The 57,671-nt window shown below is 59.4% G+C and carries 43 protein-coding genes and 1 pseudogene (2 of these 44 running past the window's edge); 17 read left to right on the plus strand and 27 right to left on the minus strand.

Going from position 1 to position 57,671, the window contains the following annotated elements; all coding sequences use genetic code 11:
* From R3C19_01760 to R3C19_01845, 18 genes are all read right to left on the minus strand, one after another.
* Nucleotides 1-371 carry the 5' end (the start) of a flagellar hook-basal body complex protein gene (locus R3C19_01760; protein ID MEZ6059066.1) on the minus strand. It extends 1,270 nt beyond the left edge of the window, so 371 of the gene's 1,641 nt are visible here — the first part of the coding sequence; the start codon lies at nucleotides 369-371; its stop codon lies beyond the left edge, outside the window.
* Nucleotides 372-417: 46 nt separating this feature from the next.
* Complete coding sequence (locus tag R3C19_01765) at nucleotides 418-795, minus strand: flagellar hook capping FlgD N-terminal domain-containing protein (GenBank protein ID MEZ6059067.1); 378 nt, start codon at nucleotides 793-795, stop codon at nucleotides 418-420.
* A gap of 28 nt (nucleotides 796-823) precedes the next feature.
* Complete coding sequence (locus R3C19_01770; GenBank protein ID MEZ6059068.1) at nucleotides 824-1,243, minus strand: flagellar hook-length control protein FliK; 420 nt, start codon at nucleotides 1,241-1,243, stop codon at nucleotides 824-826.
* Nucleotides 1,206-2,840: a flagellar hook-length control protein FliK gene (locus R3C19_01775; GenBank protein ID MEZ6059069.1), complete on the minus strand. Its 1,635-nt coding sequence runs from the start codon at nucleotides 2,838-2,840 to the stop codon at nucleotides 1,206-1,208. The genes R3C19_01770 and R3C19_01775 overlap by 38 nt, the downstream gene beginning before the upstream one ends.
* 745 nt (nucleotides 2,841-3,585) lie before the next feature.
* Nucleotides 3,586-4,836, minus strand: coding sequence for a PQQ-binding-like beta-propeller repeat protein (locus tag R3C19_01780; protein ID MEZ6059070.1), 1,251 nt, complete (start codon nucleotides 4,834-4,836; stop codon nucleotides 3,586-3,588).
* A gap of 332 nt (nucleotides 4,837-5,168) precedes the next feature.
* Nucleotides 5,169-7,673 (minus strand): diguanylate cyclase, encoded by a 2,505-nt coding sequence (locus R3C19_01785; GenBank protein MEZ6059071.1) that lies wholly within the window; start codon nucleotides 7,671-7,673, stop codon nucleotides 5,169-5,171.
* Between the two features lie 118 nt (nucleotides 7,674-7,791).
* Nucleotides 7,792-9,090: an Ig-like domain-containing protein gene (locus R3C19_01790; protein ID MEZ6059072.1), complete on the minus strand. Its 1,299-nt coding sequence runs from the start codon at nucleotides 9,088-9,090 to the stop codon at nucleotides 7,792-7,794.
* Nucleotides 9,091-9,092: 2 nt separating this feature from the next.
* On the minus strand, nucleotides 9,093-9,347 hold the full coding sequence (locus R3C19_01795; GenBank protein MEZ6059073.1) for a hypothetical protein: 255 nt from the start codon (nucleotides 9,345-9,347) through the stop codon (nucleotides 9,093-9,095).
* Nucleotides 9,305-13,711: a hypothetical protein gene (locus tag R3C19_01800; GenBank protein ID MEZ6059074.1), complete on the minus strand. Its 4,407-nt coding sequence runs from the start codon at nucleotides 13,709-13,711 to the stop codon at nucleotides 9,305-9,307. Before R3C19_01800 ends, R3C19_01795 begins: the two co-directional genes overlap by 43 nt.
* A gap of 63 nt (nucleotides 13,712-13,774) precedes the next feature.
* Nucleotides 13,775-18,022 carry a cadherin-like domain-containing protein gene (locus R3C19_01805; GenBank protein ID MEZ6059075.1) on the minus strand — a complete coding sequence of 1,416 codons (4,248 nt, stop codon included), beginning with the start codon at nucleotides 18,020-18,022 and terminating at the stop codon, nucleotides 13,775-13,777.
* A gap of 673 nt (nucleotides 18,023-18,695) precedes the next feature.
* Complete coding sequence (locus R3C19_01810; GenBank protein ID MEZ6059076.1) at nucleotides 18,696-18,938, minus strand: hypothetical protein; 243 nt, start codon at nucleotides 18,936-18,938, stop codon at nucleotides 18,696-18,698.
* 47 nt (nucleotides 18,939-18,985) lie between these two features.
* A complete protein-coding gene (locus tag R3C19_01815; GenBank protein MEZ6059077.1) occupies nucleotides 18,986-19,282 on the minus strand; it encodes a choice-of-anchor Q domain-containing protein in 297 nt (98 codons plus the stop codon).
* Nucleotides 19,276-20,895: a DUF4347 domain-containing protein gene (locus R3C19_01820; GenBank protein ID MEZ6059078.1), complete on the minus strand. Its 1,620-nt coding sequence runs from the start codon at nucleotides 20,893-20,895 to the stop codon at nucleotides 19,276-19,278. The genes R3C19_01815 and R3C19_01820 overlap by 7 nt, the downstream gene beginning before the upstream one ends.
* 187 nt (nucleotides 20,896-21,082) lie before the next feature.
* Nucleotides 21,083-21,733 carry a helix-turn-helix transcriptional regulator gene (locus R3C19_01825; GenBank protein MEZ6059079.1) on the minus strand — a complete coding sequence of 217 codons (651 nt, stop codon included), beginning with the start codon at nucleotides 21,731-21,733 and terminating at the stop codon, nucleotides 21,083-21,085.
* A 284-nt stretch (nucleotides 21,734-22,017) separates the two neighbouring features.
* Complete coding sequence (locus R3C19_01830) at nucleotides 22,018-22,818, minus strand: ABC transporter permease subunit (GenBank protein ID MEZ6059080.1); 801 nt, start codon at nucleotides 22,816-22,818, stop codon at nucleotides 22,018-22,020.
* Between the two features lie 4 nt (nucleotides 22,819-22,822).
* Complete coding sequence (locus tag R3C19_01835) at nucleotides 22,823-23,767, minus strand: ATP-binding cassette domain-containing protein (GenBank protein ID MEZ6059081.1); 945 nt, start codon at nucleotides 23,765-23,767, stop codon at nucleotides 22,823-22,825.
* Nucleotides 23,721-24,113 carry a hypothetical protein gene (locus R3C19_01840; protein ID MEZ6059082.1) on the minus strand — a complete coding sequence of 131 codons (393 nt, stop codon included), beginning with the start codon at nucleotides 24,111-24,113 and terminating at the stop codon, nucleotides 23,721-23,723. The genes R3C19_01835 and R3C19_01840 overlap by 47 nt, the downstream gene beginning before the upstream one ends.
* Complete coding sequence (locus tag R3C19_01845; protein ID MEZ6059083.1) at nucleotides 24,089-25,222, minus strand: DUF6298 domain-containing protein; 1,134 nt, start codon at nucleotides 25,220-25,222, stop codon at nucleotides 24,089-24,091. The genes R3C19_01840 and R3C19_01845 overlap by 25 nt, the downstream gene beginning before the upstream one ends.
* A 460-nt stretch (nucleotides 25,223-25,682) precedes the next feature.
* Here R3C19_01845 and R3C19_01850 point away from each other — a divergent pair, with 460 nt between their 5' ends.
* The 3 genes from R3C19_01850 (at nucleotide 25,683) to R3C19_01860 (ending at nucleotide 29,133) form a co-directional block, all read left to right on the plus strand.
* Entirely contained in the window at nucleotides 25,683-26,993 is a 1,311-nt protein-coding gene (locus tag R3C19_01850) for a CpaF family protein (GenBank protein MEZ6059084.1), read from the plus strand.
* 148 nt (nucleotides 26,994-27,141) lie between these two features.
* Nucleotides 27,142-28,101: a type II secretion system F family protein gene (locus R3C19_01855; GenBank protein ID MEZ6059085.1), complete on the plus strand. Its 960-nt coding sequence runs from the start codon at nucleotides 27,142-27,144 to the stop codon at nucleotides 28,099-28,101.
* A 117-nt stretch (nucleotides 28,102-28,218) separates the two neighbouring features.
* Nucleotides 28,219-29,133 (plus strand): type II secretion system F family protein, encoded by a 915-nt coding sequence (locus tag R3C19_01860; protein ID MEZ6059086.1) that lies wholly within the window; start codon nucleotides 28,219-28,221, stop codon nucleotides 29,131-29,133.
* 36 nt (nucleotides 29,134-29,169) lie between these two features.
* Here the strand turns inward: R3C19_01860 and R3C19_01865 are convergent, their stop codons facing one another.
* Complete coding sequence (locus R3C19_01865; protein MEZ6059087.1) at nucleotides 29,170-29,469, minus strand: MazG nucleotide pyrophosphohydrolase domain-containing protein; 300 nt, start codon at nucleotides 29,467-29,469, stop codon at nucleotides 29,170-29,172.
* A gap of 843 nt (nucleotides 29,470-30,312) precedes the next feature.
* On the opposite strand from R3C19_01865, the gene R3C19_01870 reads away from it, so the two are divergent.
* The 5 genes and pseudogenes from R3C19_01870 to R3C19_01890 all read left to right on the plus strand — a co-directional run bounded on the left by R3C19_01870 (nucleotide 30,313) and on the right by R3C19_01890 (nucleotide 36,558).
* Nucleotides 30,313-31,239: a hypothetical protein gene (locus R3C19_01870; GenBank protein MEZ6059088.1), complete on the plus strand. Its 927-nt coding sequence runs from the start codon at nucleotides 30,313-30,315 to the stop codon at nucleotides 31,237-31,239.
* Nucleotides 31,166-33,068, plus strand: a pseudogene (locus R3C19_01875) (glutamate synthase central domain-containing protein). The gene R3C19_01870 and the pseudogene R3C19_01875 overlap by 74 nt, the downstream one beginning before the upstream one ends.
* Nucleotides 33,061-33,192, plus strand: coding sequence for a glutamate synthase-related protein (locus R3C19_01880; GenBank protein MEZ6059089.1), 132 nt, complete (start codon nucleotides 33,061-33,063; stop codon nucleotides 33,190-33,192). The pseudogene R3C19_01875 and the gene R3C19_01880 overlap by 8 nt, the downstream one beginning before the upstream one ends.
* A complete protein-coding gene (locus R3C19_01885; protein MEZ6059090.1) occupies nucleotides 33,189-34,889 on the plus strand; it encodes a glutamate synthase-related protein in 1,701 nt (566 codons plus the stop codon). Before R3C19_01880 ends, R3C19_01885 begins: the two co-directional genes overlap by 4 nt.
* A 169-nt stretch (nucleotides 34,890-35,058) precedes the next feature.
* On the plus strand, nucleotides 35,059-36,558 hold the full coding sequence (locus R3C19_01890; GenBank protein MEZ6059091.1) for a glutamate synthase subunit beta: 1,500 nt from the start codon (nucleotides 35,059-35,061) through the stop codon (nucleotides 36,556-36,558).
* 57 nt (nucleotides 36,559-36,615) lie between these two features.
* Here the strand turns inward: R3C19_01890 and R3C19_01895 are convergent, their stop codons facing one another.
* The 3 genes from R3C19_01895 to R3C19_01905 all read right to left on the minus strand — a co-directional run bounded on the left by R3C19_01895 (nucleotide 36,616) and on the right by R3C19_01905 (nucleotide 40,720).
* The gene (locus R3C19_01895) at nucleotides 36,616-36,924 is read right to left on the minus strand and encodes a hypothetical protein (protein MEZ6059092.1); all 309 of its coding nucleotides are present in this window, start codon (nucleotides 36,922-36,924) and stop codon (nucleotides 36,616-36,618) included.
* 439 nt (nucleotides 36,925-37,363) lie between these two features.
* A complete protein-coding gene (locus R3C19_01900) occupies nucleotides 37,364-38,476 on the minus strand; it encodes a DUF116 domain-containing protein (GenBank protein ID MEZ6059093.1) in 1,113 nt (370 codons plus the stop codon).
* 258 nt (nucleotides 38,477-38,734) lie between these two features.
* The gene (locus R3C19_01905) at nucleotides 38,735-40,720 is read right to left on the minus strand and encodes a prenyltransferase/squalene oxidase repeat-containing protein (protein ID MEZ6059094.1); all 1,986 of its coding nucleotides are present in this window, start codon (nucleotides 40,718-40,720) and stop codon (nucleotides 38,735-38,737) included.
* A 211-nt stretch (nucleotides 40,721-40,931) separates the two neighbouring features.
* On the opposite strand from R3C19_01905, the gene R3C19_01910 reads away from it, so the two are divergent.
* From R3C19_01910 to def, 3 genes are all read left to right on the plus strand, one after another.
* Entirely contained in the window at nucleotides 40,932-42,272 is a 1,341-nt protein-coding gene (locus R3C19_01910; protein ID MEZ6059095.1) for a Gfo/Idh/MocA family oxidoreductase, read from the plus strand.
* Nucleotides 42,273-42,723: 451 nt separating this feature from the next.
* Nucleotides 42,724-43,008 (plus strand): hypothetical protein, encoded by a 285-nt coding sequence (locus R3C19_01915; GenBank protein ID MEZ6059096.1) that lies wholly within the window; start codon nucleotides 42,724-42,726, stop codon nucleotides 43,006-43,008.
* Nucleotides 43,009-43,164: 156 nt separating this feature from the next.
* The gene (gene def, locus R3C19_01920; GenBank protein MEZ6059097.1) at nucleotides 43,165-43,758 is read left to right on the plus strand and encodes a peptide deformylase; all 594 of its coding nucleotides are present in this window, start codon (nucleotides 43,165-43,167) and stop codon (nucleotides 43,756-43,758) included.
* A 1,451-nt stretch (nucleotides 43,759-45,209) separates the two neighbouring features.
* On the opposite strand, the gene R3C19_01925 is transcribed toward def, so the two are convergent.
* Nucleotides 45,210-45,980, minus strand: coding sequence for a hypothetical protein (locus R3C19_01925; GenBank protein ID MEZ6059098.1), 771 nt, complete (start codon nucleotides 45,978-45,980; stop codon nucleotides 45,210-45,212).
* Between the two features lie 731 nt (nucleotides 45,981-46,711).
* Here R3C19_01925 and R3C19_01930 point away from each other — a divergent pair.
* The 5 genes from R3C19_01930 to R3C19_01950 all read left to right on the plus strand — a co-directional run bounded on the left by R3C19_01930 (nucleotide 46,712) and on the right by R3C19_01950 (nucleotide 52,833).
* Entirely contained in the window at nucleotides 46,712-49,660 is a 2,949-nt protein-coding gene (locus tag R3C19_01930; GenBank protein ID MEZ6059099.1) for an MMPL family transporter, read from the plus strand.
* Nucleotides 49,660-50,022 carry a co-chaperone GroES gene (locus tag R3C19_01935; protein ID MEZ6059100.1) on the plus strand — a complete coding sequence of 121 codons (363 nt, stop codon included), beginning with the start codon at nucleotides 49,660-49,662 and terminating at the stop codon, nucleotides 50,020-50,022. Before R3C19_01930 ends, R3C19_01935 begins: the two co-directional genes overlap by 1 nt.
* 72 nt (nucleotides 50,023-50,094) lie before the next feature.
* The gene (locus tag R3C19_01940; GenBank protein ID MEZ6059101.1) at nucleotides 50,095-50,418 is read left to right on the plus strand and encodes an Mpo1-like protein; all 324 of its coding nucleotides are present in this window, start codon (nucleotides 50,095-50,097) and stop codon (nucleotides 50,416-50,418) included.
* Nucleotides 50,419-50,594: 176 nt separating this feature from the next.
* The gene (locus tag R3C19_01945) at nucleotides 50,595-51,236 is read left to right on the plus strand and encodes a hypothetical protein (protein ID MEZ6059102.1); all 642 of its coding nucleotides are present in this window, start codon (nucleotides 50,595-50,597) and stop codon (nucleotides 51,234-51,236) included.
* Nucleotides 51,172-52,833, plus strand: coding sequence for a TolC family protein (locus tag R3C19_01950; protein MEZ6059103.1), 1,662 nt, complete (start codon nucleotides 51,172-51,174; stop codon nucleotides 52,831-52,833). The genes R3C19_01945 and R3C19_01950 overlap by 65 nt, the downstream gene beginning before the upstream one ends.
* A 162-nt stretch (nucleotides 52,834-52,995) precedes the next feature.
* Here R3C19_01950 and R3C19_01955 read toward each other — a convergent pair whose 3' ends face one another.
* The 3 genes from R3C19_01955 to R3C19_01965 all read right to left on the minus strand — a co-directional run bounded on the left by R3C19_01955 (nucleotide 52,996) and on the right by R3C19_01965 (nucleotide 56,893).
* Nucleotides 52,996-54,516, minus strand: coding sequence for a carboxypeptidase M32 (locus R3C19_01955; protein MEZ6059104.1), 1,521 nt, complete (start codon nucleotides 54,514-54,516; stop codon nucleotides 52,996-52,998).
* Between the two features lies 1 nt (nucleotide 54,517).
* On the minus strand, nucleotides 54,518-56,299 hold the full coding sequence (gene ilvB / locus R3C19_01960) for a biosynthetic-type acetolactate synthase large subunit (protein MEZ6059105.1): 1,782 nt from the start codon (nucleotides 56,297-56,299) through the stop codon (nucleotides 54,518-54,520).
* Nucleotides 56,300-56,563: 264 nt separating this feature from the next.
* A complete protein-coding gene (locus tag R3C19_01965; GenBank protein ID MEZ6059106.1) occupies nucleotides 56,564-56,893 on the minus strand; it encodes a hypothetical protein in 330 nt (109 codons plus the stop codon).
* Here R3C19_01965 and R3C19_01970 point away from each other — a divergent pair.
* A complete protein-coding gene (locus tag R3C19_01970; protein MEZ6059107.1) occupies nucleotides 56,874-57,188 on the plus strand; it encodes a hypothetical protein in 315 nt (104 codons plus the stop codon). The two genes, R3C19_01965 and R3C19_01970, sit on opposite strands and share 20 nt — an antisense overlap.
* A gap of 184 nt (nucleotides 57,189-57,372) precedes the next feature.
* On the opposite strand, the gene R3C19_01975 is transcribed toward R3C19_01970, so the two are convergent.
* On the minus strand, nucleotides 57,373-57,671 hold the end of the coding sequence (locus tag R3C19_01975) for a hypothetical protein (GenBank protein MEZ6059108.1). It continues 481 nt past the right edge of the window; the window shows 299 of its 780 coding nt (coding positions 482-780); the start codon falls outside the window, past its right edge; its stop codon occupies nucleotides 57,373-57,375.

A 57,671-nucleotide genomic window follows, 5' to 3' on the forward strand; every position in this document is an offset into this window, starting at 1 on the left:
TGTTCATCAATTCCCAATGCTCCCGATCGGGTGTAGAACGTGTTGTTGCCCGAACGTGTCACCAGGAATCCGTTGCCTTCGATTGCTACATCCAGCCGTTCGCCGGTTTGTTCCAGGTTGCCCTGGCTGAAGAGCCTGTCAACGTTGGCGACCTTGCTTCCCGTTCCGACCTGCAGCGGGTTGACACTGCCGGCACTCTGGCCAGCACTGGATGTGGCTGCCCGGCTGCCTTCATACAGCAGGTCGGCAAACATCACACGAGCAGACTTGAAGCCGATGGTGTTCAGGTTGGCAAGGTTGTTGCCGATCACTTCCAGCATTGATTGATGACCACGAAGGCCAGAGATGCCGGTCAGAAGGGAATTGGCCATTAATTGTCTCCTGGCAAACAGCGTTCGTTGATGTGAAAGTGAAGATCTACCCTGGCACCGAGCTTCCGGCGTCCTGCCGAACACTCTGCACGTCAGCCAGTGGAATCAGATTGTCGCCGACTCGAACGAGTACCTGACCGTTCTGACGCGTCAGTTCCTCAACCACTCCGGATTCGGTGCCGCCATAGCTCACGGTTCGGCCCAGAAGCCCGGTTCCGCCCGCCAGTAGCTGTTGTTGCTCCACCGATTGAAGCCCCGCGTTTACTTGTTGCAGTTGTTCCAGCGATGAAAATTGAGCCAACTGAGCCAGAAAGTCCTGCTGGTCAGTCGGACTCAGTGGATCCTGGTTTCGAAGCTGGGTCACCAGCAGGTTCAGAAACTGCTGCTGCCCCAGCGATGCATCGAATGTGGAAGTGACTGCCATGACTGCTGGAATCCTTCAATGACGAATGTCAGGCCCGAAAACTGAGCAGCGTTGAAGCTGTGACACCGCCCGGAACGTTTTGGCGCCGGGCGACTCGCTGCGTACTTCCTTTGCGGGAGGAACTGCCGGGGTGTTCAAACGCGGAGCCGCGTTCCGCCGGACTGTCGTGCGAAGACAGAAACTGCGAATCGTCGCCCGAATTGCTCATCCCTTCGAAGATGAGTCGATCCGCGGGAATCTCCAGGGAATTCAGAACCTGTGAGATCTCTGATCCTCGCGTCTGAAGCAACGTCAGCGTCGCGTCGTTCTGAACCTGGATTCGAACGTCAACACCGCCGTCCGTCTGGAGGAACCGGATCCGTAATGCTCCGAGTTCCGGTGGATCCAGTTGGAAGGTAATCTCCGGCCGGTCAGCAGGCGCGCCGGTCGCGACGTGCTGGCGAAGCACGCTGACCACCTGTCCCGCGATTGTCACGGGAGCTCCCAATGCGGCGGCGACGTCCGGGAAGAATGATCCGGCAGTGCCTGTGGACGGCATTGAACCGACCTTCGCTTCGTCGACATTCAGATTCGCTGAGTCGAACACTTCCGGAGCGATCCTGCCGTGAATCCTGCGGACGTTCTGAGTTGCTGCGGGACCGCCTGGCAGCCGAACGTCGGCCAGGTGACGTATGACCGGCGTCGAAACCGCGACCGGGAATCATCAGACGTTGCCCTGCGTCGGTCCTGAAGGCGATGTCAACTTCCCGAAAGCTGTGTTGAACGTTCACACCGGAATCCACGTGCAGGTCGGCAATTCGCACCTGCTGCACCTGCAATTCCCGCCGGATATCGGCGACGCGCGACGCAAGCATCGCCTGTCCGACGTCGCTGTCTGCTTGAAGCTGAACCTGAAGACCGCCTTCGCTGCGTGTGACCTGAACCTGCACCGTTCCCAGGTCGGGCGGCGACAGTCGGACATTGAATTTCTGTGTGCCGCTGAAATCTGAGGAAGACACTCTCGCCTGCAACACTCGGCTGATCTGTGTCGTCAATGGTTCTGAAACGGATTCCTCGCCAGCCGCAATCGAACTCGTTTCCAAAATTCCGGCAGCACTCGTCGTTTGCGAGACGACGGATTCCGCTTCGGTCGACAACCCGCCGGCGTCCTGAACCACCGGAATCGCATCAGCCGAAACAGTTTGGTTCAAACCGGACTGGCCTGCGTCGCGGACCTGGTTCGTGGCCGGAATCGAAGTCGGTAAGGACAGATCTAGTCCCGGAGACAAAGCGGTGTCCGTTGGCAGGACAGACTGAGCGGTGGTGTCGCCGATCCCGGCCAACTGCGTCCACTCACCGTCCGAATCCAGTGGCGCGTCGATCGCGTCTGTCGCCTGTCTGAACGGACGATCGATTCTTGTGATAACTCGGTTGCCGGCAGCGTCGACAGAAACCTGAATCGCCGGACGCCTGGCAGCACGCGAAAGATTCGGTGACGCATTAGTCAGATTGCTGAGTTCGCCGGCGTTGTCGATCAGTGACGGCGCTGCGTTCGAAACGGGAATCTCGGAAACGCCTTCGATCGAGCTAACCGCTGCGGCGGTTGAGATCTGATCCTGGCTGGAAACATCGGCCGGCACGTCCACCGCTATGATGACCGAGGACAGAAGCGCGACGGGCTGGAGTCCTTCCGCGATTTCTGAAATCGCGTCGTCGCCTTCGTCGTCCGGTGACTCAACCGGTGGCGGCACATGGAAGTCGCAGATCTGAACGGTGCCTGCCAGCGGCGCGCTGTCGTCGAGCTGCGATTCCAGATCCGGTTCGGAGCTGGACTCGACCGCTGCCTTCGATGCAGCGCGTGGCCCACTGCAGTGAGTTTCCGGCGAACAGAATTCCTGCACCGTGGCGACAAACAGTCCCGGTGAAGATTCTCCGGTATCACGACCGGCGGCGGACTGCCTGGACGCAGCGTCGGCAGGCGAAGTGCGCTGCAGTCCTGCGAATAGCGGCAGTGATTCCATTTGCATGCCGTCCAAAGTCGGAGCGTGACCGGGCAGCCCATGCATTCCGCATCCGTGCAGAATCTGATTCAGCGAACGCCGCAAGCTGACTGTTCGCAATCGCGCCGCTGTTGACCGCGCGAAATGAATCCGACACCGTCAACGTGGCCGCCCCTGATGTTGTGTTATCGGCACGCCGCCAATCGCGCTCGACCGGCGTGACGAAAAACTTTGACGATCGTCACTGACACGGCAACAACGGCGCAGGGTTAACCCGAAGCATTCGGGCGCGATACGACACATTCGCCGCCGAAGAACGCTGCAGCGCGCCGACGATCCGTCGGGTTGTCGGAAGCTGCTGTGTGCTGACTGGGTTCCCGCCTGCGCGGGAATGACGGGGGGTGGCGCGGGGATGACGGGGGTGGTGCGGACGAAAATATTCAGCCACAGATTTCACAGATTCACACAGATGGGGAATATCAATATGCGAGTCGCGAGGTCAGGTTCCGGCGGGCTGTTGGAAGCTGCTGTGCGCGGACTGGGTTCCCGCCTGCGCGGGAATGACGGGGGTGGTGCGGGAATGACGGGAGCAGTGCAGGGCACGGATGCAAAGAATCTGTGTGCATCTGTGAAATCTGTGGCCGCGGTTTCTTGCCGCGAGGAGAGCGTACCGGGTTCCGTCGGGCAGAAGGAAGCTGCTGTGTGCGGACTGGGTTCCCGCCTGCGCGGGAATGACGGAGGTGGTGCTGGGTTCCCGCCTGCGCGGGAATGACGGGAGTGGTGCGGGAATGACAGGAGTGGCGCATTCCGGTCAGTCATCGCTGCCAATGCAGTACAGGTACGAATCGCTGCGAAGAATAAGGTCGTTGCCGGCGACGATCGGACTGGCGTTGAACGTGCTGCGGTCGGCAAACCGGTTGTGAGCCAACTGGCGGTATTCCGGTGACGCGGCGAGTACGTACGTGCCGCCTTCCCGAGTCACGATGTACAGCTTGCCGTCAGCGGCAAGAGCCGAGGCGTACGGCTGATCGGGGAATCGTTCCTGATAGACGACTTCGCCGGTCGCCAGCGCGACGCAGTAGGCAACGCTGTTGCGGTCGCTGACCCAATACAAGTGGTCGCCATGAATCACCGGCGAACAGACGTTGGCTCCGGCATTCGCCGACCACAGCAAATGACTGTCGGTCACGTTCCCGCGCCCTCCGGCACGAATCGCCATGGCTCGCGACTGCCGGCCGCCGATGACATACACGATGCCGTCCTTCGAAACGATGCTGGGACAGACATAATCCGGAATGCCCTGACACTGCCACAGGGACTTTCCGGTCGCCGGATCGAAGGCAAGTATGTCATCGCGAACGCTGACGACAAGTTCGCGACGTCCGTCCGGCAGCGTCACCAGATGTGGTGTGTTCCATGACGCCTTCATTCCGCCGGCGCGCCAGACTTCTTTGCCGGACTGCTTATTCAGCGCGACCAGATCGCCGCTTTCGACGCTGGCGTTGACGATCACCAGATCTTCGAACAGAACAGGCGACGTACCGCAGCCCCACTCGTGAGTTCCGTCGCCGACGCTGGTCCGCCACACAAATTCGCCGTCCGGAGTGAACCGCATCACGCCGCTTTTTCCGAAGAACACGTAAATGGCGTCTCCGTCGGTTGCCGGAGTGGCAGCGGCGTAACCGTGGTCGCGAACTCGTTCAGTTTCCGGAAACGTCGGTTCAATCACCCGGTCAAAGACAATGCTGCCTTCGGCGTGGCTGACCGCGAGCAGATGCAGCCGCAGATCCTTCAGTTCGCCGGACGACGACGTGCCCTGGCCGTACCCGCTGTAGCACGTGACGTAGAGTTGGTCGTTGAGCAGAATCGGACTGGATGCACCGGCGCCCGGCAGTTTTGCCTTCCAGCGCAGGTTGGATGCATCATCCCACGTCAGCGGCAGCCCGGTTGCCTGTGACACTCCCTGAGAATCGACGCCGCGAAACTGCGGCCAGTCAGCCGCGTTCAGTGAAGTGACACAGCACAGGACGGCGATCACGTGACAGCAAATTCGCATAATCATTCTTTTCTCCGCGGAAATCATGCGCCGGCGGGCAGGAACTGAGAGCTGGTTTCGTCGGACGGGACGCGGCGGTCGGACGACCTGACACTTGCCGTTGCGAAACGCGTCGCCGCCGGTCGGCCACAGACGCCTGCATCATCACGGCGAACGCGCGACCGGCTTCGCTGCTTCAGGCGTTGCCGCACACCGATCTGACTCGACGGAGGAAGTCTATTCCGAAGTCGGCGCGTCCGCCACTTTCCATCGGATGCCATCGGTCACTGCCGACGAATCCGGCGAATGTCGCGGTACCGGCAATGTCGCACGGCACATGCGCTTCGGATGCACCGAAATCAGCCAACCGGCATGGCCGCATTCACGCTGCCGGTGCGCGCGACGGCTATGGTGTTTCCCGCGTTCGCCAGCATGCGTTCGCCGGGCGACCGGTCGGACTTCTGCGTTGACGACAGCAGTACGGCCTGAGTCGAGCGGCACATATCCAGCAGGGATCCTGCCAGTTGCATCACTTCGATCAGGTCTTCGTCTTCGGACAGAGCGTGGTTCAGGCTGCGGCACAATTTCGCAATTTCCGTCAGCGAATGGTCGTCGGCTGTTTTCTGAATGCGCTGTGTCAGCGGCAGCAGTTCACGGAGATCCTGTTTGTCCAGGGCGTTGACGAGTCGTTCCAGCAGCAGTCCGATGCTGAGCGCGGATTCGCGCGACGCGTTTGTTGACGCCGACGCCGTCTGAATTCGCAGTCTGACAGCGCCGATGAATCGTTCCACAAGTTCCGGATCGAACTGAGTCCCCGCGCAGGCTCGCAATTCCGCAAAAGCCTCCGACCGCGACATCGGCGTTCGCCACGCGGAGTCGCTGGTCATGGTGTCGTAAGCATTCGCAATGGACAGAATCCGCGCGGAAATGGACGGACGCTGATCCGGCCCGGCTCCGCGATCGGCGTTGCTCATGTCATACCAGACGGCATGCTGTTCGACGATTTCATTCAACACCGGCTGACCGAACGAACCGCGCACGATGTCCACACTTAACTGATTGTATCGGCTGGCGAGAGCCCGTTCTTCCGCCGTCAGCGGACCGCGCTTATGCAGAATGGCGTCGGGAATTCCCAGCTTGCCGATGTCGTGCAGCAGCGCCGCGATTTCCAGGACATAGCACTGCTTCATTGACAGCAGTCCTTCCGCTGTCGCCACGCACATATCCGCCACGCGCCGACTGTGAATTGCCGCTTCCTGGTCTCGATGCGCCAGCACTGTGGTCAGCGCGGCGACCGCATGAAAGTGAATCGCGGAACCATCCTGAGCGGAACCGCGGCTTTCCTGCGGACCGGCTGTCGGCATTTCGGTGTCCTCGCCGACGACTGACTGGGCACGGTCCCAGCGAACCACGCGGTCTCGTCCGCTGCGCTTTGCCGCGTACAGGCTCTTGTCCGCCTGGTCCAGAAGTGTCTGTATGTTGTCGGCCGCCTGGCAGACCGAAGAAACGCCGAAACTGGCCGTCACCCGGAGTCCGCTGATGCGCAGGGCCTTGATCGCCAGACGGCATTTTTCCGCCATCAGTTCCGCTTCATCGATCGAGCTGCCTTCCAGCATGATCGTGAACTCTTCACCTCCGTAGCGACACACGACGTCATCGGGATCGACGGTCTGGTGGACTGCGTTCGCCACCTGTCTCAACACGTCGTCGCCCGCGATGTGGCCGGCGGTGTCATTGATTTTCTTGAAATGATCGATGTCCAGCATGATCGCCGCCAGGGGCGATTGCTGCCGGTGAGCCTTCGACCATGCGGCCTCAAACGCCTTGAAGAAACTGCGCCGGTTCAGACAGCCGGTCAGAGTATCGCGAGTCGCCAGCCATTCGAGTTCGCGGTTCTGCGTGCGGATTTCTTCGCTGGATGTTCGCAGCGAAACCAGCGCATTGCGCAGTTCCTTCTGTTTCTCCTGCAACACGGTCACGTTTTCGAAACTTGCCACGACACCGCGATTCAGATTCTTTTCATCCCGCACCGGGACGGTGCTGACCGAAAACGTCAATTCCTGACCGTCGCGGTCATATGTCAGCAATGTGCCCTGTACCGACCGGGATTCACGGGATGTGATATCCCAGGGAAGTTCCTTTTCACCGCCGTCCGGACCGCACTGAAATCCGAATCGATTCGGATGCAGCCCGATCAGGTCTTCTGGATTCATGCCGGTGCTGGCAGCGAAGGAACTGTTGGCCAGCACAATCGCCTGATTGCGGTCCAGGACCAGCAGTCCCTCCGCCAGTGAATTCAGCGCCTCACGCACACGATTCGGAACGACCTTGTTGGGGCTCAGATGCTTCAGCACCTTCTGCAGGTACAGCGAAAACGTGGCAAACAGCGCGCAGCCGACAAATACAACCAGCAGGAAATCCGGACGCAGATACCATCCGAAAACCGAAACTCCGGGAACCGAATGAAACCGAAACTCCATCTGTCCCCAGGGCCGGCCGTCCGCTTCGATGGGCAGCTCAAACAGCGTCTGGTTTTGGGCATCGACACGACCGCTGCCGGATTCATCATCCGCGTTGCCGCACGTCATCACGACATCACCGGCTTCGCGGCGAATGCCGATCGCAATGAGGTCAGGATGACGAGTCGCCATCCGCTGCAGCGTTTCCGTCAGCGTTGACTCCGACATCCGCGGGGCCATCTCCATGAACGCGACGGCTGTGGATTCGCAAAACGCCTGCCGCGCCTGAATCTCCCGCGGGCGAACGTCGGGCACAAACCCCAGCAGTCCGGCGACCAGCAGAACGCTGACCGACAGACCCACGAGTCCAAGCACGATGCGATGAATTGACGACAAACGGGGCATGGTTGTTTCGGAACTCTGCAGTCTCGACCGAAAAGCACGATCGCGTGACGCTTGTGGGCTTCGGCATGAACCAATGCCAATGCCGGCGACGTCAATCGCGTCGGACCGGGATCTCGGTCTACGTCACATCTCCCTTCACCAGTGATGCCAGAGAATCGCCGTCCGTCTCCCCTTCCGTTTCGTCTTCGAAGCTTTCCAGAACCGGCAGCGGGTCGAATGCCTGCCATGCCGGAAGCGATGAAAGGAACGTCGTCAGCAGCGATCCGCCGCGCAGCATCCACACGACATATCCCACGGACAGCGACGTGGAAACCGCCGCCGCTGACCCGATCACGACCTTTTCGGGAATTCTCTGTTCCCGGGTATCGTCATCGTTTGCGGGCAGGCTGGCTTGTGCGTCGGTAAGCAGGAACAGCGACGCAAACGCTGACCCTGTCAGTTCCACCCGCTCAAACAGCGTCGACGTCACAGGCCCCACAATCGAAACGGGCAGTGCTGCCGCCGACGCTGCGACACCCGTCGCCGCCAGCTCCACCGATTGCGGAATCGCCACCAGATAGACGTCAATACCGATCATGGTGTCTTCCGGACCGGTGGCAATATTCGGTCCAGACTCGTCACGCACCAGATTCACCAGTCCCGACGGTGATCCTCCCCGGCCCGTGGCGGAAATCGTCACAGTCGGAGAAGTGTCGTCCGGCGAATCTTCTTCTGATCCGGTGCCTGGTGATTCAGGTGTCTCGTCGATCGGGTTTCCGTCGGCATTGTCCGAGCCGCCGTCGCCGTCCGTGCCTTCAGCGTCTCCGTCGGGATCGCCGCTATCTCCGTCGGTGTCTGTCGAAGGCGGCGTGTAACCCACGGCCGGAACTACTTGTAGAGTCACCGTTACCGCGCTGCTGCTCGATGCTCCGTCCGTCACGACGTAAACAAACTGATCCGTACCGGAAAACACAGGATCAGGAACATAAGTGAATCCACCGTCAGCAGTCAGAGTCAGCGATCCGTTGGACGGCCCGCCAACCAGCACAGCACTCAGAAGATCACCATCGATGTCAGTGTCATTCACAAGAAGTCCGGGAGCCGACACCGTGAGCATGTCTGCCTGATTGAGACTATGCCTCTCGCCTGTAGCCACCGGAGCATCATTCACCGCGTTGACTGTCAGCGAAATCGTGTCTTCCGCGAACAGACCGGTCGGAGTACTCGTGTCGGTCGCTCGGATCACGATTGACGCCGTCCCGTTCTGATCCGGCAGGTAGTCGAGCGTCAGAATTGTGCCGACGATCGATGCGTTCACCAGCGTCGCGTTGCTGTTCGACGTCACGCTGACCGTGAGTGAATCGGCGTTGGTCGCGATGTCCACGTCGCCGAAGACCGTCGACAGATCGACCGTCGTTGATACCGCGTCTTCGTTCACCGTCACGTTGCCGATCGGAGCACCACGGTCGGTGCATCGTCGATCGCGTTGACCGTGAGCGAAATCGTGTCTTCCACGAACAACCCGGTCGGCGTGCTCGTGTCGGTCGCCCGGATCACGATCGACGCCGTGCCGTTCTGATCCGGCAGGAAGTCGAGCGTGAGAATTGTGCCGCTGATCGATGCGTTCACCAGCGTCGCGTTGCTGTTCGACGTCACGCTGAACGACAGCGAATCACCGTTCGTGGCGATGTCCACGTCGCCGAACACCGTCGACAGATGATCGTCGTCGACACCGCGTCTTCGTTCACCGTCACGTTGCCGATCGGAGCCACCACCGTCGGCGTGTCGTCGACGGCGGTGATGTCGACGTTGATTGTGCCGAGCGAAATGTCGGTGCCGCCGCCGAATCCGGTATTTCCGCCGTCGTTGATTGCGACGGCGATTATGTCTGTGCCGTTATGGTTGGCCGTCGGATGCAGATACGACACGTTCGTCGTGGTTGCCAGGTACGCGTTCAAATCTGTCAGCGTTCCGGTCAGCGTAATAGCGCTGGAGCCATTGTATCCGACGATGATCCCGGTTCCGCCGGCTGCTGTAAGATTGCCGGCACCGGCGGTCAGCTTCAACGTCAGCGAACCGGAATTGGCGTCCGGGTCGGCCAGAGTGATCGCCGACAAATCGATGGACGTGGCAACGTCTTCGGTGACCGTAACATTCGCCGGAAGACTGCCACTGTTGTATGGATTGTCGTTGACGGCCGTCAGAGTCAGAGTCGCCGTGGCCGTGTTACTGGTTCCGCCGTCGCCGTCCGTCAGCACGACGCTTACCACGCGAGCACCCGGCGCGGGATTGTCTGTGACGTTACGGATTGCGATTCCTCGATACACCGCCAGCACGTCCGACAGATAAGCGCTGGTATTGAAGGTGACCGTCAACGGCCCGTTGGTATTATTCCCGGCGATCGTGCCAATAGTGATACCACCCACGACGACATTACTGCCGACCACCGACGCGCCATAGTTGGGGATGATTGTCAGAAGATCGCTGCCATCGCTGCCGGACGAAATCGTCACGGTCAGGACGCCCCCGTCGAAGTCACTGCCGTCGACATCTGCAATCAGTTTCGTTGTGAACGCCGCCGCGCCGCTGCCTTCGGCGTACCCAATATTCGCCCCGTTATCGACAACCGGAGCATCGTTGACCGATGCCACCGACACGTCAAAGCTGTCGGCATGAGTCAACCCGCCGCCATCCGTAGCCAGCACACTGATCGTGTCCGTGCCGTTCCAGTTGGCGTTGCCCAGGTAGCTTAGCGTTGCCAGCGTGGAATTGATGTCGACCTGAGTTCCGTTGACGGTCAGAGTCGACGTGCCGTTGATTCCCGCACTAATCGAAGCGACTCCCTGCAGAGTGACCGTCAGCGATCCGCTTCCCGCCGAAAGCTGAACACTGGTCACATTGGTGTCGGCATCAGACACTGAAAGTCCGCTGATCGACAGTGATGTGTCTTCCTGAGCCGATTGAGTTCCCGGCACACTGATCACCGGCCCGACGTTCACAGCGAACTCATTGCCGAATTCCGATGTCCCAATCCCAGCCAGCGTCGCCGTCGCCACCAGGGAATCGGTGTTCAGGACACCGGCGGCCGCCAGCACGCCACTGAACCGCCCGGTGGCATCGGTCGTCAGGAAGCCGATGTATGTCTGCCCTTCGCCGCTGCCGTCACTGACAAAGAACTCGATACGTGCATTGGCAAAGTCCGTGTCGCCTGGAGCTGCTCCGACGTAACCGGCCAGAGTCAGGTTTCCGCCAACCAGATTGGCCATGGTCACAATCGGGTGGTCGATGCCTTCGTTGGGTGCCGTCGGATCAAGCAGACCGTCGTTGACATCCGTTTCGAATACATCAAGGCCGCCATCGCCGTTATTGTACACGGAGTTCATCGAGAACACGGCATTATTGGCGTCGTCGTAACCGCTCGCACCATCGCCTCGAGCATGAATGCCGAACAGATTGTCGTGCACAATGTTGTAGCGAACCGTGACGTCGTTGGATCCGAATCCGGCCGCGATCGCGGCGTATCCCGTTGTGTCTCGGACCGTGTTATTCTCAATGGCGATGTTCGTGTAAGGTCCGTAGAACGTCCCGATGCCGAAACCGTTCATCACGCCGTGAACCAGATTGCCCGACACAAGTAAATTGTCGCCGTACGCGCTGATGCCGAACTTGAACTGCCCGTCGGCTTCGTTGCCGATGATGTTGACGCCGGTCGAATCCGTTGTGCCCAGCACATTGACGACGTCGGAGCCTCCGTAGCCAAAGTAGTTGTGCTGAACTGTTCCGCCGTTGACTGAGTTCAGGGCCAGAAACGTCGCATTTGTGCCTGTGTCGCCATACTTCGTGCCGTCGGCCGAGACGCCGAACAGTGAATCTGCAATTGTGGAATTTGCTCCGTAGATCCCAGCCAGAGCACTCGTGGTGCTGCCGTCTGAAAGCTTCCGAAGAGCAAGGTCGCGCAGTTCGAAATCGTCACCATTGGCAACGATCACACGTGTGGATGTCGCTGCTCCGACAACTTCCAGTTCCGTACGTTCGAACTGAGTAATTGTCACATCGTCGCCGGTTCCGAGCACTCCGTCGGCCCCCAGACCCACCGTGCCGCCGCTGCCGATCTGGCCAGCGTTCGAATTCAAAACGGTTGCGCCGTCCGCTGCGTCGTATGCCGTTCCGTCAATGACGGTGCCCGTGTCGTTCAATGGATTCAGCGAGCTGGTCAATTGAATCGACCACCAATCGTTGCCGCTTCCGTCGCTCGTGTTCGTCGCGACGCCCGGAACGAATCGCATCACATTCGCACCGACAATTGCATTCGCGTTGGTCACGAACTGCCGCAGACTGCCCTGAACACTGCGATTTTCACCGCCTACATCGTCGCCGTCACGAACACCGGTCACGACATTGAAACTGAAACCCGCGTCGATATTGCCCACATCGCTGCCGTTGACGCCAACTCGGGTGACGTGCTCAGCAGTCATCAGCGAGCTGGCATCGTCGGAGACATCCGCCGTGCGGCCACCAAACAACGCTCCACTGCTGCCGAGGAAGTCCGCACCGCTGGCCGCTCCGGCCACGCCGTAAGTTTGTTCTGCCCAGATGTCCGTCGGAGCAAACGTGGCATTCAAGCCGGCACCTGGCGCAATCGTTCGCGAATCCACCACGACGAAATACGTATCATCGGCCAGACTGTTGAACCGATAAAAACCATTCACGTCTGTGGTCGTGCTGGCGACGAGCGTGTCGGCCGCCGAAATCGCGTCATCGTTGTCGACGTCTTGATACAGGTAGACAGTCACGTTCGACAGCAGGACTGCATCGCCCAACTGAGCATCACCGTTGACGTCTTCAAAGATATTTCCTTCGATGCGATGCGCGTCGTTGACATCGATCGTCATCGTATTCGGGGTCGGATCGATGTCGACTCCACCGTTGGCCGTGCCACCATCGTCGCGTACCTGGAAGCTGAACGAATCATAGCCAATACCGCTAGCTCCAGCCACCGGTCGGAACTTGAGTTGCCCGGCCTGAATAATCGGAGCCGTGACCGCCTGTCCGATTGTCAGCGCTTCGCCAGCGTCAATGACGCCGTCATCATTCACATCGACGAACAACGTTCCGTTGGATGCAAATGTCGTGAGGATTACCGACTGGAGATTGTCGCCGTCGACGTCTGAGAAACCGAAATCGCCGGTCGAGAACACATAATCCTGATCGCGAACCGTTGCCACGGTATTGTCCGCGCCGGAAGGAGCATCGTTCACGGCCGTCACATCCACCTGAACTGTCACCGCAGAGGACGATTCCAGCCCGCCGTCATCTTTCGCGACAACGGAAAACGCGGTCAGAGTTCCATTGGCGCTGGCTGCCGGAGTCCAATAAGCATTGTTCGAAGCGTCGATCGTGTCGTTGGTTCCGGCGGCCCATGCCGTGGCCGTTCCGGCGCTGGTGCCGATTTTCAGAGTGCCGGACGAAACGCTCTTCACGACAAACGCGATCACCGTGCCGTCCACGTCCGTTTCGTCCCCCTGAGCCGCCAGTTCGGCAGACGTGACTTCGACTTCCGCGTCTTCCAGAGTCGTGTCCACCGGTGCAGAAAACGCGGTAAGTGTCGGAGCCGTGTTTGTTCCGCTGACGGTGATGGTGCTGACAGCGGTCGCTCCGTTCAGACCGCCTGCGTCCTGCGGAATGAAGTTCAACTGACGGTTGCCTGCTGTCGGATTCAGCGACGTATTTTCATACTGAACCGTGCGAATCAGGGCTTCAAGATCCGCCTGAGGCGCCGCGCCGCCGGCGTTGTTGGCGATCGTGAAACCGCTGCCGTCGAAGTCGAGTTCAAACGTTGTGCTGCCGACAGTTGTTGTTGTTGTCAGACCGGTTCCAAATGCGAACGTCACGCCATCGATCGTGACTCGCTCGCTCGTTCCATCCACGAAACCGGCGAGATTCAGACCCAGCCCCAGATACGTTGTGTTGTCAACGTCGCTCAGCGTCGCATCGCTGTCCGTAACGCTGACCGGTCCGGGCGCCTTCCGTGAACGTGTTCGAGAAATCGTGGCCCGCACCGTCTGCACCGTTCAGGTCCAGCACCGGAGCGTCGTTCAGCGGCGCGATCGTGACGCTGCGCGTCAGCGTATTGAATTCAACGCGCCGTCGCTGACGGTGTAGCTGACTGTACGCGGACTCGTGTCCGGATTCTCGCTCGTGTTTTCGTAGCTCACCAGACGCAGAGCCGCCTGAAACTGAGCGACCGTGGCCGGTCCGGTCAGTGTCAGAGTACCGGTTCCGGAATCCCACGAACCGGTGATCTGAGCCGTGTCGGAAAACGAAAGAACGTCTTCCGTGCTCAGATAATTGCCGGTGATCTGCACCGTTGCCGACGTCAGATTCAGATTGTCGACGTCGCTGAGTGTCAGTGTCGAGGTGATCGCCATCGGCCCGTCGTTTTCCATGTACGGCAGAGCCGTACCTTCGACGGATGACATTACCGGTGCGTCGTTCACGGCAACCAGCGTGACGGTCGATATCGTATTCACGGTTGCCGTATCTGTGCCTCCACCGTCGTCGGTCAGCGTCACCAGAGTGACATCGCGAGTTCCGTTGACGATCGCATCGCTGGTGTTGCTGTAGAAGATGTCGGCCAGCATTTTCTCCGCTTCGTCATGCGGGAAGCCGCTGCCGCGCGTGACGTTGGTGACCGCGGCCGTCGCTGAGGAAGCCACCACTTCATTCGTGCCGTGGCCGTCGGTGTACGATGCTTCCACCGTGATGACCGTGCCCACTTCCGCTTCCGTCAGCGTATACGTGGTTCCGGTGCCGACCGTTGCGCCATCGGCTTTCCACGTGTACGTGATCGCGCCCAGACCATCCGCATCCGCCAGCGTGTTGCTCGCTGTCAGCGTATCACCCTGCGCCGGAGTCGTGTTGTCGATCGTGACCGAGCCGGTGGGCGCGTCGTTGACCGGTGTGACGGTAAAGCTGAACGATCCCGTCACCGGAGTCGAACCGTTTTCGCCGCCGTCGGCCAGAGAAAAGTCAAAGGCGTCGCTCGTCGTTTCGCCGCCGTTGTGATCGTACGTCAGCAGGTTGTCGTCGATATCCTGCTGAGTAAACGTGTCGTTCAGACCGATCGCCGAACCGTTCAGCCTAAGCGTGCCGTTGCCGACATTGGACGTGATCGTCCAGGTTAGTTCGATTCCGTCGTCGTCCGGGTCGCCTTCATTCAGCATCGCTGTCGTGATGATATTCGCGGTCGAACCTTCCAGCACCGTTGTTCCGGTGTTGGTGGCAATCGTCGGTGACTGGTTGGAATTCGTGACGGTCACGCGAAGATCGGGCGTGAAGTCCGGATACGCCGGGCCAACAATGCCCGCTGCGTAGTCGTCGATGTAGGCTCCGGTGGAACCGTCATATCGCCGAATGACATTGTTGTTCTGATCAGCCACGTACAGGTTGCCATCCGGGCCGAAGTCCAGACCGGCCGCGAGCCCCAGTCCGCCCGTACCGTTGGCGATGAACGTCGAAATCGCGCCCGTTGTCGAGTTCACTCGCATCACGCCGCTGGTGCTGCCGACGTAAATGTTGCCATCCGAACCAAACGTCAGATCTTCCGCACCGCTGATGCTGCCCACCACGAAACCGGTATCCAACGCTCCCGTGATGCCGTCATAGCGCAGGACTCCGGCACTGCCTCGATTGGCCACATACAGCTTGCCATCCGGACCAAACTGCAGCCCCAGCGGACTGCTCAGCCCGGACGCCACAAAGTCATCGATCCAGGCACCTGTGGTGCCGTTGAACCGCACAATCTTTCCCGCGCCGTAGTCCGCGACGTACAAATGGCCGTCCGGTCCGTAAGCAATGCCGCCGGGATTGTTCAGATCAGGGTCACTCGCCGCGACGAAGTCACCAACCAGAGTTCCATCGGGCTGATATTTCAAAATGTTGCCGGAATCGACTCCGCTGACCAGGTAATTGCCATTTGGCATCAGCACGATGCTCGCGTGCCCACTGATTCCGTCCGTCGACGGTGCGAAGCTGCCCAGCGACGTGCCGCTGTAACCGCTGAACTGCGACACATATTCGCCACCGTACGCCGGAGCCAGCATCGTCGCATTGAAGTACTGACCGTCCTCGTCAATCGCGCTAACCGTGATGTCGAAGGTCAGTCCGGCGAGAATGCTCGAGTACACGTGAGTCACACTGGCCGGATCGCCGACATACGTGTCAATCGAACCATCGCCCCAGTTGACTATCCAACTGCTGATGGAATCGTTGCCGGGATCCGTGTCCGTCAGAGTCAGCGTATAGGTGGCTCCACCACCAGCGGTCGCCGTACCGGTCGCAGTCAACGTCGGCGCGACGTTGTTGACGGTGACGGTTGTGGACGAGGATACGAGTCCCCCCTTGCCATCGTCCACCTGCAGACGGATCGTATACGAACCATCATCGTCAACGCCCAGGCCATACAATGTCGCCCAGCTCACCGATTCGGTGGCGTTGTTGGTAACCAAGTCGTCGTAAAGCCCGTCATTGTCCAGGTCCCAGCGGTAGGTCAGCGTATCGCCATCGACGTCACCGGAACCGCTTGCATCCAGACTCAGTGAATCGCCTTCATTGATCGTGTACGGTCCACCGAGATCGGCCGTGGGATCATCGTTTTGAGCCGTCACATTGAACGTGATCGTATTGCTGCTCGGATCACGGTTCACGCCACCGTTGGCCGTGCCGCCGTTGTCCTGCACCTGGAAGTCGAAGCCGGCGTAATTCGTGCCGTTGTCATCCGGATCCGGTTCGTAAGTCAGCAGACCCAAATCAATATCGCTCTTGAGAATCCAGTTATTGGCCGCGAACGTCGACCCGTTGAACTTGAGCTGCCCAGCTCCAGGCAGCGTCATGATCCAGACGCGATTGAACGCATTGCCGTCGACGTCGCTGAATCCAAAATCGGCTGCCGTGAGTGTGTACGTGGCGTCTTCGTTAATCGTAATCGTCTTGTCAGTGCCGCTCGGAGCGTCATTGACGGCCGTCATTGTCACGGTCGTTGTGGCAACCTGACTGGTGTTGACTCCATCGCTGGCGACAAATGTGATGCTGCGAGCGGTCGTGGCTGGAGCGTCGGACGAATTGTTGTACGTGATCGACTTGAGCACCGTCAGATAGTTCGCAACCGTATCATTGCCGCTCAGCGTCAGAACGCCCGTTCCCGAGTTGTAAATCGCCGTGATGCTCGTGCCACTCGTATTCACTGCGAGAACTTCTGCAATGCCGTCGAGCTGATTGGTAATTGTCACTGTGAGTGATGACAGGTTTGAGCTGTCCGGATCGTCCAGAGTGGCGTCGCTGTCCACAATCGAGACCGCTCCGGCGCCTTCGGTCCAGCTCGCCGCGAAATCAAGGCCGGACGCGGCCGAATCATTGGCATCAAGATCGAGGACGGGGGCCGGAGAAATCACGGCCACCTGGTGATTCGGTGCGAAGACCAGCGATGTCGGTCCATCCAGTCCGCCTGTGCCCGTACTCACGTAGTCGCCGATCAGTGTCCCCGTCGAGCCGTCGAAAACGAGAATTTCGTCCTGCGTGAAATTGGACACGTACAGATTGCCGTCCGGGCCGAACTCCAGACCGATCGATTCGCCGAGCCCGCCGCTGCCGACGGCAACAAAATCGTCGATGAAGGCACCCGTCGAGCCGTCGAATCGCTTGATAACGCTGTTCGTACCGCTGACATACAGATTGCCATCCGGACCGAACGCGAAATCTCCCGGCCCGTTCAGTCCGCCGCTGGCTGTCGCCACGAATGTGTCGACAAAGGCACCGGTGTCAGCGTCGTATCGCAGAATAGCATCGGTGTTGTAGCTGGACACGTACAGATAGCCGTCGCTGCGAAACTGCAACGCCGTCGGTGCATCGACGCCACCACTGCCGGCGGTCACGAAGGTTCCAAGAAACGTGCCGGTTGTTCCGTCGTACTTCAGGACCTCGTCGGTGAACTGGCTGCTGACATACAGATTGCCGTCCGCGCCGAACGCCAGCCCGGCTGCTCGGTCGAGTCCTCCGCTGCCGGCGGCAACAAATGTATCCACGAAGGCACCGGTTGCCGCGTTGTAGCGGACGACGTTGTCGGACCCGTGTCCAGCGGCGTACAGTAGGCCGTCCGGACCGATCACGACCGCGTACGCATTCGTCAGCTCGGCACCGCTGAAGAACTGAGAGAAACTGCCGTCGGAACCGGCGTAACGATACAGCCCTTCTCCGGTCAGGAATGCCGAGGCGACGATCAGGTCATTCGAGAAGTGGTCGCCGGTTCCGTCCGTGGCCGTGACAAGAATGTCAAACGTCCGACCGATGTCGCCTGAGGCATACGTGTGAGTCACCGAGGACGGATCACCTGCGATGGTCTCGATCGTCCCGTCTCCCCAGTTGATCGTCCAGATTGTGGCATCTTCGTCAAAGCGCTCAGGTTGAGCGTAAAGCTGTTGCCCGACACAGCCGTCGCTGACCCGCCGGCACTGACCGAGGTGATCGCGACATCCGTCACTGCGACGCTGATGTCCTGCACATCCGTCCCGCCGTTGCCGTCGCTGACCTGGACCTGCACGTCGTAAACATTATCGCCACCGACGTCCGTCGGGGCTTTCAAAAGTCCGGGGCACTTACGAATGTCAGCTCACCGGTCGAGCTGTTGATTGCGAACTTCGCTGCGTCCTCCCGCCGCTTATTGAGGAATAGACTAGGGTGCCTCCATCAACGTCAGTGCTGGTGATCGTGGTGACAGCGGTGGAGTTCCTGTTGCAGTTCCGCATTGATCGACGCAGTTGGGCCACCACCATCTGAGCTGATCACTGGATCCGGCGTTTCCCGTCACAACCAGACTGATGCCGTGTCGGTCGCTGTTGAAGAATGCCGTGTTGCCGCTCCAGTTAACAGACCCATCATTGTTTGAGAACGAAGCGGTGCTGAAACTGTCCAGAACAGTTTCCGTCCCGTCACGAGGACATTGCTGGTCCGGTCCCATGCCCGAACGTAATCGCACTGGCAATCGTTCCGCTAAAGCCGGCATTCGGTTGAAAGTAGACGCGAGTCTGAGAATCCGCACGCCAGCAGACGGGCGTTGGAAGAACTGACGGAACCAAGAGCTGCCCACGTTGCACCATTGTTGATCGAGTACCACCACGATCCATTTGTTGCGTCGGCCGCCGTGACTGCGATGCCGGTGTAGGAACCGGCGGTGTCCGTGACGTTGTCCACCTGCCCCGACGGAGTGGCAAGATCCACAAGGCTGGAAATCAACGTCCCAACCGCACCACTTGGGGCTCCTGAGTTTTGAGCGACGGACGTCAGAGCCGGGCCCCGGTGTTGTCGAGTACCGGAGCCGTATTCAGTTCGTACGAACCAATGTCCGGTGCGGAGTCACGCACAAAACCGCGAATGTCTGTTGACGGTGCTCCAGTAGGATTGCCACCGTCCTGAGCCTGTCCACCGGCACTCACGACGTAGTAGGAATGGCCGGTGACGGAATCTGTTGAGACTGCCGGCAGCGTGATCGCCCCGGAAAAGTCCGTCCCGGCCAAAGTAAATCCGGAGGAGGACTCAATAATGTTGTGTCCGGCAGCTGGTGATGTTTCCCTTAGCATCGTAACCTGCAGAAGGCCGCCGTGTTATCAGCAAGTACTGAACTGTTGATCGTGATCGTTCCCGCACCGGACGCGTAGACACCTCCGCCGTGGCCACTGGTGGCCGTGTTGCCGGCAATCGTTGAAAAGTTGATCGTCGCAGACCCGGCATTCACCCGAACCGCAGCGCCATCGAACGTTGCGGTGCTGCTGCTTATGGTCACGTTTGTCAGCGTCGCGGTACCACCCGACACATTGATCGCTCCACCATTTATGGCGGAAGAGTTCAGAATCGTGACCCGATTCAAAACCGTTGTTCCGGTGCTGTAGATCGTCCCACCATCGGCATTGCCAACGTTATTCCCATCGAAAACAACATCCGTGACAGTCAGCGAACCGCCGTTGTTGTCGACGGCTCCCCCGGCATACGTGTCACCGGCCCCGCCAATGATCTTCATTCCGGACAGTGTCAGATTTCCCGTCCCTGTCAGTTCGAAAATTCGATCCGACATGGCCGAAGCGTCGATGATCGTATTCGTCACGCCCTGTCCGGTGATGGTGATCTGACCGGAGATATCCAGGTCACCCAGCGAAGCGGCGTTTTCACCGTCGCCAATTCGCGACAGAACATACGTGCCGACTCCCAGCTCGATCGTATCTGCTCCCGGGCTGGCGTTTGCGGCAATGATGGCTTCTCGCAGTGACAAGGCACCTGTGCCGTTGTTTTCATCCACCGTTGTCGTGACGGTGTACGTGTTCAGCACCCATTGCCATTCGTCTTCGAAATCGGAACTGAAGACGGACTGTGTCGTCACAAGACCAACGCTGTATTCCAGGTCCCAGTCGCCGCCCTGCGATTCGTGGCCGGTCAGGTCATCACTGGCCGCCACGTCGCTGTCAGTCAGGACGCTCAGTTGATTCAGCAGTTGCCGTCCGTCCTCCGAAGCCGCGACGTTACAGCCATAGATCAGAATGTCGGCCGTGTCCGACATTGAATACTGCCACGCACTGATGGCGTTGCGGTACGTGTCGACGTTTTCCAGCGAAAGCGTTGTCGATCCCAGCCGAACGTGTCCTTCGGTACCGTGGGACACAATGTGGATTCCGGTGACGTCGGTGTGGTTCAGTAGTGCAGCGACGTGATTTGAGCGATACCGTCCCGTGAGGAATCCAGGACGACGACTTCCAGTTTGCGTGTGTCGTCGGCAGCGGCTTCGTCGCGGAGATCGGCAAGCAGGTCGTCGATTCCATCGACGGAGTCGTCGATGAAGACGAGTTCCGAGTGTTGACGGATTCGGCTCCGAAGTCAGTGGCAGTCTCGGATGCGTCGGTGCTGTCCGTCGGCGTGGTTTGAGCCGGCAGGGCCAGGTCGGCCACGATGTCCAGAAATTCCTGAGGACTCCAACTGACCGGAATCGGGTGCGTCGATGAGTTCCGGCTGTGAATCGGCAGCGTTTGCATCGACCGGAGCTGCAACAACGGCCGCCGGAGATGCGCTGAGCAGGATGCGTTCTTCGAGTGCGAGGAGATCCGGAAGCTCGCGGAGCGGACTTGTCGACCATCGCGCAGCGCGAAGCGTAAAGCCCCTGCTCAAGCAGCAGTTGTGTCTGTCGGATTAGCGACCGAATGGACATTGAACGCGATCACCAGAGTGCCGTTGCGCGAACGGCGCGCAGTGGCAAGGTTGGTGAAACGCTACAACACAGCCGAATCCGCAGAGTTGGCTGTGTCTGTGCAGACAGCGCAGTTCGCGTTAACCCTCAGGTCGCTGGCGCGGATGCTTCCGGCGGTGTGGATTCTGCGAGGGCAGGGAAACTCCCGTCAGCAGGTGGTCAGTTGAGCCAGCGTGATACCGTGGACGAGTTCCGGAATACTGCGAAGCTGCATTTTCGACATGATGCTGGCGCGGTGTTTTTCGACGGTCTTGTGGCTGATGCCAAGTCGCCGGGCGACGGCTGTGTTAGTCAGGCCGTCACACACCAGGCGCAGGACTTCCGCTTCGCGATCGGACAAAAGTTTGAGCCGTGTTTGCGTCCGACGGATCGTTTCGCACTGCTCCGGGGTCATGCAAAAGACACCAGGGGGCTCAATCGTCACCATTCTGCCGGAGACAATCATTCCGTGTTCGACAACGTCCTCGCAGCGGACGAAATCCCGGAGGCTTCGAGCCCCTCCATCGAACATTGACAGGCTGGCGGCTTCCGCAAGCAGTTCAGGCAGCGAGGGCAGCCAGTTCGACCAACTATCAGCCAGCCGTGCCTGTTCGATTTGTGTGGCGGTGACGCGCTGCCGCAACCGGGATTCCGACGTGTCCGGCAGATTCCAGAACCTGCGAAATGATTGCGAGCACAGCTTGATCTCGCAGGTATCCACGTCCAGCAGACACCAGATTCCGGCGGATTGCTGTGACAGGCACTGCAGGACGGTGCAGCATTGTTCTGAGTGGTTGACGGTATGGCCCAACGCGTTCATCGCTGTCGACTCTCAATTGATACTGGCTGTGACCGAAGTTTGTCGTATTGACGTTCTCCTGCTCTCGCTATGCCCCAAAGCAATCTGTGTACCAGTCACGGAAGGACTGAATTTTGGCTCCCCCCGGGCGACACAGCGCTGCAAAACAGTGCAACCGGGCAGTTCACTGTTTGATCCTGCCCGGCCTGTTGTTCGGCGGCAGACTTTGCTGCAGCGTGCGTGCGAAGTGAGTCCCCGGCGGCGGAAACCCGGCGAAATCGGAGATCGCGGGCGGGGTTGTCGATCTACCGGCGGCCTTCCAGGCTGGTTCCGAACCGGCGGTTCAGGAGCGTTTCGCCGCCCAGCGTGATCGTCGCAAAGAAGGCCACACCCAGAGCGGCCGAACAGATCACGGTGGCATAGAGTTCGTCCATCAGAAACCCGGCGCTTTTCTGCTGAATCAGCGCACCGAGCCCCGGCTGGCTGGACCCGACGAAGAACTCACCCACGATCGCGCCGACGACCGCCGTTCCGCTGGCGATCCGGACGCCGCTGATGATATACGGCAATGCCGACGGCATCCGCAGCCGGAAAAGCAACTGCCACCACGTCGCCGAATGCAGCCGGAACAAGTCCAGCAGGTTTGCGTCAACCTGCAGCAATCCAGTGGTGGTACTGGTGATGACCGGAAATACGCTGATGATCAGCGCCACCAGTGCCACGCTGTGAAAGCCGCGTCCGAAGGAAATGATGACGATCGGAGCCACGGCAATGATCGGCACGGTCTGCAGCAGAATGGCGTACGGATACAACGCCATCCGTACCAGCTTCGACTGGGCGAATCCGAACGCGGTCAGGACTCCCAGGACGGAGCTTCCGGCGAGTCCCATGCCGGCGGCTGCGGCGGTGCGAAGTGTCGCGGCGGAAAGCTCGTTCACCATGCGGAATGAAGCGGCGGCGACAGAAGCCGGCGTCGGCACGACGATCGGCGACACATTCGTCAACACAATCAGCAACTGCCAGGTACCAATTGCGGCCAGCAGCACGGTCAGCGGCAACAGGAACTTTGCGGAAACCGTTGAGGATGTCCTGGGAGTTTCGTTCAAGCGATCAATCCGGAATCAGGCGTGACGTTGGGAGTTGGCGGTGTGAATCCGAAAGGGAACCGGTCAGGCTGACGTTCACCTGGTACGGCATCGGGGGCACAGTTGCCGTTGGAAATTCAGACGTGCAGTGACTCCATGACCCGGCGGACGAATTGCATGAACTCCGGCGACGTCCGCTGCTGGTCGACTCGGCGTTCCGGAAGGTCCACCGGGATTTCACCGACGATGGTTGCCGGCTGCCTCCCATCACCAGCACCCGGTCGCTCATGAAGACCGCTTCGTGAATGTTGTGAGTCACCAGCACAGTTGTCACGTCACACTGGTTGTGGATTCGTCTGACTTCCTGCTGCAACTGCGATCGCAGGATGTCGTCCAGAGCGGCGAAGGGTTCGTCCAGCAACAGCAGCTTTGGTTCCGTGACCAGCGCTCGAGCCAGTGAGACTCGCATTCTCATGCCGCCCGAAAGTTGTCCGGGGCGCTTGTCGGCGTCGCTGTCGGGCAATCCCGCCAGTCGCAGCGCGAACGGCGTGTTCCCGGCTGGCGGGGTCGCGCGGGCTCCCAGTTCCGCGGGAAGGAGCACGTTTCCGACGGCCGTTCGCCATGGCAACAGCGTGGCGTCCTGAAAGACGAACCCGATTCGGCACCGAACGGAATCCGGGTCGGGGTTGACGGACACGGTCCCGCGAGTCGGCGGCAGCAGTCCGGCGATGAGCCGCAAAACGGTGGATTTGCCGCAGCCGGACGGTCCCACGATCGTGACGAATTCGCCGCGGCGGACCGGAGAGTGCGGGAAGCTGCAGCACGGTTCGGTCAGCTTCGTTAAATCTGACTTCGACGCTGTGAAAGCTGACGACTTCGGATTCGGCGGCACCGCTGCCTTCGCGACTGGACATCCGAAGACCTTACTGTGTCCGCGAAGTTGACCGAACGACGCGCAACGCGATGTCATTCGAAAACGGTGGAGACGTCAGAGTCAGTTCACCGCCCGCGTGCTGGCGGGATTCCGGCTTCGCGATGTCTCCCGTCAGCGGGTTGACCCACTTAATGGAGTACTCAGCGGCGGGAAGATTCAGCTTCACGGTTGCTTCCGGAATGTCGCGCAGCACGCCTGCCAGGTCACCGGGCTTGCCGGACAGAGGCACGTGCAGATAGATGGCATAGGCTTCGCCGCGGCGGGACAGAACGGTGGTGGTCAGTTCCGGTGAGACGGCTCGCACGGTCGATTCGTCAGGCTTCATGGACACAAAGTCGAACTCTTCCAGAAACGACTTCAGGATTCCGAGCTGCCTTCGCAATTCGACACTGCCTCCCCCGGAGAGTTGTAGCCGGTCAGCGAACCGTCCGGGTGTTTCGCGGAGAATGAATAGTCAAGGTTGTTGTACAGGCCTCCTCCAGCCAGCAGAAAATCCCAGCCTTCGGTGCGGTAGAGAACATCGCTGGAACCTCGAAAGCCGGTCTCATTTTCACCGATGACTTTGTTCAGTCCGTAATTCATGGCCACGGTGTCCGGCGGCACACAGTAGTGGAAATTGAAGATTGAAACGGCCGGGTGCGGCTGGTCGACCTTCTGCCGGCCGTTTGCAATGTTCATGGAAATCAGATGCTTTCGCGGGAATTCACGTTCCGCTTCGACGATGGCGTCGACGATGGTGTGCTGCCATTGCATGGTGACTCCGCCGAAGTACGGTTCGTTGCAGACTTCGTAGTACAGATTGCCGAAGTCGCGAAGTTCGCTAACGATTTTGCGAGTGAAGTCGAGCTGCACGTCCAGCAGGTCACGGTGCTTCGCTGTGTAAACTTCTTCGCGGTCGCAGTTGCCGATGCCGTTGACGTTGTTGGCCGCTTTCATCGGGCAGTCGTTCCACATCGAATCGTTGTACATCGGGCAGAACAGCGTGAGTTCCACGACGACCCCTTGTTCCGCAGCCATCGTCATGAAGTCGCGAAGTCGTTCGAAGTAGGCGGGGTCCCATTTCGTCAGATCGAAGCGATTGCCGCCGCCATGGTAACCGGGCTGGTCGCTGCGAGCCCACGGGCTGATGTAACGATTCGGCAGCGGTGCGAGCGTGTTTTCCGTGATTTGAAACGCCTGGGAATCTTCGCGGTACACGCCGGAAAACGTCCGCGTATGGTTCAGACCGTGCCGGTGCAGTTCCTTCAGATAGGCGGTGTAGTCGAAGTCCAGGTTCAGCAGGGCGCCATAGTGTTCGCCGGACGTGACCAGAATCGTCGGCCGTCCCCGCCACTGAAAATAGTGAGGATTTTCCGGGTGCAGCGCGAGGAACTGCGCGTCGGTCGTCTGAGCTCGGACGTTTGGCGGCAGCAGGACGGCCAGCGCCGCCAGCAACAGAAATTTCAGGCCGCATCGGCATAACGAAGGACTGGCGGAAACAGGTTCGTCCATGGGAATCACTTTCGGAAGATCGAAGCGGGGTCAGCGTCGAATGATCGTAGCCGACCTGTGACGGACTGTCGCGTGCTCGGCGGGAGTGGTTCCACGCCCGTTGCGCCGCCGGAAGTTCCGAGAGACGTCCGCGGGGATTTCCGGATCGCGGCCAGGTTTCGCCGGCGATTCATCCGCGGTGCAGACTCAAGCGATGCCGTAGCGGCGATCGGCAGCTGGTTGACGGGGATCCGTCGGATGTAACGGACGTGACGTCCGGAACCGGAATGATCGATTCAGACGGATGCGGGAATCAGCAAACTGCGTGGCATTGGGGCAACATTTCTGACTGTTCCTGACCGCACGGTTCTCGGATGTGACCTATTGTTGCAAAACGGAATCTCTCCGATTCGGTCTGCCGATCCGTCGGCAGGTCAGATCCGTCCCTTCGATGGTCAGTCAGGTTGGGAGCAGCATACCAATGGTAGCGCCGGCAAAAACATCACGCACGAACTCCAGCGACTTCGAAACGCTGAAGGCTCACATCCACGGGAAGCTCGTCGAAAAACTCGACCTGACGCGCCTGTCGGATCTGGAAGGTGATTCGCTGCGCCGCGAAATCCGTGTCGTGGTCGAGCATCTGTGCGACACGGAAAACCCGATGCTGAACCGTTCGGAACGGGAACGGCTGGTGGAAGAAGTACTCGACGAAGCCTTCGGCTTCGGTCCGCTGGAACTGCTGCTCAAGGAAGAAGGTGTCGCGGACATCATGATCAACGGACCCAAGAACGTCTTCCTGGAAAAGGGCGGACGGATCGTGAAGTCCGATGTGACGTTCCGCGACAACGATCACCTGCTTCAGATTCTGGACCGGATCGTGTCGAAAGTCGGTCGCCGCGTGGACGAAACGTCGCCGATGGTGGACGCTCGCCTGCCGGACGGTTCCCGTCTGAACGCAATCATTCCGCCGCTGGCTCTGGACGGGCCATCTCTGACGATTCGGCGTTTCGGTTCCAATCCGCTGACTCTGGAAGACCTGCTGAAGTTTGGTGCGTTCACTCCGGAAATGGTGATGTTTCTGGAAGGCGGCATGAAGGCTCGCCTGAACATGATCATCAGCGGCGGTACCGGTTCCGGTAAAACGACGCTGCTGAACACGCTGTCCAGCTTCATTTCGAACGAGAACCGCATCATCACGATCGAAGACGCGGCGGAACTGCAACTGCAGCAGGAACACGTTCTGCGGCTGGAAACCCGCCCGCCCAACATCGAAGGCAAGGGCCGTGTTTCCGCCACGGACCTGGTGAAAAACGCACTGCGTATGCGTCCTGACCGGATCATCATCGGGGAATGTCGAGGCGGCGAAACGCTGGACATGCTGCAGGCCATGAACACCGGTCACGACGGTTCGCTGACCACGGTACACGCGAACAACCCGCGAGACGCGATTTCCCGTATTGAAACACTGATCAACATGAGCGGCGTGGAACTGCCACTGTCCGCTGTGCGAAAGCAGATTGCTTCCGCCGTGCATCTGATCATTCAGGCCAACCGTCTTCAGGGCGGACCCCGAAAAGTGACCTACATTACCGAAGTCGTGGGGATGGAACAGGACACGATCGTGATGCAGGACATCTTCCGGTTTATTCAGGACGGCATCGGCGAAAACGGCAAGGCGTTCGGCCACTTCGAATCGACCGGAGTGCGTCCGAAGTGCATCGAACATCTGGAAGCCGCGGGTGTGCGACTTCCGCCCAGCATCTTCGCTCAGCGATCAATGAGGTCCAGTTAGTCAGCCTGCCGACCGGCGCCGACGGCACTCGCGGTGACCCTGGTTCGGCACATGAAAAATCAACGATTACACAGAATCCGGAGTTGCCGCCGTCAGCCGTTGCTGATGCGGCATGACCACTGAAGGGTCAGATGAAAGGGATAAAGTCATGGATCCAACAATCATGGTTCTGGGTGCCGCGTTTGTCGGCATGGTGACCCTGGTGTTCGTGGTCGGATCAATTCTGACCGGTCGCGGACAGTCGCAGGCCGAGAGCCGACTGGCTGCGTTCATGGGTAACTCCGCGAGCACCAGCCACATTGCCGACGAAATCGTCCGGGACGGCGTCACGACCGCGTCCGGACTGATCGGCGCCATCATTGCTCGGTTTCAGAACCTGCCGCGTTTCTTTCAGCAGGCGGACTGCCCGCTGTCGTTTGACAAGTTCATCATGGTCTGTGCGGCAACGTCCGTCGCCGGCTGCATGGTTCCGGTGATCCTGAGGTCTCCGCCGGCGATGTTTCCGGTGGGGGCGATCGTCGGAGCACTTGCCCCGTGGGGATGGCTGTGGTGGCGCCGACGCCGCCGGTTTCACAAGTTCGAATCTCAGCTTCCGGATGCTCTGGAACTGATGTCCCGGGCACTGCGTTCCGGGCACAGTCTGGCGTCCGGTCTGAACGTTGTTGCCAGCGAAATGCCGCTGCCCATCGCGGAAGAATTCAACAACGTTTATGAAGAACAAAACCTGGGAATTCCTCTGGATCAGGCACTGCGCAACATGCTGCTGCGGATTCCCAACCTGGACCTGCGGTTCTTTGTGACGGCGGTGTGCATTCAAAGACAGTCGGGTGGTGACCTGGCAGAGATTCTGAACAAGATCAGCCATCTGGTTAGGGAACGATTCAAGATTCTGGGACAGGTCAAGGCACTGACGGGCGAAGGCCGTATCAGCGGTATCGTGCTGATGGCTCTGCCGATCTGTCTGTTCCTGGCTGTTTATACGATCAATCGCGAATACGTGATGATCCTGTTCGATCGCGAAGAAGGCCGCAAGATGCTGTTTGGTGCTGTCGTCATGCAGATCATGGGAGCCATCTGTATCAAGAAGATCATTGATATTAAGGTGTGACGGGATGTCCGGAGGTTCGGCTGTGTCGAACGCCGGAACGCTTTTTGCAATACCATTTCGGCGGCAGAGCCGTCTGATTCGCAGCGGAACCGGCCCATTTACCGGGAGCAATACGCCATGCAGTCTGACATGTTGATTCCACTTGCGGCCTTTGCGGCCTTCGCCTGCGGAGCCTGGGCGGTGATTACGATGTTTGGGGGCAGCAAATCCCGAGCTGCCGAGCGTCTTGACGAACTGCGCGATCCCGGAGCGCGCAAGCGACGCAGCAAGGACGGCAACAAGATGAACGAGATGTTCGAGCGTGCTGCTCCGAAACTCTCGAAGGCCCTGCAGCCGAAGTCGGAAACCGAACAGAGCAAGCTGAAGGTCCGGCTGGCCAACGCGGGATTCAGCGGTCCCAACGCAACTCGCAACTTCCTGGCAACCAAGTCCGTTGTGGCAATGGCGGGAGTCCTGTTCGGAGGCGTGTATGGTCTTGCCAATGCCAGCACCGGAATGTCGCTGGTCATCGGCGGCGGGCTGGGCTTCTATCTTCCCGAAATCGTGCTGACGCTGATGAAGTGGTCTCGGCAGCAGAAGATCTTCCTGCAGCTTCCGGATGCTCTGGACCTGCTGGTCGTCTGTGTTGAAGCGGGGCTGGGACTCGACGCGGGACTTCGCCGCGTGTCCGACGAACTTGGCGCGGGAGCTCCCGAAGTCTGCGCGGAACTGTCTCAGGCCAACATGCAGCTGCAGATGGGTAAGCCGCGCAAGGAAGTGCTGCATGACCTGGGAATTCGCACCGGCGTTGACGACATGAAGGCACTGGCGGCGATCCTGATCCAGGCCGACCGCTTCGGATCCTCGATCGCCCAGGCGCTGCGAGTTCAGTCGGACAGCATGCGAACCAAGCGACGCCAGATGGCCGAAGAGAAAGCTCAGGGAGCCGCCGTGAAGATGATCTTCCCGCTGGTGCTGTTCATTTTCCCCGGCATCTTCGTGATTCTGGTGGGACCTGCCGGCATCCAGCTCGCAGACAACTTCGCGCAGTAGTCTGGGCCGCCGGAACCTGGTGCCGACGGTTCGGCGCTATGGTTTTTCGGAATCGGCGCATTCGCAGACCATGGCTCCGCAGCCGGGGCAGCCGTTGCCGTACTTCTGGTGCATGGCTTCCGTCAGGTTGACTCCCGCCACGTTGGCAATTGTGGCCAGCCAGGCCAGCACGTCGGCAAATTCCTTCGCAAGTTCTTCCTTCGGGCCTTCGCGCAGCGCTGCCGACAGTTCACCGATCTCTTCCATCAGCCACATGAACGTGCCTTCGACGCCGCGGGCTTCGTCCTTTCGGGAATACATGCGGTCGATCAGAGATTGCAGTTCGTCAAGCGTCATGGGCGGCTTTCTGCGGTATTGCGGCGAGTATCAGGGACGGCGACAGCGTCGTCGCGCGGTTGGTTTAACCGGGCGGGCTGAGGAACCGGGTGAATCTTTCGTGTGTCGTTCCGGTGACGCCAGTTTGTCGACCTGAGGAGCAATTCGCAATCTTCGGTCGGCGGCGAATCGGCCTTTCCGGTTGCTGCCCAGGTCTGCGAAACACTCGACCCGAGATTTCGTAACCGGTTTCCGCCGCAGTGGTTAGCGAATGCTCCGGCAGGCTTTGGCGGACCGTGGCATTCGGAATCGACGTCGTTGTGCAACCGGCCGCGTGATTTGGTCCGCAAGCTTGCCATTCGGACGAGGATCGGGAGAATACGCCTCCGTCGGACGAACTTATCGCGGCTGCGCAGCATCAAACGGGCAGCCGAAAACAGCGTCCCCGACGTTTGAAGACCGCCAGAAAGCTCAGGAGCGACTGCGGGCAGGCAGACAAACAACATCAGCATTTCAACGTTGTTCGTATCAAGACAAGCATGCGAAGTGTCAACGCAAAGAATCCGATCGATCCGGGATCTCCGGGGAACGGCCGAAGTCATGTCGCCTTTCCACCAGGGTCGACGATTTCTACGCGCGGCTTCGCAGATCGTTCCAAACAGAGCGCGCCGGCCAGTCGTGTCGCCGGACTGAATCTCAGCTAGCCACGGGAGAACACGTGTCTCCAGCCTGTGGCCGGCGAGTTTCCGGCGGCGGACCGTTCTGCGCTTGCCGTCAGGTTCGATTCCGGCCGAACCCCGCCAGAGTTTTCCGCTCCGGCATGTCGTCAATCGGGCGGCAATCAGACAGTTGAATTGAGGAAAGATGATGGAAGACGTTCGAGGCAATCCGTATCCCGCAGATTACCGCCCGCCGTATGGTGCTCCGGAATCGCACGGGCTGTACGACCCGGCCAGCGAAAGGGAAAACTGCGGCGTCGGTTTCGTCGCTCACATCAAGGGCGAACGGTCGCATTCAATTCTGGTCGACGCGGAACGCATCCTGCGGCACATGGATCACCGCGGCGCCTGTGGCTGTGAATCCAATACCGGCGACGGCGCAGGAATGCTGACAGCGCTGCCGCATGAGTTCCTGAAGCGAGTCGCAAGAGAAGACATCGGCGTCGACCTGCCCGCGCCGGGAAAGTTTGGCGCCGGTATTGTGTTTCTGCCGCAGGATGAGGCTCAGCGTGCCAACTGCCGGCAGACGGTTGAGCAGTTGATTGCCGAACAGGGTCAGAAGCTGCTGGGCTGGCGAACGCTGCCTGTCGATTTCGACGGTGCCGACATCGGCCGGACCGCGCGGGCGTTTGCACCGCACATGGAGATGCTGTTTGTGGGCTCCGCGGAGGGGCTCGACCAGGAACAGCTCGAACGCCAGCTGTTCGTCATTCGAAAACGGGCCAGCCACCAGCTTCGCAGCCGTAATGATTCGCAGGCGCTGTCGTTTTACGTCTGCAGCCTGTCGACAAAGGTGATCATCTATAAGGGCATGCTGACATCATTGCAGGTCATTCCATCTTTTAAGGATCTGCAGGCGGAAGACTACACCAGTCATCTGGCGATGGTTCACAGTCGTTTTGCGACAAACACGTTTCCGAGCTGGGACCGTGCTCAGCCGCTGCGGTTCAGCGTCTCACAACGGCGAAATCAATACCGTCAAGGGCAACAGCAACTGGATGTTCGCGCGGCAGGGCGTCATGAAAAGCGACTTGTGGGGCGACGACCTGCAAAAGCTGTTTCCGATTGTTGAACCGCACACGTCCGATTCCGGCTGTTTCGACAACGCTCTGGAAATGCTGTACCACAGCGGTCGCACGCTGCAGGAAGTCGTCATGATGATGATTCCGGAGGCGTGGCAGAATCATGAACACATGCCCGCCGACAAGCGCGCGTTCTACGAATACTACTCGGCGCTGCAGGAACCCTGGGACGGCCCGGCGTCGGTGTCGTTCACGGACGGTCACTACATCGGAGCCACCCTGGACCGCAACGGTCTTCGCCCCAGTCGCTACTACGTCACAAAAGACGACCGCGTCGTGATGGCCAGCGAAGTGGGTGTCCTGGACATCGAACCGGAAAACGTTCTGTACAAGGGACGGCTGCAGCCCGGACGCATGTTTCTGGTGGACTTTGAACAGGGCTGCATTATCGACGACGCCGAACTGAAGGCGGACGTTGCGTCCCGGCGGCCGTACGGCGAATGGCTGGATGAACAGCGGATTCTGTGGCGCGAACTGCCTGAAGGCGTCAAGCCGAAATACTTCGAAGGCCAGGAACTGCTGAACCGCATGCAGGCGTTCGGCTACACGACGGAAACTCTGCAGTTCATGCTGATCCCGCTGCTGCACGCGAAGAAGGACCCCATCGGTTCGATGGGCGACGACGCCGCGCTGGCCTGTCTGTCCGATCAGCCGCGAATGCTGTACGACTATTTTCGCCAGCTCTTTGCTCAGGTGACAAACCCCGCCATCGATTCGATCCGGGAAGACGTCATCATGTCGCTGAGGCTTCATCGGTCCCGAAGGAAACCTGCTGGACACGACGGCGGAACAGTGCCACCGGCTGGCGCTGCCGCATCCGATTCTCAGCAATCAGCAGATGTCCAACCTGAAGGACATGGACTACCGCGGCTGGCGGTCGAAGGTCATCGACATCACGTATCCCAAGTCAGACGGGATTGTCGGCCTTCGAATGGCGCTGGAACGCATCTGCCGCGAAGCACGTCAGGCCATCAGGGACAAATTCGGCGTGATCATCCTGTCCGATCGTGCCATTGGTCCCGATCGCGTTCCCGTCAGTTCGCTGCTGGCTACCGGTGCGGTGCATCACCATCTGGTTCGTCACGAAGAACGGACTCAGATCGGCATTCTGGTGGAACTTCGGCGAGGCTCGCGAAGTCCACCATTTCTGCCCGCTGATCGGCTATGGCGCCGACGCCAAATCCCTACACGGCTCTACGCCGCGCCAGCGCGCGTCGACGGACGGCTGCCGGAAGAATTCACCGACAAGGAAATCGTCAAGACGTACCGCGAAGGTGTTGCCAACGGCATGCTGAAAGTCATGGCCAAGATGGGGATCAGCACTCTTCAAAGCTACAAGGGAGCTCAGATTTTCGAAGCAGTGGGGCTGGGTCAGGACGTCATCAATCTTTGCTTTGCCGGCACCGCCAGTCGCATCAAGGGTGTCAACTTTGACATTCTCGCGCAGGAAGCCCTGATGAGGCACCACGCCGGTTATCCGGAAACGCTGACAGCATCAGTCACGAACTTCCCAACAACGGTCAGTTTCACTGGCGGCGCCACGGTGAAAAACACGCCTGGAATCCTCACACCATCGGCCGCATTCAACAGGCCGCGAGGTCCGGTGACCGGAAAGCGTACGATGATTTCAGCGAGCTGGGGTGAATCGCGAACGACGCGAGCCTGCCATTTGCGCGGACTGCTGAAGTTCAAGCAGGGGACGCCCGTCCCGCTTAACGAAGTTGAGCCCGCGAAGGAAATCGTCAGGCGGTTTTGTACGGGGGCGAGCTGGATCCATCGCCGCCGAAGCTCACGAGACTCTGGCGATCGCGATGAATAGGATCGGCGGCAAGAGCAACACCGGCGAAGGTGGCGAACAGTATTCGCGGTTCACTCCCGATGAAAACGGCGATTCCGGCGCCGCTCCCGCCATCAAGCAGGTCGCCAGCGGACGGTTCGAGTGACGTCGTGGTATCTGACGAACGCCGACGAGATTCAGATCAAGATTTCTCAGGGAGCGAAGCCCGGCGAAGGCGGTGAACTGCCGGGTCATAAAGTCGACGACACTATCGCCAACACCCGGCTGTCGACTCGCGGTGTGGGTCTGATCAGTCCACCGCCGCACCATGACATTTATTCCATTGAAGACCTCGCGCAGTTGATCTTCGATCTGAAGAATGCCAACCGGTCCGCCCGGATCAGCGTGAAGCTGGTGTCGGAAGTCGGTGTCGGCACGATTGCGGCGGGCGTTGCCAAGGGCCATGCCGACAATATCTTGATCTCCGGCAGTGAGGGCGGGACGGGAGCGTCGCCGCTGACCAGCATCAAACATGCCGGACTGCCGTGGGAACTGGGAATCGCGGAGACTCATCAAACGCTGGTCATGAACGATCTGCGCAGCCGTGTCCGGCTTCAGACTGACGGACAGCTGAAAACCGGCCGCGACGTTGTCATCGCCACGATGCTGGGAGCGGAAGAATACGGCTTCGCCACGGCTCCGCTGATTACCATCGGCTGCATCATGATGCGAAAGTGTCATCTCAACACCTGCCCCGTCGGGATCGCGACTCAGGATCCGGACCTGCGAAAGAAGTTCCGGGGCAAGCCGGAATATGTCGTCAACTACCTGTTTATGGTGGCGGAGGAAACCCGCGAGATCATGGCGGAACTCGGCTTTCGGACGATCAACGAAATGGTTGGCCGGTGCGACATGCTGGAAGCTGACCACGAAATCGCTCACTGGAAGGCAAAATCGCTGGATCTGACGCCGATTCTGACTCCGGCAAAGAAGCCGTATCCGGAGGCGAAAACGTGCTGCCAGATCGACCAGATCCACGGGCTGGAAGACGTCCGCGATATCGAACTGCTGGAAAAATGCCGGGCGGCAATTGTCCGGAAGCAGCGGATTCGCGTCGACACACACATCCAGAACATCGACCGCGCTTTTGGCACGATTCTCAGCAACGAAGTCAGCAGGGCGCATGGTCCGGAAGGTCTGCCCGATGACACGATTCACATTAAGGTGGACGGTTCGGCCGGACAGAGTGTCGGAGCGTGGCTGGCTCACGGCATCACGATCGAAGTCGAAGGAGACGCCAACGACTACGTTGGCAAGGGGCTGTCCGGCGGACGACTGGTCGTCTACCCGCCTCACGCCTGCGACTTCGTGGCCGAACAGAACGTGATTGTGGGCAACGTCGCGCTGTACGGAGCGACCGGCGGCGAAGCCTTCTTCCGCGGCATCGCTGCGGAACGTTTCTGCGTGCGAAACTCGGGAGCCCACGCGGTCATCGAAGGTGTCGGCGACCACGGCTGCGAATACATGACCGGCGGCCGCGCTGTGATTCTCGGCCGGACCGGCAGGAACTTTGCTGCCGGGATGTCCGGAGGAATCGCCTATGTGTTCGATCCGGACGGCATGCTGGTACGAAACTGCAACGCGGAGATGGTCGAGCTGGAACCGGTTGTTGACATCGCTGACATTTCCGAACTGAAGGACCTGATCGAAAAGCACCAGCAATACACGGGTTCCGAAGTGGCTCGCAGAATTCTCAGCGAATGGGACACAACCCTGAGCCAATTCGTGAAGGTGATGCCTGTCGACTACAAACGTGCGCTCCGGGAACTGGCCGAAGAAGGAGCGGCGGCAACAACGGCGTGACGGTTTCACTTCGCGCCTGCATGGCAAAACACTTGCCGGCACGATGCTGTCCCCGCGCCGCGGACTCCTGGTCGCGGGAGTCTTTCCGAAGCTGCCGACCGCACATTCCGGCTGCCAGGACGCAGGAACTGAGCACAACGACTGACTGAAGAATCGAAAGACCAGCCCCATGGGAAAGCCAACCGGCTTCAAGGAAATTACTCGACAGGTTCCCACCGAACGTGACCCGCTGCTGCGCATCCTGGACTGGAATGAGTTCCATGAGCACATGAGTGTCGATGCACTGCAGGCTCAGGGAGCCCGCTGTATGGACTGTGGCGTTCCGTTTTGCCATACGGGCGATCTTATGGCGAACATGGCGGCCGGCTGCCCGGTCAATAACCTGATTCCCGAATGGAATGATCTGGTGTATCGCGGGCGCTGGAAAGATGCCCTGCACCGCCTGCACAAGACCAATAACTTTCCGGAGTTCACCGGCCGCGTCTGCCCGGCGCCGTGCGAAGGCTCCTGCTGCCTTGCCGTGATCGAACCGGCAGTCACGATCAAGAACATCGAATGCGCAATTGTTGATTATGGTTTCGAGCAGGGCTGGATCGTTCCGGAACCGCCCGCCGTGCGTACCAAAAAAAAGGTCGCTGTCGTCGGTTCGGGGCCGGCGGGTCTGGCATGTGCCGCTCAGTTGAACAAGGCCGGCCACACCGTCACCGTTTACGAACGTGACGATCGGATCGGCGGACTGCTGATGTACGGCATTCCAAACATGAAGCTCGATAAACGCGAAGTCGTCGAACGCCGCGTCAGCCTGCTTAAGGAAGAAGGCATCACGTTCGTTCCGAACACAGAAATCGGCAGGGACATTCCGGCCGACAGGCTGAAGTCGGAGTTCGATGCCGTGGTCCTCGCCACCGGAGCTACTCGCCCCAGAGACCTGCCGGTTCCCGGTCGAGACCTCAGCGGTATTCACTTTGCCATGGAATTCCTGCGGCCGAATACCCGCAGCCTGCTGGATTCCAATCACGAAGACGGCCACTACATCACGGCCAAAGACAAGCACGTTGTTGTCATCGGCGGGGGCGATACCGGAACCGATTGTCTGGGGACGTCCGTGCGTCATGGCTGCCGGAGCATTGTGAACTTCGAAATTGTCGAACGTCCGCCCATGGAACGCCCGTCCAACAATCCGTGGCCGCAGTGGCCTCGCGTATTTCGAGTCGACTATGGGCACGCCGAAGCGGCCGCAAAGTTCGGCGATGATCCGCGGGAGTTCTGTGCTCAAACGCTGGAATTCATCGATGACGGCAACGGCCATGTGAAAGCCGTGAAAGCCTGCGAAGTCGACTGGCAGCACATCACCGAAGGCGGCCCGCCCTTCGTTCCGATTCCGGGAACAGAAAAGGAATACCCGGCCGATCTGGTGCTGCTGGCGATGGGATTCCTGGGACCGGAAAACGGCCCCGCGCAGCAACTGGGGATTGATATTCGTGAAGGCCGCGGCGGCATGTCGTGGTTCAAGGCTGAACACGAAAAGTACGCCACAAACGTTGAGAATGTCTTTGTGGCGGGTGACTGCCGTCGAGGTCAGAGTCTGGTTGTCTGGGCCATCAACGAAGGCCGCGGCTGCGCGCGTGAAGTCGACCGCTATCTGATGGGCGGCACCGACCTGCCGTGAATCTCGCCCCGTGAGTGAAAATCCCGCCTATCGCTGTGCCGCATCGCGCGGCAGGATTCAGTTCGTCTGCAACACGACAGTGACAGGGCCGGCGCCGAGGTTGACGAATGTGGGTTCCACCGGGTCGAGGTGTTCGGCTGCCGTCGGCGGTGTGTCTTCGGCAAGCACGGTTTCCACAAAGAATCGCAGCAGGTCGCGAATCCGGTTGTCGTCGACCTCTTCGATCAGAGCCTCCGCTCGTTCGCGGGACCGTTCAACCAGGGTTTCCGCTTTGGAGAACACGCCGCAGTCCTCAAAGACCCGACGAATGCGCTGCACGCGATCGAATTCCGGTTCGTCGTCAAATTCACCGGACAGGACATCCATCAGCGTGCGCCGCTGTGCCGTGTCCGCTTCCTTCAGGGCCAGTGCCAGCAGGACCGTCGGTCGCAGCGCAAGTGCGTCCTGACCGGCGAGCAGCTTGTTGTCGCTGTCCCCGCGCCCAGTCCTTCAGGTCATTCAACACGGAATCCAACACCGACATGGCGGCAGAAGGTCGAAACAAGACTGTCTTCCGCCAGTTCATGGTTCGCCAGCCGCAATCCGGCGTAAAGTGCTGACCTCAAACGCGGGCGATGTTTTCAAAGCGTAAATTTGCAGTGCATCCAGCGGGGTGATGCTCCAGTCAGGAGATTGCTGCCACGCCATTTCGGCTCCCTGACCGTCGCAGAGCCGGATATGCGCGTGGACATGCTGTTCAGGACATCCGCGGCGATCAGCGGATCGATCTCGCGTGCCGCGTGAATCAGTCGATAACCGAGCCCGATCAGGTAGTCTCCGATGTTGATCGCCTGTCGGTTCCGTGCTGACGATGCAGCGTATCGGTGCCGTATCGGAAGGCATCGCCATCCTGGATGTCGTCGTGGACCAGTGAGGCTTTATGGAACGCTTCGATTGCCATCGCCACGCGGGCGACGGCATCGGGAATATCCGGAGTTGAATCACCGGCCGCCAAAATCCCGGACTGGCCGGCCGCGTGCCATGCTGCCAGAGTAATGAACGGGCGAAATCGCTTGCCGCCGTTCTGCAGCCAGTCGAACGCCACAGACTCCGTGAAGGCCAGAGGTGACGCCGGCCGGCGCAGCTCCCGCGTTCGCAGGCGCGGCAGCAAGCGGTCGAAATCGTCCTCAAACATCCTCGCGGAGGCTCGCATCAGCGGAACGTAGCTGGTTGTTGGCCTTTCGGGCAGCGGTTCGTATTTGTCAAGCACGTCCCAGACCCAGCTTTCGTCCAGCGTCGTGTTCATGCAGTCGCCGGAATGCAGCGGCACGGCGTACGACGGAACTCCCGCAATCAAGACTTTGTCAATTGCCTTTTCCAGAACATTCAGGCAGGCGACTCCCAGGATTCCGTCGATGTATCCGGACACGATGATCTTCAGCACGACCGGCGAGCCCTCGGCCACCAGAACCTTGTAGCCCAACTGCTCGGCACGGACCTTGTAGTCAGCAATGGAACAGGCCCCGCAGCGTTCGCAATCCAAACCGAACTCGGTGTATTCCGCCGGGCAGCCTTCCGCGTGTTTCAGACAGTGCGGCAGCAGCAACATGCGGCGATCGAAGGGGATGGCAAGGAACTGCTGCTTCCAGAAGAAGTTCCCGATCAGCACCATGGCGAATCCAAGGAATTTCTCGGGAAGGTTCATTTGCTGCAGCAGCAACCTTCCGTGTTGTTCAAGCTCGTTCTTGTTGAAAGCCCGCGAACGTTCCAGGTTTTTTGCGTACTCCTCCGCGGCAAGCTTGACCTGTGTCCGCAGTTCCAGCGTTTCGGGGACGGCCTTCAGGTGGCTGGTGCTGCGGCGTGTCCCCTTGCGGCGCACGGGCTTCGGATCGTCGTCGAACGTTGCAGCGGACAGTTTTTCGGCGGGTATGATCGACACAGGTGACTCACTGTGGGACTTGAAATCTTCGCAGGCGGGAAATCTGTACTCGCGAGACGCAACACCGCTGACAGGAAAGAGGATTGAGAATTTCGAGCAATGTTGACGATTTTCCAGTGGCCGTTGCCTTTTAGTAGCTGCGGCGAATCCAGGCCAGCCGTCCGCAAAGACGGCAGAGTTTCAGGCAGTGCGGCAGAACCAGACCTTTGCGTCAGGCTGACGATTTCGAAATCAGCAGGCGAACGGTCCGGAATCTGGTCAATGCCGACTTGTTTGGTTCGACGACTTCAACGGGCAATCAGCTTCTGAACCGCCGTGCTCCTGAAGCCATCGTTTCAGGGCGGCGACCGTAAATATGATCGGGTAGAGCTTCTCAAAATACCAGAGTTTGGCGAAATAGAAACCGATCGGTGCGGGCCGGCCTGCAGTTCCGTCGGCGATTCGGTTCACCAGCCACTCGACACCTGGTCTCACGGTGTCCCCGGTTCCGTCGATTCCCGTCAGAACTTCCACGGCGAGGGCTGTTTCTTCAGTTGAACTTTGCAGTCCTCGTCTGCCGGACCAGCCACCGTCGTCGTTCTGATTTTCCACCAGCCAGGCAACGGCCTTGCGGGCGGTCGGGGACTGTTCCCGGCCGATGTCCTTCAGGGCCAGCAGCACTTTCGCCGTTCCGTAAAGCGGGTTTTCATCCCGAACGTTGTGCTGGTTCCCGAACCACAGCGGAAGCCAGCTTCCGTTGGCTGCCTGCTGCTGTTCAAGGAATCTCAGTCCGCGATCAATCGCCAGACCAGCGTCGCGATTCATGGCGGAAGGAATATCCGGAACGCGCGACTGCCACGCATGCAGGGCGCGAATCGCGTGCGCCGTCAGATCACACGAACTGCGGTCAAACGGCAGAGTTCCCCAGCCGGGACAAAACGTTGGCCAGCCGCCGTTGCGATTCTGCAGTCGTAGCAGCCATCCGACGGAACTCTCCAACGCGGCCAACTCTCTGTCTGTGAACTGTTCCGATGGATCCCGAAGATTCATCAGGGCCAGCATCGCTGAGGGAGTGTCATCACCGTCGGGAACTCCACCGGGCAGATCCGTCCACGACCACCCCCCCGCCGGAGAATTCGTGTAGGGATGAATGGTTTGATATTGCTGATTGAGCAGCCAGCGGCGGATGATCCCGCGTTCCGTTGCGTTCAGGTCCGAACCGTCAAGGCCCGTTGCGTCGACGTCCGTTGTCGAAGGTTCCGGCGTCAGTCCGCCGCGCAGTAACGGATTTCCGGACATAGCGTTGACACTGAGCGTGGTGACCCATGTCGCGAGATTGGTGTCAATCGGCCAGCTTCCGTCGGCCCGCACCGACGACTCGATGAAACTCAGGCATTTGACCGTGACAGGATGATCCAGTCGGCCACATCCCAGCAGGCTCATGCACACAAAACTGGTCAGCGGAGTTGCCTCCAGAAATCCGCCGTTGGAGGGCTGGATCGATTCCAGCACTTTCAGAGTTCTGTTGATGGACAGAGTCCGGATCAGCCACGTCAGGGGATTTCGGTGGCGGCGTTTCCGGAAAATCACGTGACCGATCGCGATCAGCGCCGGCAGCGCGTAGCTGACAACCGGCATTCTGACCGCGGCATACCAGCGAGCCGGAACGCACGCCAGTTCAAACGGAAGAGGAATCACGTGCTGCCAGTCGACAGTTCCCGCCAGAGCGCAATGTGTCAGAATCGGTACCGAAAACGTTCTGTCACGGCCATACCGTTTCAGGACCGCTTCCGCACCGCCCTGTTGCTGGACGTAGCTCTGTGAGCGGCTGACAGTTTCCGGGAAAGCTGCCGTCGCGCCGGCCGCATGGAAGACGGCATTCGCCAGCATCGTTGTGGAGATATTGCTGAGGCTCAAAACTGTATCGCCCCATCCGCCGTCCGAATTTTGGTGTTCCGCCAGCCACGCCAGACCGCCGTCAACAAGCTGCCGATAACGGACTGCGGCCTCGTCGCCGGGTCGCGTTTTCGCTGCGAGGTGAAGTGCCATCACAGCGGTCGCGGTCGACAAAGCGGATGTCGACAACTCTCCGGTCCACCACCCGTCAGAATTGCGCTGCGACAGAAGCAGCTCAACCGCTGATTGGCACGCGGTTTCAACGTCGCTGTCGCCCAACTTTTGCTCCGGCACAAGCAAGATTGCGAATCCTCGAAATGCTGCTGCCGTCGGCAGGCATGGAGCCAGCCGAGACACCTTCCCAGGCACCGGCCAGCGCCCGGCAGCGGGACCATTGTAGACGCCGCCTGCTGCGTGTCCGCCGCGACTGCGTGAATTTCTCGGGCCGGCAATCCATCGTGTGCGGCTACCGCTTTATCCGGTCGATCTCGGCTGGTTCGTTGATTCAACGGGTCCGGTTCGAGTAAAGTCTTTGGAATCTGCTGAAACTTCCCGCCCCAACTCTGAACAAGGTGTCATCATGCCGGACGTCAGTGCAGCCAATCGACGTGAATTCCTGACTCAGGCGACCACCGCCGCTGTTGCCGTCGGACTTTCCTCCCAGCTTTCCGCCGGATTTTATGCCGCCGGAAGTGATTCTCTGAAAGTCGGACTTGTTGGTTGTGGCGGTCGCGGCACAGGAGCTGCGTCGCAGGCATTGAATGCCGATTCCGGCGCGGAACTGGTTGCCATGGCGGATGCGTTCGACGACCAGCTTCAGCGGTCGCGAGCCGGGTTGCAGCGACAATTCAACAAGGACGGACAGCCGCCGCGCGTGAATGTTACCGATGACAACTGCTTCACTGGCTTCGACGCATTTCGGCGGGCAATCGACAAGAGTGATGTTGTCCTGCTGGCGTCAACACCGCACTTCAGGCCGCGGCATCTGAAAGCCGCCGTAGAAGCCGGAAAGCACGTATTCTGTGAAAAACCCGTCGCCGTTGACGCTCCCGGTCTCCGGTCCGTTATGGAGTCCGTTGAGCTTGCCAGAAAGAACAAGACATCGCTGGTCAGCGGACTTTGCTGGCGCTACGACTACGGCAAACGAGCGACCTTTGAACAGATCCACGGAGGTCTGATCGGCGACATCGTCTCCATGCAATGCAGCTACAACTCCACCGGCGTCTGGGATCCGCGCCGGACTCGTGATGAATGCAGCAGCGAAATGGAGTACCAACTTCGCAACTGGTACTACTACACATGGCTGTCCGGAGACTTCAATGTCGAACAGCACATTCACAGCCTTGACAAGATGCTGTGGGCCATGAAGGACGTTCCTCCGACACGTATCAGCGGAAGCGGCGGACGTCAGGTCAGAACGGATCCGCAATACGGCAACATCTACGATCACTTCAATGTCGTCTATGAATGGCAGGAATCCGTTGATACCGGTGCCGGAAAGACGGAATTGCGACCAGGCGTCAAGGCATTTGCCCGCTGTCGGCACTGGCCCAACTGTACCGTCGAGGTCGAAGACTTCATCGAGGGCACAAAGGGCCGAATCGATGTGATGAAGCACACCGCCTACGACCTTGAGGGCAATGAAATCTGGAAGTACGAAGGGCCGGAACCGTCGATGTATCAGGTTGAACACGACGAACTGTTCGCCAGCATTCGCGGGGGTAACCCGATCAACAACGGCGACTATATGTGCAAGAGCACAATGCTGGCCATCGCCGGACGAATGTCGGCCTACACCGGACAGTACCTGACATGGGATCAAGTCATGAATTCCACAGAGAACCTCAGTCCCGAGGAATACGCCTGGGGCGACATTCCCGTCCCGGAAGTTGCGATCCCGGGCAAGACAAAGTTTGTCTGAAATCGCTGGGGAATGCCGGTGGCAACCGCTTCCTGAATCTCCTCACAACCTCCTTCAAACTGACCGGCGATATCGGCCCGCGGAAGGCAAACTCCTGACGCCTCCACCGCATGCGTGCGCTACGATCGCAGCGAGTCATTGCTATCGGAATGAGCGTGTCGAATGCACGCTGTCAGGCACGGTCCATAGTGCAGCACCCACGTGCCGATGTTGCGATTTGCAACACGTTATTCGTTTGGTGGTCAAGGTTGAGACGGTCGCGCGGTACGCTGCGCGCTGATATTTTTTCGCAGGCTGCTTTTTTTTGGATTTTTATCGCATTGGTGCAGGTTCGCTGCGAAAACGACGTTTGGCTCATCTCTTTTTCGCTGACACGGAGCTGACCAAGAGCTTCGATCTTTCAGTGGCACGCGGATTGCAACAAAAGATGAGCACCTCCCGAATGACCACCATGCCCCGCCCCTCGTACTCGCCCACTGATTCCGGTTACCGATGTCTGTGTTCGGAAAACTATTCCGATGTACGTTCTGCCGTAACCAGCGGCTGGAGCCGGTTCGTTTTTTACTCCTGGGGATACCTGAAGCTGGTGATCGGCCTGCGTCCATACGAGTGTCCTCATTGCTTCACTGTGTACTATCGACCGATCGGGCTGATTAGGATGCTGCTGTGCCCGTATGACTCGCTGACCGGAAAACGGAAGGGTCGGCGTCGCGGCAAGGGTGATTCGGACAGTTGAAGTCTGCCGCTTTCGCGAGAAACGAATTGGCCGAAATGATGGGATTCGCCGGGTTGAAGATCTGCGACCGAACGTGATACTTCAGTCGTCGTTTGGCCGCGAATGCTGTCGCCAATGCCACGACGTTTTCCTGTACCGCGTCCTGAAGTCCCTTGCATGTCCGAATTGCAGATCGTTCCGTTTCCTCATCCGGCGCTGCGCTGGAAGTCCCGCGAGGTTGTGCGTATTGACTCGCAGCTTAAATGCTGGGTTGAACGAATGTTCGACCTGATGTACGAGGCAAAGGGAATCGGTCTGGCCGCAAATCAGGTCGCACTGCCCTTTCGGCTGTTCGTCATCAATCCCAGCGCGGATCCGGAGTTGAAGGACGAGGAAATGGTCTTTCTGAACCCGGAGATCGTGCGCCGCAACGGCAGCGAAGAATCGGAAGAGGGTTGTCTGAGTCTGCCGGAGATCTATGGTCCTGTCACTCGCGCTGAACGAATCCTGGTGGACGCCTTTGATCTCCGAGGGCAGTCATTTCAGGTTGAGCTCGCGGGACTGCCTGCGCGCGTCGTGCAGCACGAAAACGACCATCTGGACGGCGTAATGTTTACAGACCGCGTGGCGCCCGAAGTGTTGCAGAACCTGCAGCCGCTCGTGGATGATCTCGTCGCGCAGTTTCGACAGCAGCAGGCATCGGGCGAGATTGCTGGCGATGAGGAATTGACGAAAGCGCTGAAGAAGCTGCAGGATGATCGGACGGCATGAGTTCGCGTTGCGGCGCTCCGGAATGCGGTTCGAGTCCATACTGATCGCGGACACTGCCGAAGCTGGCCGGCGGCGCGTCGCTGAAGTACACGTAGTTGCGGATCAGCCATGCCAGCCGCAAATCGTTGTAGTATCCCGGCCAGAGGTGTGTGTACCCGATGTTGCCGGCGACGTCGTAGTCAATCACCTTTCCGGACCATGCCTGCAGGCGACCTCGGTCTCGGTTGCTGAGTCCTCTCGCTCCAAGGGCGTACGACGAAAACAGACAGCGCATCGGATAGACATGCAACGCCGGATCGCGGGGATTGTGGAGATTCAGCAGGCATTCTGTACTGCACAGGGCCAGTCCGTACCGCTGCCCCGGATTCAGCCAGTGGTGGTCGATCGCCGATGCGGCAAACACAGTACGAATTCTACGACCTGTCGCGCGGGACCACGGATGCACGAGTTCCTGAACCTGCCCGCCTGCCATCAGGTGCAGTGCTGACGCAATCACGCGTGTTCCGTGGCTGTGTCCGATCAGGCAGATCGGACATTCCTGCGGGATGTAACGAATCAGGTCGGCAACGTAATAGCCATTGCGTCCCGCCTGCCGCCCCAGAAGATTCACATCGACGGGCACCAGGGCGGACGCCAGCGGTCTGTCGCTCGGCCAGGTCAGGTAAATCATCTGCATATCCTGCCCGCCGGATGCGCTGCGCAGCCAGTTCCAGGTACAGCGAGACTCCTGACAGATGTCCTCCCAGCCGACAAAGCTGCCATGGACCATGATGCAGACCGGAATCCCCGGACGAAGGCTTTGGCAAAGTCCCGCAAAACTGGCAGACCGAAATCCGCCGCATTCGGAATACTGAGTCACGGCAGGATTGAACCGCGGAAGTCCTTCCACAGAACGCTGCGGAGACCTGTGAGTGCTGACGATCCAGTAACCCCGACATTCGACACCAGGCGAATCGGGAAACGGCCTCTCAACGACGGTTGCGGGCGACCCGGCCGGGATCTCAATCGGCGGAAGTTCGCTTCCCGGGTGCTGCGGAACCGGCGCGGGGACATAGTCCGGGACGATGACGTCCGGGGCGAAATATTCCTGCCCGACGACTGTGCTGGTGATGATCCCGCCCGGAAAGCCGCAGCAAAGGATCAGCAGACAGATTCGCAGAAGGCTTCCGGCTCGTCGCAGGACGCTGAAATTCCAAGCGGACGAAACAATTGGCATAACCAGCCCCGTGATACACGATGTTGGTTCCGTCCCTGGCAATCATAGCGGCGATCAAGCGCGTGCGGCTCCGACAGGCACATGGCGCAGGAAAATGGACAATGTTTCACTCTCATCGGTCGACACACGCTGCGGAACTGGCAAATTCTGCCGAACGTCGGAGCATGACGCTGATGCAGGGTGTGCGGGTTTTTTGCCGCTGAGGAACTGGGACGTCAGATCGCCCCCCGGAGCGCTATTCCGAATCTTTCGACCGGGTTCCAAAAACGAGTTCGAGTTCCTGCGATTCCCGCAGGCGTCTCGACCGCAGAGTGATGGTATCCCTGACCAGCCGCTTTGCTCCCGGCACTTCAATGACAAGCTGGACCTTGCCGCCGGAGACGGAAACTCGCTGGCTTTCGCCGGTAATCCGCTCACGCCCGTCGTCGCCGACGACAGACGACACTGTGTTTCGGTGATAGGGCAGCGATTGCTCGTAGCCGTCGGTACCGCGAACACTTGAGCCTCTCAGATCGCTCAGCCGATATTGCCGAACGTCACTGGGAAGCCGAATCTCAATGATGATCAGATACTTCTCCAGCGCCGCAGGTCTTTCCGGCTCCGTCCACGCGGTAAAGCTTCCCTTTGTGACCGCCAGGCCTGACTCCGGTACCTGAAAGAACAGACCGTTGCCGGCATCCGATTCGTTTCCTGCGAACGAAACCAGTGCGTCGGTCGAGACGGTATCGACGAGGCCGTTTTCAACAGCCTTCAGGTGGCTGGCGACCTGTTGAACATTGGACTCCTGCTGTTCCATCCCCGTGGACAGGTCAGGAACCACTTCAAATCTTGGCGCCTCGCCGTCAATCGTCACGTCGTCCAGGCTGGCCCGAATTGGCACCGATGCATCAAAGTGATCTCTCAGGAGGTCCGCGCTCAGCAGCCAGAAAACGGATGCCACCGCGGCATACGCGACGCAATGCATCAGCAAAGACAGGTACCAGCCCGCCGCCGTCAGACTGGTCATTGCAGCGCGGACCGGGCCGATTCGGGCGGGAGGCACGTGTTGATTCGAATCAGAACCAGCCGGGGAACCGACATCCGCCAGACTTACAGCACCGCGCAGATCGGCAGGTTCTGCCGGTTCACATGCGTCGAGTTGGAGATTTGCCAGCGACATTTACGCAGTGTCTATCCAATTCCGGTTTCTGAGCTGAGTCCATCGCTTCGTAGACGGTGTCTGAGATTTCCGGTGACGAGTCGCGCGGGTCGGCGAAACGGACCAACCCGCCAAACAGGGAAGGTCCGTGGTTCTGCGAAAAAATCCGTTCCAGGCCGGATTTCCGGAGCGAATCAGCGGGAAAACTGTGATCTGTCGATCGCTGAAGATCTCGTGGTATTGATGAATTCGAAGTTGAAGACCATTCTACGGCTTTATCGGTCGGCAGTCTCTGTTCATCCCGGCAGGCTGGCAGGATACGTCGAATTTGGTGGACGCTGCCTCGCCCGCGTTGCGGAAACTGTCGTCAAACTGCGTCGGGACAGTCTGGACGGGCGACAATGCTGCGACTGAAACACAGCCTCCCAGTTTAGCCAGGCAGGACAATCGGGGCTGTTTTGATGATCGTCTGCCTGGTTCCCGGCTGGTCCACAAATCGTTCAGATCGAGTGGTCGATCTACTGACGGCGGACTGAAGTGCGATATCATGCGCTGCTTTCGCAAGAAACCTCACGCGGATTCATCGTGTCAGGACCAACGTGGCTGATTCACGGACGAAGATTTTTCTGGAAAAGCGTGACCCCTGGGGGCACGGCGTTGCGCTGTGGATTATCGCCGCGGTTGCGCTTCTGTTGCCGCTGACGATCTGGAGCCTGGGGCACATACGTCTGCACAACGATGTCGCAGGCTGGCTGCCGAAGAACGATCCGCAATCCAGAATTCTGTCGTGGTACCAGCGGCAGTTCCCGTCGGAAGATCGGATTCTTGTGTCCTGGGATACGGCGTCGCTGACCGACCCGCGTCTGCAGAAGTTTGCTGAGGAACTTGCAGGCCGCACGCTTCCTTCAGGCCGGACTGAAGGCGGTTCGCCGCTGATCGAAGATGTCGTCCTGCCCCAGGACTTGATTTCCCGGATGCTTGACCGGGACGTTGCGGCAGAAACGGCCGTTCGACGAATTGAAGGCGTTCTTACAGGCCTGGGACCTCTGCAGATACGCCTCACGGACGCAGGCCGCATGCGCGGCGAGTATATGCAGACGGAGATCCTGCACCTGGCGCGCGAGGAATTCGGGCTGGAGGCGTCATTCGTCAGCCGCACGATGCCGCTGCCTTCGTCCGCCGGGCTGGAACTGGAAGATTCGAAAGCCTGGAAGCTGCACGACTCACTGACGGAATACGTACAGTCGCAGCCACTGCACGATCTGCAGTTAACGTGGCCGCAAATACACTCTCAGCCGGAAACCCTGACGGCGTTCCGTAAGGCACTGCTGCAGCTTTCCGCTCCTGCTTCGGGCACGCAAACGTCCGGCAAGACCTGCGTCGAAGATGCGTTTTTCGTCTCCGGGTCGATGGCGGCGGTGGCCGTTGTCCTGTCGGAATCCGGCGGAGCTGACCGGGATGCCGCGATCAATGCCATTCGTTCTGCTGCAGTTGCGGCCGGTGTCGACGACGCGGAGCTGCACCTTGGCGGTCAGCCCGTGGCAAGCGTCGCACTGAACCAGGCCGTCAGGCGCGCGGGGTGGAATCCGGCCTTTTCCATCTGGAACGTCCCTCAGCGTTCCCCCATGCTGCTTTCAGCAATCGTTGTGATCGTGACGTCGTTCCTGATGCTGCGCAGCGTTCGATTGGCAATTCTGGTTCAGGTTGTTGCACTAATTGCTGTGGCCGTTTCGGTATCACTTGTCCCCCTGACGGGCGGCACCCTGAATATGGTGCTGGTCGTGATGCCCACGCTGCTGGCCGTCCTTACGACTTCGGCGGCGATTCATCTGGCCAACTACTGGAAGCACTCGGCGGTCGCGGATCCGTCGCGATCCGTGTTCCGAGCCGCAAAGACTGCCTGGTTGCCATGCGCGCTTGCCAGCGCGACAACTGCAATTGGACTGGCATCGCTGCTCGCCAGCAACCTGGTTCCGGTTCGCGATTTCGGAATCTATTCCGCGGCGGGCTGCGTCATTTCATTCCTGCTGGTGCTGTATTTTCTTCCGGCACTCATGCTTTACTGGCCCAAGGCACCGCCGCCGGAATCCGAATTGCGGACCGGGCACTGGAATATTCTGGGGCACTGGATTGTCCGACATCGCCACGCGGTTGCCATCTGGTGTGTCGTGTCGACCGTTGCATGCGGCTACGGACTGGTTCACTTTCGGACTGAAACGAAGGTGATCCGATATTTTCCCACGGACTCACGGCTGGTTCAGGACTACGCCTACCTTGAGGACAATCTGTCCGGCGTTGTCTCGATTGACACGATCGTCAGGTTTGATCGTCAGACCCAGGACGAAGTGTCGTTCATTGAGCGTGCTCGCAAGGTGATGGAAATTCAGCAGGACATTCGTCAACACGCGGAAGTCAGCGGCGTTCTTTCACTGGCGTCGTTCCTTGATTTGCGACAGCCGGATGTCGAAAATATGTCGGCGCTGCAGCGAATGAAGCTGAACAAATCGCAAAACGAAATGGGTCGACGGATTCACGAACGGGTGGCCGCCGGCGGTGCCGAAGCGGAAGGAATCTCTTCCTTCATCGCCATTCCCCGCGAAGCAACCGACCTGACGGTACCGGGAGACCACGGGCTGAATGCAGCCGGCGATGAACTCTGGCGAATCACCGCGCAAACGGCCATCATGTCGGATGCCAACTATTCTCAGTTGACCGCCGACATGGACCGCATTGCCAGTCGGCACCTGTCGCTGGTCGGAAGCCCGGGCACCGGTCATGTCGTGACCGGACTGATTCCCGTGTTTCTCAGGACTCAACAGGCCGTTCTGGAAAGTCTGATCCGCAGTTTCGGGATGGCGTTCGTGCTGATTGCCGTCGTGATGATGGTCGTGCTGAAGAGTCCCCGTGCGGGCGTCGTCACCATGCTGCCGAACCTGATGCCTGTGGTGATGGTGTTCGGCCTGCTCTCGTGGGCCGGACTGCGAGTGGATATGGGCACAATGATCACTGCGTCTGTGGCGCTGGGTATCGCGGTTGACGGAACACTGCATCTGCTGACATGGTTTCAGGAACTTGTCAAGCGCGGACGTTCCGTCCCGGACGCTGTCGCTGAAGCTCTGGAAAACTGCGGACCGGCGATGTGGCAAACCAGCGCGGCGATCGGGCTGGGGATGCTGACACTGCTGGGGGCGGAGTTGCTGCTCATCAGCCGGTTTGGCTGGATGCTGGCTGCTCTGATTTTCGCAGCGCTGGCGGCGGACGTCATCTTTCTGCCGGCACTGCTGGCCGGACCGCTGGGATACATTATTCAGAAAAGCGTGACCGCCACACCCGAACCTGCAGAAGCGCCGGCGGCGGGAAATGATGCGACGCTGACAGCCGAGGTCGATGATTCCGTCGAAGGGATCTGTATTTCCGGCACGCAGAGCCAACGGTCTCCGCGAGGCGCGGGGTCGCGACCGGACCTTCGCCCGCATCTGGACGAAATCAGTTCGGTGCGCGGCGGTCGATCGCTGGACCGTACCGCGACTCCGGGAATTGACGACTGATGGCCGACTATGTGGAACCTCTGGGGAAGCGGATTCTGATCCGCAAAGACGAAGCTCGACAGGAAACTCGCGGCGGCATCGTTCTTCCTGATACGTCAGAGATTCCCACGATCACCGGGCGTGTCGTTGAAATCAGCGTCCAGATTGACCGGGACGAAGACTTCCCGATTCGCAAGTACGACCGCGTTCTGTTCCATCCGAAGAACGCCATCCCGGTGGATTTTGAGCCGGACAATCTGCTTTATGTCGTACCCGTGGAAGACGTCGTTGCCGTCTTTCGTCGCGCCGAGAAACGTGATTCGCAACAGCGAGCAGACGAATCGCGCGAGGATAACGGGACCGCAGGTACAGCCGACGACTAGCCGGCAGCCGTCTGCTAAAGTGCGGTTGACGTCGCTTTCGGCCGTCCTGCCACCAGTGCTCCCGGAGCCTTCATGATTCGTCGCTTTCTCCGGAATTATCTGCCAAGACATCGCAATCGCGCGAATCAGTGTCTTCATGCCATCGGTGTTCCTTTGACATTCATTGGCACACCGGTCTGTCTTGCTGCGGGAAAGCCCTGGTACGCCGCGATCGGTTGTTTCGTTGGTGGCTATGTTTTGCAGTGTGCCGGTCATGCGATTGAAGGCAATGATGCCGGTGAGGTTGTCTTTCTGAAGAAGCTGCTCGGTTTGCCCTATGCCGAGTATGGTCCGGGGGCCAATCCTTCAAGCCTCTCGAAAGGCGACGACGATACGAGTGCTGACTCCGCGCAGTGAAACGCGCGCAGCTTAGTTGAGTTCCTCAGGACTGTCGCGTATCTGATGGTGCAGAGACGCGACGTCGGGCCGGCACTCAACCGTCATTCCGCCGGGTCGGCTGCATTGAGGCCGCCGATATCACGCCGAATTGACGAACTTATCATCGCACCGACACATTGCGGCAGGGACGTCACATGCGGCAGCCAACTTCAGATCAGTCTCCGGTCGCTGACAGCAACCTGTGCCGCCGCACAGAACGGCTGCTGTCGGCCTGCTTCGGCAGTCTTCATCGCGGCTGCCGCGCCTTCATCGCGAAATGGCTGTCGGGCGTTCCGCAGATTGCACTGGCATCGATGTTGGTGCTCAGCGGCTGTTCCACCACGGAAAAGACTCCGCTGAATGACCTGCAGTGGCACGACGACATCAAGGGAATCTCGTACCACCGAAACCGCTCTTCCGCGATTGAATACGCCTGTCTTGACAATGAGACCGCGGAGTCCGTTCGCGTCAGCGAAGAACCCAGGAACCTTCAAAGACGAGCCGAAGACCGTCCTCGCGAAATCACGCTGAATGAAGCCATCCGAATCGCGCTGTCGCACAACGAAGTGGTCGAATCCAGTGCTCTGGGAGGCGTCGGCGCCAAGGCAGTCCTGACCAACCCCACAGGCATTGCTTCTGTCTATGACCCGGGATTCAGGAATCCGGAGTTTTGTTCGGTCGCCGGGGTCTGGAAGCCGCGCTTCAGATTTCGACGCCACGTTCAATACGTCGATGACGTGGGGACGATCGGATGCTGTTTCGAATCCGTCGTTCACCGGAAATCCGACCAGCAGTGAAACAGCCGCGTTTCAGACCGGTGTCGCCAAGCAGTTCGCCAACGGTGGTTCGCTGAGTGTTTCGCACAACTGGAACTATCTGGGGACGAATTCTCCCGGAACACTGCTGGGATCGGCGTATACGGGAACGCTTGGCGTCGACTATCGCCTGCCGCTGCTGCAGGGCAGTGGCGTGGACTACACGCGAATCGCCGGTCCTGCCAGGCCCGGCTTCGGCGGCATCACCGGGGTCAGCCAGGGTGTTGTGATCGCAAGGATCAATCAGGACATCACTGTCGCCGACTTCGAAATCGCAGTCCGCAACGGTATCCGGGACATCGAAAACGCGTACTGGGATCTGTACCTGGCCTATCGTTCCTACGACACGGCCACCGTTGCTCACCAAAGCGCCTACCAGACCTGGCGGGAATCGCAGGACCGGCTGGAAGTCGGCGTGCTGAAGCCCGCTGACGAACTGCAGGCTCGCGACCGTCTGTACGAAACCAAGGCCGGCGTCGAAACTTCGCTTAATCAGCTTTACCAGGCGGAAGCCGAACTGCGGCGGCTGGTCGGTATGCCGATGAACGACGGCATGGTTCTGGTACCGGTGGACGAACCTTCGATCGCGGAACTCGTTCCCGACTGGCGCATGTCGCTGACCGAGGCACTGACGTACCGCACGGAATTGCGCCGGCAGAAATGGAACATCAAGTCGCTGCAGCTCCAGCTTCAGGCAGCGCGAAGCCTGGTGCGACCTCAGTTTGATATGCTCGCCGGGTACGACATGAACGCGTACGGCGATCGTCTGCTGGGGAACACGGGAGCCGTCTCCGCGACGGGCAGTCCGATTCGCAGCGGCTACGACTCGCTGATTAACCAGGGTCTGGGTACCTGGTATATGGGCTTTCAGTTCCAGATTCCGCTGGGATACCGCTTCACGCGAGCCCAGGTGCGCAGCTATGAACTGCAGGTCGCGAAGGCCACCGCTGTGCTGGCGTCGCAGGAACGAAACATCGCTCACGATGTCGCAACCTCCATTCAGGACGTCACGGCATCCTACACGGCGGCTCAATCCAACCTGAACCGGCTTAAGGCAGCCTCACGGCGCGTCGAATTGCTCGAAACCGAACGCGAAGTCGGTACATCAACGCTGGACCTGGTGCTTCGGGCACAGGCCAGTGTCGCCGCTGCGGAGAGTTCTTACTACCAGCAGCTTGTGAACTACAACAAAGCGATCGTCAGCCTGAATCTGGCGAAGGGGACTCTGCTGGAGCAAAACGGCATCTACCTGTCAGAAGGCCAGTGGGATGCGGAAGCGTACTGCGACGCACAGATGCGAGCTGCTGAACGGACACACGCCAAGCCGAATCCGCACCTGCAGACACATCCGCCGGAATTTGTGTCACCCGGTCCCGCAGGTACCATCGAACTGCGGCCGTCAACGGCACCGATGAGCTACGAATCCGCGCCGCCGGAAAGTCAGACGCCGGTCGACGCCACTGACGACGCAGGCGATGACAACAACAGTGACTCCCGTGTAAAAGACAAACCAGACGAAATGGCCGACGACGTGACATTGCCGTCACCGGACGCTTCATCGGAATCAGACTACGAATAGTCGGTGTCCGACATCCTCGCCGGATGACGCATGATCAGGTCGGTGTGCAGACACGGAGCACAGCATCGACACGGCGACATAGCACGGCACCGCTTTGAAGGTTTGCGGTGCTCTTCGTGACGAAGCATTCACAACGCGTTCAAGGAACGGAAATCGAACGGTTCACACGCCGTACAACGGTCGAAAGCGTTCATTCAGGTGGGTGACGAGTGGCTGGTCCGACAACGGTTCTCCCGTAACCACCTGCACGAGGCGATTTGCAGAAAACCGCTGGCCCTGGCGATGAATATGAACGCGCAGCCATTCCAGCAGCGGTGTGAATTCACCGCGGGCGAACAGATCCGCCAGCCCTCCCAACTGCTGATCGGCCGTCTGAAAGAACTGAGCGGCGTACATGTTGCCGAGAGCGTAGGTCGGAAAATATCCGAACAGCCCGGCACTCCAGTGGACATCCTGCAGGCAGCCGTCAGTATCGGAAGCCGGAGTAATGCCGAAATCCCGGGTGAATCGTTCGCTCCAGGCGTCCGGCACGTCTTCGGACTGCAGGCTTCCTGAAATCAGGTCACGCTCGAGATCGAACCGCAACTTGATGTGCAGGTTGTAAGTGACCTCGTCCGCTTCGACTCGAATGAACGACGGGCTGACGGCGTTGATCGCGAAGTGAAAGTCATCCAGCGACGTTTCCCCAAGCGCTTCCGGGAACTGCTTTCTTGCGACGGGCAGCAGATGTTCCCAGAAGGAGCGACTGCGGCCCACGAGGTTCTCCCACAGCCGTGACTGCGATTCATGAATGCCCAGCGATACGGCACTGCCCAGCGGTGTTCCGAACGCCGATTCCGGCAAACCCTGTTCGTAGAGGCCGTGGCCGGTTTCGTGCAGCGTTCCAAAGAATGCTGACGAGAAAAAGCGTTCGTCGTAGCGAGTTGTCAGGCGCACGTCGCCGGGGCCCAATCCCGTACAGAAGGGATGTGTCGTGACGTCCAGCCGCCCCCTGTCGAAGCAGAACCCCATCGCCTGAGCTGTTTGCTGCCCGAATTCTTTTTGCGCTGCGACGGGGTAGTTTCGTTCGAGGATTTCCGTGGGCGGTTTCCGTTCGGAACCGCGGATGGCGTCCAGCAGCGGGACAAGTTCCTTCCGCAACCCTGAAAACACGTGAGCAATTTCAGAGCTGCGGGCTTCGGGTTCATACTCGTCCAGCAGCGCGTCGTACGGTTCTCCGTTTTCGGGAAACCCGACCGCGGCCGCTTCTTCGCGTTTCAGATTGATGATCTGCCGAAGCCACGGCGCGAACGACGCGAAATCGTTGTCCCGGCGGGCGTGTGCCCAGTGCTGCTGAGCAAGCGCTGTGACTCGCGAGATTTCCTCCACCAGTCGCTGCGGCAGCTTTCGGGATCGGTCGTAAGTGCGGCGAATCTCTCGGATGTTGCAGGCGCTGTCGCTGTCTGCGGCGTCCGTCAGTTCGCTGTCGTGCAGTGCATCCAGCAGCTCACCAATTCGGGGGTTCGTGGCCCATTCGTGAGTCATGCCGGCCAGCAGGCTGAGCTGATTGGCGCGGTGTTCGTTGCCGCCCTCAGGCATGTAGGTTTCGCGATCCCAGCCCAGCACGGCTCCACAGGACCCCAGCAGCGACGTTCTGCGAACCAGGGCAATCAGTTCATCGTAGGCACAAACGGGATCAGACATGTCACTCCGTGATCGTGTCTCGCACAGTTTTTCCGCTGGGAATCATTGGCAGGACGTGTTCCTGATAGCTGCAGATTACGTCCAGAAGATACGGACCCCTGTGGTTCAGCATCTCCTGAAGCGCGGCTGGAAACTCCGCCTTGCTGCGGACATGTCGCCCGGCGACGCCATAGCCTTCGGCGATCCGGACGAAATCCGGGTACGTCACGGCAGGCATGGTGCCGTCTCCTTCGCCAAGTGCCTCGGGGTGCTCCACCGGGCCGAGATACGTATGTGCGCGGCGACCCTGCATGAACCGATCTTCCCATTGTGTCACCATGCCCAGATGCTGATTGTTCAGCAGCATGATCTTCACGGGCAGGTTTTCACAGAACAGTGTTCCCAGTTCCTGAATGTTCATCTGAAACGATCCGTCGCCGTCGATGTCAATGACCAGCCGATCCGGAAATGCGGCCTGAACACCCATCGCGGCCGGAAGTCCGAATCCCATGGTTCCAAGCCCGGAACTGCTGAGGAACCGTCGCGGGTTGTCGAACTTATAGAACTGAGCCGTCCACATCTGATGCTGACCGACTCCCACGGCGATGAACGGATCCCGGTCTTTCGTCTGTCGGTACAGTTCCTCGATTGCGTACTGCTGCTGAATCCGGTCACCCGCGTCCGAATACGACAGCGGATGCTTTTTCTTCCAGCCGGCAATTCGCTGCTGCCACGTGGTGATCTCCGGAATGTCTTCATCGGTGAGCGCAGCGTTCAGGGAGAGCAGCGCCTCCTTCAGATCCGCAACAATGGGAATATGTGCTTCCTTGTTCTTGTGGATCTCAGAAGGATCGACGTCGATGTGAACAATCTTGCCGTGCCGGGCGAATTCCTCCAGTTGACCGGTCACGCGATCGTCAAATCGAACGCCAAACGCCAGCAGCAGGTCGGATTCGTCTACCGCAAGGTTGGCGTACACGGTGCCGTGCATTCCCAGCATGTGCAGCGACTGTTCATGAGTCCCCGGAAACGCGCCGAGTCCCATGACGGTCATCGCCACCGGGATTCCCGTGCGAATCGCAAATTTCCGCAACTCGTCAGACGCGTCGCTGAGAATGCAGCCGCCTCCGACGTACAACACCGGCCGCTTCGAACGACGGATCGCCGCGACAACCTGCTTGATCTGTTCGGGAGCTGCCCGTCGCGTATCCGGCCGATACCCCGGCAGCCGAAACGGCGGATCGAAGTCGACCTCACTGCGAGGCAGGCAATCGACCTGGACGTCCTTCGGAAAATCGATCAGCACCGGCCCCGGACGTCCCGTTGTAGCGATGTGAAAGGCTTCCTTCACAATCCGCGCGACGTCGCGAACGCTGGTAATCATGTAATGGTGCTTCGTGATTGCCCGGCAGACTTCCACCATCGGCGTTTCCTGGAAGGCGTCGGTGCCGATGAATCTCTGAGGTACCTGGCCGGTGATGGCAATCATCGGCACGCTGTCCAGTTTCGCGTCGGCAATGCCGGTGACCAGATTCGTTGCGCCCGGGCCGCTGGTTGCCATGCACACACCCGGCTTGCCGGTCGTGCGGGCCACGCCCTGAGCGGCAAAGCTGCCGCCCTGTTCATGTCGCGGAAGAATCGTGCGAATGTCGTGTCGACGCGCGCGCAGCGCCTGATGCAGCGGCATGCTGGCCCCACCGGGGTAGGCGAACACAAAATCTGCGCCCTGCCGCACCAGCATCTCAATCATGATTTCCGCGCCGTTGATGGTCTCAACGGACTGTTCCTGTTTTATCGTCGCCAATTGAGTCACCTCAGAGTGGGTGTGCCAGGTAGACGGGCGAGTTGCGGTGGAGTCGAATCACCAAACGCCCTGCTGCCGCCCGTCAGAAAAGTGCCGCAAAGTGTAGGAATGGCGGACGCGGTGTTCGACCCCGGAAATCACGGGTTTGCCTGATTCGGACAATTCTCAGCCCGCGAAACGCGCTCACGGCGCTCGAACCATGTTCCGAGTGCTTTCCGAACGCAACCGGTCCGGACTTCGGGTCTGCGGCACGTACGGATCCCGTTACCGCATCTGCGGCTGAGAAAGCCGTTCCTGGAATTCCAGGGCAAAGCCTTCATCGCCGGATAGGCACCGGTTGTTCATCGCCAGGATCTTGCGGATTCGACCCACCGTTTGCTTGGCGGGACTGGTCAGTCGCATGACGAGGTCATCCGGCTCAAACTGTTCAAGTTCCCGCATCGTATGGATTCCCAGGAACAGAAACGATTCGCGGGCCGGCAGATCGTTTTGGAAGACTACATCCAGCGGCGCATCGATGGGAATTCGCGACCGGCCGAGCTTCCGTCCCGCTTTCTTGGGACGGATGCCGGTCGTGGTGGTGGCTCGACGCACGCCCTTCTTCTTCACCGTCTTCTTGGCCGGCTTTTTTGCGACCTTTTTCACAGTGGCTTTTGGTTTTGCCGGGGACTTTGCTTTTGTTGCTGACTTTGCAGCCGCGACCGGGCGGGCGTGCTGCTTCTTCCTGGCAGGCCTGGATTTGGCGGCGGACTTCTTGGCGGCGGCGGGTTTTCGGACGTTTTTCTTGACCGTCTTGGGAGCCGAAGTCGCCTTTGAGGCGTTTCCGGCAGCTCGCTTCGTCGTGCTTTTTGAAGTCTTCTTCTTCGCCATATCGCAGACCCTGAAGTGATCTCCCGCCAGCCGGCGAGATCTACGCACATCCGACGCTGAAAGCTTACGTTCCGCGTCCCTCCGGGCACAAAGTACCGAATTCGCACGGAATCTGCCACGTACAGGCCGCTGTTCTCGCGTCAGAACGCGAAAAAAGATCGACGTAACCCGCACTGCTGGAACAGTTTACCCTGCCACCCGATTCACTCAGCAGCGCCTTCGGGCAGCAACAGGTCAGGGAATTCGTCCAAAAAAGCCAGCAGCACGTTTTGTTCGTGCTCCGTCAGCAATGTGGGGCAGAACTTCAGCACGTCCGAATTCATCCGCCAGCGCCCGGTCAGTGCCAGCAACGTCTCCAGGTCGTCTCGGTTCAGTCCGCCCGCGACTCGAATGGCTTCCAATTCTTCGGAGGCCAGGCCCGTTTCCGGTGACAATACTGCCGCCTGAGCGGCGAACGGCAGGGTGACCTGGATCGCACGCACTTTCGATGGCATCCAAAGGA

This window comes from Planctomycetaceae bacterium (genome assembly GCA_041398785.1).
Classification (GTDB): Bacteria; Planctomycetota; Planctomycetia; order Planctomycetales; family Planctomycetaceae; genus JAWKUA01.

Excerpts from the sequence above, each read along its gene's own strand:
- R3C19_01765 (MEZ6059067.1), bottom strand. The coding sequence starts at position 795 with ATGGCAGTCACTTCCACATTCGATGCATCGCTGGGGCAGCAGCAGTTT.
- R3C19_01775 (MEZ6059069.1), bottom strand. The coding sequence starts at position 2,840 with ATGCATGGGCTGCCCGGTCACGCTCCGACTTTGGACGGCATGCAAATG.
- R3C19_01780 (MEZ6059070.1), bottom strand. The coding sequence starts at position 4,836 with ATGATTATGCGAATTTGCTGTCACGTGATCGCCGTCCTGTGCTGTGTC.
- R3C19_01785 (MEZ6059071.1), bottom strand. The coding sequence starts at position 7,673 with ATGCCCCGTTTGTCGTCAATTCATCGCATCGTGCTTGGACTCGTGGGT.
- R3C19_01815 (MEZ6059077.1), bottom strand. The coding sequence starts at position 19,282 with ATGCTAAGGGAAACATCACCAGCTGCCGGACACAACATTATTGAGTCC.
- R3C19_01820 (MEZ6059078.1), bottom strand. The coding sequence starts at position 20,895 with ATGTCCATTCGGTCGCTAATCCGACAGACACAACTGCTGCTTGAGCAG.
- R3C19_01825 (MEZ6059079.1), bottom strand. The coding sequence starts at position 21,733 with ATGAACGCGTTGGGCCATACCGTCAACCACTCAGAACAATGCTGCACC.
- R3C19_01835 (MEZ6059081.1), bottom strand. The coding sequence starts at position 23,767 with ATGACATCGCGTTGCGCGTCGTTCGGTCAACTTCGCGGACACAGTAAG.
- R3C19_01845 (MEZ6059083.1), bottom strand. The coding sequence starts at position 25,222 with ATGGACGAACCTGTTTCCGCCAGTCCTTCGTTATGCCGATGCGGCCTG.
- R3C19_01850 (MEZ6059084.1), top strand. The coding sequence starts at position 25,683 with ATGGTAGCGCCGGCAAAAACATCACGCACGAACTCCAGCGACTTCGAA.
- R3C19_01855 (MEZ6059085.1), top strand. The coding sequence starts at position 27,142 with ATGGATCCAACAATCATGGTTCTGGGTGCCGCGTTTGTCGGCATGGTG.
- R3C19_01860 (MEZ6059086.1), top strand. The coding sequence starts at position 28,219 with ATGCAGTCTGACATGTTGATTCCACTTGCGGCCTTTGCGGCCTTCGCC.
- R3C19_01865 (MEZ6059087.1), bottom strand. The coding sequence starts at position 29,469 with ATGACGCTTGACGAACTGCAATCTCTGATCGACCGCATGTATTCCCGA.
- R3C19_01870 (MEZ6059088.1), top strand. The coding sequence starts at position 30,313 with ATGATGGAAGACGTTCGAGGCAATCCGTATCCCGCAGATTACCGCCCG.
- R3C19_01880 (MEZ6059089.1), top strand. The coding sequence starts at position 33,061 with ATGAATAGGATCGGCGGCAAGAGCAACACCGGCGAAGGTGGCGAACAG.
- R3C19_01890 (MEZ6059091.1), top strand. The coding sequence starts at position 35,059 with ATGGGAAAGCCAACCGGCTTCAAGGAAATTACTCGACAGGTTCCCACC.
- R3C19_01895 (MEZ6059092.1), bottom strand. The coding sequence starts at position 36,924 with ATGGATGTCCTGTCCGGTGAATTTGACGACGAACCGGAATTCGATCGC.
- R3C19_01910 (MEZ6059095.1), top strand. The coding sequence starts at position 40,932 with ATGCCGGACGTCAGTGCAGCCAATCGACGTGAATTCCTGACTCAGGCG.
- R3C19_01915 (MEZ6059096.1), top strand. The coding sequence starts at position 42,724 with ATGCCCCGCCCCTCGTACTCGCCCACTGATTCCGGTTACCGATGTCTG.
- def (MEZ6059097.1), top strand. The coding sequence starts at position 43,165 with ATGTCCGAATTGCAGATCGTTCCGTTTCCTCATCCGGCGCTGCGCTGG.
- R3C19_01925 (MEZ6059098.1), bottom strand. The coding sequence starts at position 45,980 with ATGACCAGTCTGACGGCGGCGGGCTGGTACCTGTCTTTGCTGATGCAT.
- R3C19_01935 (MEZ6059100.1), top strand. The coding sequence starts at position 49,660 with ATGGCCGACTATGTGGAACCTCTGGGGAAGCGGATTCTGATCCGCAAA.
- R3C19_01940 (MEZ6059101.1), top strand. The coding sequence starts at position 50,095 with ATGATTCGTCGCTTTCTCCGGAATTATCTGCCAAGACATCGCAATCGC.
- R3C19_01945 (MEZ6059102.1), top strand. The coding sequence starts at position 50,595 with ATGCGGCAGCCAACTTCAGATCAGTCTCCGGTCGCTGACAGCAACCTG.
- R3C19_01950 (MEZ6059103.1), top strand. The coding sequence starts at position 51,172 with ATGACGTGGGGACGATCGGATGCTGTTTCGAATCCGTCGTTCACCGGA.
- R3C19_01955 (MEZ6059104.1), bottom strand. The coding sequence starts at position 54,516 with ATGTCTGATCCCGTTTGTGCCTACGATGAACTGATTGCCCTGGTTCGC.